The organism is Flavobacterium sp. (assembly GCF_052437795.1).
GTDB lineage: Bacteria > Bacteroidota > Bacteroidia > Flavobacteriales > Flavobacteriaceae > Flavobacterium.
Map to the genome: position 1 here is coordinate 114,871 of NZ_JBQVPA010000005.1, position 57,671 is coordinate 172,541.

Annotated in this window: 43 protein-coding genes (2 of these 43 only partly in view); 25 read left to right on the forward strand and 18 right to left on the reverse strand. The window is 46.3% G+C overall.

The window, feature by feature from the left end; genetic code table 11:
• The 4 genes from rocD to ACT6R0_RS15995 form a co-directional block, all read right to left on the reverse strand.
• On the reverse strand, nucleotides 1-651 hold the 5' portion of the coding sequence (gene rocD / locus ACT6R0_RS15980) for an ornithine--oxo-acid transaminase (RefSeq protein ID WP_444654674.1). It extends 594 nt beyond the left edge of the window; the window shows 651 of its 1,245 coding nt (coding positions 1-651); the start codon lies at nucleotides 649-651; the stop codon falls past the left edge of the window.
• A gap of 135 nt (nucleotides 652-786) precedes the next feature.
• A complete protein-coding gene (locus ACT6R0_RS15985; protein ID WP_444654675.1) occupies nucleotides 787-1,761 on the reverse strand; it encodes a helix-turn-helix transcriptional regulator in 975 nt (324 codons plus the stop codon).
• A gap of 155 nt (nucleotides 1,762-1,916) precedes the next feature.
• Nucleotides 1,917-2,333, reverse strand: a complete 417-nt coding sequence (locus ACT6R0_RS15990) for an OsmC family peroxiredoxin (protein WP_444654676.1) — start codon at nucleotides 2,331-2,333, stop codon at nucleotides 1,917-1,919.
• Between the two features lie 88 nt (nucleotides 2,334-2,421).
• Nucleotides 2,422-2,976 (reverse strand): DUF1697 domain-containing protein, encoded by a 555-nt coding sequence (locus tag ACT6R0_RS15995; RefSeq protein ID WP_444654677.1) that lies wholly within the window; start codon nucleotides 2,974-2,976, stop codon nucleotides 2,422-2,424.
• 64 nt (nucleotides 2,977-3,040) lie between these two features.
• On the opposite strand from ACT6R0_RS15995, the gene rlmD reads away from it, so the two are divergent.
• The 3 genes from rlmD to ACT6R0_RS16010 are packed head-to-tail and all read left to right on the forward strand — an operon-like array spanning nucleotide 3,041 to nucleotide 5,731.
• Nucleotides 3,041-4,456, forward strand: a complete 1,416-nt coding sequence (rlmD, locus tag ACT6R0_RS16000) for a 23S rRNA (uracil(1939)-C(5))-methyltransferase RlmD (RefSeq protein ID WP_444654679.1) — start codon at nucleotides 3,041-3,043, stop codon at nucleotides 4,454-4,456.
• A gap of 20 nt (nucleotides 4,457-4,476) precedes the next feature.
• A complete protein-coding gene (locus tag ACT6R0_RS16005; RefSeq protein ID WP_444654680.1) occupies nucleotides 4,477-5,022 on the forward strand; it encodes a DUF6452 family protein in 546 nt (181 codons plus the stop codon).
• Nucleotides 4,994-5,731: a DUF6048 family protein gene (locus ACT6R0_RS16010; RefSeq protein ID WP_444654681.1), complete on the forward strand. Its 738-nt coding sequence runs from the start codon at nucleotides 4,994-4,996 to the stop codon at nucleotides 5,729-5,731. The genes ACT6R0_RS16005 and ACT6R0_RS16010 overlap by 29 nt, the downstream gene beginning before the upstream one ends.
• A 60-nt stretch (nucleotides 5,732-5,791) precedes the next feature.
• Here the strand turns inward: ACT6R0_RS16010 and ACT6R0_RS16015 are convergent, their stop codons facing one another.
• The 3 genes from ACT6R0_RS16015 to ACT6R0_RS16025 form a co-directional block, all read right to left on the reverse strand.
• Complete coding sequence (locus ACT6R0_RS16015) at nucleotides 5,792-6,436, reverse strand: putative polyvalent protein kinase domain-containing protein (RefSeq protein ID WP_444654682.1); 645 nt, start codon at nucleotides 6,434-6,436, stop codon at nucleotides 5,792-5,794.
• A 112-nt stretch (nucleotides 6,437-6,548) separates the two neighbouring features.
• The gene (locus ACT6R0_RS16020; RefSeq protein ID WP_444654683.1) at nucleotides 6,549-8,729 is read right to left on the reverse strand and encodes a DUF7619 domain-containing protein; all 2,181 of its coding nucleotides are present in this window, start codon (nucleotides 8,727-8,729) and stop codon (nucleotides 6,549-6,551) included.
• 144 nt (nucleotides 8,730-8,873) lie between these two features.
• Nucleotides 8,874-9,515, reverse strand: a complete 642-nt coding sequence (locus ACT6R0_RS16025) for a DUF4294 domain-containing protein (RefSeq protein ID WP_444654684.1) — start codon at nucleotides 9,513-9,515, stop codon at nucleotides 8,874-8,876.
• An 80-nt stretch (nucleotides 9,516-9,595) separates the two neighbouring features.
• On the opposite strand from ACT6R0_RS16025, the gene ACT6R0_RS16030 reads away from it, so the two are divergent.
• Nucleotides 9,596-10,684 (forward strand): M42 family metallopeptidase, encoded by a 1,089-nt coding sequence (locus ACT6R0_RS16030; protein ID WP_444654685.1) that lies wholly within the window; start codon nucleotides 9,596-9,598, stop codon nucleotides 10,682-10,684.
• A gap of 75 nt (nucleotides 10,685-10,759) precedes the next feature.
• Here ACT6R0_RS16030 and ACT6R0_RS16035 read toward each other — a convergent pair whose 3' ends face one another.
• The 6 genes from ACT6R0_RS16035 to ACT6R0_RS16060 form a co-directional block, all read right to left on the reverse strand.
• Nucleotides 10,760-11,143, reverse strand: coding sequence for an ankyrin repeat domain-containing protein (locus ACT6R0_RS16035; protein WP_444654687.1), 384 nt, complete (start codon nucleotides 11,141-11,143; stop codon nucleotides 10,760-10,762).
• 237 nt (nucleotides 11,144-11,380) lie between these two features.
• The gene (locus ACT6R0_RS16040; RefSeq protein WP_444654688.1) at nucleotides 11,381-12,334 is read right to left on the reverse strand and encodes a phosphoribosylaminoimidazolesuccinocarboxamide synthase; all 954 of its coding nucleotides are present in this window, start codon (nucleotides 12,332-12,334) and stop codon (nucleotides 11,381-11,383) included.
• A 51-nt stretch (nucleotides 12,335-12,385) separates the two neighbouring features.
• Nucleotides 12,386-12,811 (reverse strand): hypothetical protein, encoded by a 426-nt coding sequence (locus tag ACT6R0_RS16045; protein WP_444654689.1) that lies wholly within the window; start codon nucleotides 12,809-12,811, stop codon nucleotides 12,386-12,388.
• A gap of 64 nt (nucleotides 12,812-12,875) precedes the next feature.
• Complete coding sequence (locus tag ACT6R0_RS16050) at nucleotides 12,876-13,109, reverse strand: hypothetical protein (protein ID WP_444654690.1); 234 nt, start codon at nucleotides 13,107-13,109, stop codon at nucleotides 12,876-12,878.
• Between the two features lie 340 nt (nucleotides 13,110-13,449).
• Nucleotides 13,450-13,686: a hypothetical protein gene (locus ACT6R0_RS16055; RefSeq protein WP_444654691.1), complete on the reverse strand. Its 237-nt coding sequence runs from the start codon at nucleotides 13,684-13,686 to the stop codon at nucleotides 13,450-13,452.
• A 43-nt stretch (nucleotides 13,687-13,729) separates the two neighbouring features.
• The gene (locus ACT6R0_RS16060) at nucleotides 13,730-14,677 is read right to left on the reverse strand and encodes a PhoH family protein (RefSeq protein ID WP_444654692.1); all 948 of its coding nucleotides are present in this window, start codon (nucleotides 14,675-14,677) and stop codon (nucleotides 13,730-13,732) included.
• Between the two features lie 103 nt (nucleotides 14,678-14,780).
• On the opposite strand from ACT6R0_RS16060, the gene ACT6R0_RS16065 reads away from it, so the two are divergent.
• The 5 genes from ACT6R0_RS16065 (at nucleotide 14,781) to dnaN (ending at nucleotide 19,938) form a co-directional block, all read left to right on the forward strand.
• A complete protein-coding gene (locus tag ACT6R0_RS16065) occupies nucleotides 14,781-15,614 on the forward strand; it encodes an SAM hydrolase/SAM-dependent halogenase family protein (protein ID WP_444654693.1) in 834 nt (277 codons plus the stop codon).
• Between the two features lie 52 nt (nucleotides 15,615-15,666).
• Complete coding sequence (locus ACT6R0_RS16070) at nucleotides 15,667-15,963, forward strand: putative quinol monooxygenase (RefSeq protein WP_444654695.1); 297 nt, start codon at nucleotides 15,667-15,669, stop codon at nucleotides 15,961-15,963.
• 36 nt (nucleotides 15,964-15,999) lie between these two features.
• Complete coding sequence (gldF, locus tag ACT6R0_RS16075) at nucleotides 16,000-16,725, forward strand: gliding motility-associated ABC transporter permease subunit GldF (protein WP_444654696.1); 726 nt, start codon at nucleotides 16,000-16,002, stop codon at nucleotides 16,723-16,725.
• A complete protein-coding gene (gene gldG, locus ACT6R0_RS16080; RefSeq protein ID WP_444654697.1) occupies nucleotides 16,725-18,557 on the forward strand; it encodes a gliding motility-associated ABC transporter substrate-binding protein GldG in 1,833 nt (610 codons plus the stop codon). Before gldF ends, gldG begins: the two co-directional genes overlap by 1 nt.
• Before the next feature lie 262 nt (nucleotides 18,558-18,819).
• A complete protein-coding gene (gene dnaN, locus ACT6R0_RS16085) occupies nucleotides 18,820-19,938 on the forward strand; it encodes a DNA polymerase III subunit beta (RefSeq protein ID WP_444654699.1) in 1,119 nt (372 codons plus the stop codon).
• A gap of 276 nt (nucleotides 19,939-20,214) precedes the next feature.
• Here dnaN and ACT6R0_RS16090 read toward each other — a convergent pair whose 3' ends face one another.
• Nucleotides 20,215-21,063 (reverse strand): alpha/beta fold hydrolase, encoded by an 849-nt coding sequence (locus ACT6R0_RS16090; protein WP_444654701.1) that lies wholly within the window; start codon nucleotides 21,061-21,063, stop codon nucleotides 20,215-20,217.
• Nucleotides 21,064-21,192: 129 nt separating this feature from the next.
• Nucleotides 21,193-22,578 (reverse strand): tRNA uridine-5-carboxymethylaminomethyl(34) synthesis GTPase MnmE, encoded by a 1,386-nt coding sequence (mnmE, locus tag ACT6R0_RS16095; RefSeq protein WP_444654702.1) that lies wholly within the window; start codon nucleotides 22,576-22,578, stop codon nucleotides 21,193-21,195.
• Between the two features lie 180 nt (nucleotides 22,579-22,758).
• Between mnmE and ACT6R0_RS16100 the strand changes: the two genes are divergently transcribed.
• The 13 genes from ACT6R0_RS16100 (at nucleotide 22,759) to ACT6R0_RS16160 (ending at nucleotide 46,971) form a co-directional block, all read left to right on the forward strand.
• Nucleotides 22,759-23,595 carry a universal stress protein gene (locus ACT6R0_RS16100; RefSeq protein ID WP_444654703.1) on the forward strand — a complete coding sequence of 279 codons (837 nt, stop codon included), beginning with the start codon at nucleotides 22,759-22,761 and terminating at the stop codon, nucleotides 23,593-23,595.
• A 49-nt stretch (nucleotides 23,596-23,644) separates the two neighbouring features.
• Nucleotides 23,645-25,432, forward strand: a complete 1,788-nt coding sequence (locus tag ACT6R0_RS16105) for a MutS-related protein (RefSeq protein ID WP_444654704.1) — start codon at nucleotides 23,645-23,647, stop codon at nucleotides 25,430-25,432.
• Nucleotides 25,433-25,531: 99 nt separating this feature from the next.
• Entirely contained in the window at nucleotides 25,532-26,119 is a 588-nt protein-coding gene (locus ACT6R0_RS16110) for a TetR/AcrR family transcriptional regulator (RefSeq protein WP_444654705.1), read from the forward strand.
• A 171-nt stretch (nucleotides 26,120-26,290) separates the two neighbouring features.
• Entirely contained in the window at nucleotides 26,291-27,430 is a 1,140-nt protein-coding gene (locus ACT6R0_RS16115; protein ID WP_444654706.1) for an efflux RND transporter periplasmic adaptor subunit, read from the forward strand.
• A 31-nt stretch (nucleotides 27,431-27,461) separates the two neighbouring features.
• On the forward strand, nucleotides 27,462-30,647 hold the full coding sequence (locus ACT6R0_RS16120) for an efflux RND transporter permease subunit (RefSeq protein ID WP_444654707.1): 3,186 nt from the start codon (nucleotides 27,462-27,464) through the stop codon (nucleotides 30,645-30,647).
• 4 nt (nucleotides 30,648-30,651) lie between these two features.
• On the forward strand, nucleotides 30,652-32,052 hold the full coding sequence (locus ACT6R0_RS16125) for an efflux transporter outer membrane subunit (protein ID WP_444654708.1): 1,401 nt from the start codon (nucleotides 30,652-30,654) through the stop codon (nucleotides 32,050-32,052).
• Nucleotides 32,053-32,316: 264 nt separating this feature from the next.
• The gene (locus tag ACT6R0_RS16130; protein ID WP_444654709.1) at nucleotides 32,317-36,453 is read left to right on the forward strand and encodes a hybrid sensor histidine kinase/response regulator transcription factor; all 4,137 of its coding nucleotides are present in this window, start codon (nucleotides 32,317-32,319) and stop codon (nucleotides 36,451-36,453) included.
• A 188-nt stretch (nucleotides 36,454-36,641) separates the two neighbouring features.
• Nucleotides 36,642-39,710 (forward strand): SusC/RagA family TonB-linked outer membrane protein, encoded by a 3,069-nt coding sequence (locus ACT6R0_RS16135; RefSeq protein WP_444654710.1) that lies wholly within the window; start codon nucleotides 36,642-36,644, stop codon nucleotides 39,708-39,710.
• Nucleotides 39,711-39,720: 10 nt separating this feature from the next.
• Entirely contained in the window at nucleotides 39,721-41,196 is a 1,476-nt protein-coding gene (locus tag ACT6R0_RS16140) for a RagB/SusD family nutrient uptake outer membrane protein (RefSeq protein ID WP_444654711.1), read from the forward strand.
• Between the two features lie 83 nt (nucleotides 41,197-41,279).
• Complete coding sequence (locus ACT6R0_RS16145; RefSeq protein WP_444654712.1) at nucleotides 41,280-42,338, forward strand: glycoside hydrolase family 130 protein; 1,059 nt, start codon at nucleotides 41,280-41,282, stop codon at nucleotides 42,336-42,338.
• The gene (locus ACT6R0_RS16150; RefSeq protein ID WP_444654714.1) at nucleotides 42,338-43,630 is read left to right on the forward strand and encodes an MFS transporter; all 1,293 of its coding nucleotides are present in this window, start codon (nucleotides 42,338-42,340) and stop codon (nucleotides 43,628-43,630) included. Before ACT6R0_RS16145 ends, ACT6R0_RS16150 begins: the two co-directional genes overlap by 1 nt.
• A gap of 18 nt (nucleotides 43,631-43,648) precedes the next feature.
• Nucleotides 43,649-45,358, forward strand: a complete 1,710-nt coding sequence (locus ACT6R0_RS16155) for a hypothetical protein (protein ID WP_444654715.1) — start codon at nucleotides 43,649-43,651, stop codon at nucleotides 45,356-45,358.
• Nucleotides 45,358-46,971 carry an alpha-glucosidase gene (locus ACT6R0_RS16160; protein ID WP_444654716.1) on the forward strand — a complete coding sequence of 538 codons (1,614 nt, stop codon included), beginning with the start codon at nucleotides 45,358-45,360 and terminating at the stop codon, nucleotides 46,969-46,971. The genes ACT6R0_RS16155 and ACT6R0_RS16160 overlap by 1 nt, the downstream gene beginning before the upstream one ends.
• Here the strand turns inward: ACT6R0_RS16160 and nhaA are convergent.
• From nhaA to ACT6R0_RS16175, 3 genes are all read right to left on the reverse strand, one after another.
• A complete protein-coding gene (gene nhaA / locus ACT6R0_RS16165; protein ID WP_444654717.1) occupies nucleotides 46,968-48,143 on the reverse strand; it encodes a Na+/H+ antiporter NhaA in 1,176 nt (391 codons plus the stop codon). The two genes, ACT6R0_RS16160 and nhaA, sit on opposite strands and share 4 nt — an antisense overlap.
• Before the next feature lie 85 nt (nucleotides 48,144-48,228).
• A complete protein-coding gene (locus tag ACT6R0_RS16170; RefSeq protein ID WP_444654718.1) occupies nucleotides 48,229-52,767 on the reverse strand; it encodes a TonB-dependent receptor plug domain-containing protein in 4,539 nt (1,512 codons plus the stop codon).
• 10 nt (nucleotides 52,768-52,777) lie between these two features.
• Complete coding sequence (locus ACT6R0_RS16175; protein WP_444654719.1) at nucleotides 52,778-55,540, reverse strand: carboxypeptidase-like regulatory domain-containing protein; 2,763 nt, start codon at nucleotides 55,538-55,540, stop codon at nucleotides 52,778-52,780.
• Between the two features lie 290 nt (nucleotides 55,541-55,830).
• On the opposite strand from ACT6R0_RS16175, the gene ACT6R0_RS16180 reads away from it, so the two are divergent.
• From ACT6R0_RS16180 to ACT6R0_RS16190, 3 genes are all read left to right on the forward strand, one after another.
• Entirely contained in the window at nucleotides 55,831-56,205 is a 375-nt protein-coding gene (locus ACT6R0_RS16180; protein ID WP_444654720.1) for a YegP family protein, read from the forward strand.
• Nucleotides 56,206-56,257: 52 nt separating this feature from the next.
• The gene (locus ACT6R0_RS16185; RefSeq protein WP_444654721.1) at nucleotides 56,258-57,256 is read left to right on the forward strand and encodes a hypothetical protein; all 999 of its coding nucleotides are present in this window, start codon (nucleotides 56,258-56,260) and stop codon (nucleotides 57,254-57,256) included.
• Between the two features lie 75 nt (nucleotides 57,257-57,331).
• Nucleotides 57,332-57,671, forward strand: the 5' portion of a protein-coding gene (locus ACT6R0_RS16190) for an RNA 2'-phosphotransferase (RefSeq protein ID WP_444654880.1). Its footprint extends 200 nt past the window's final position; 340 of the gene's 540 nt are visible here — the first part of the coding sequence; the start codon lies at nucleotides 57,332-57,334; its stop codon lies beyond the right edge, outside the window.

Below are 57,671 nucleotides of genomic sequence, written 5' to 3' on the forward strand. Positions count from 1 at the left end.
GGCGAGGTAGCCTTCGGCCGGTACATATACACCTGCTTCACCCTGGATCGGCTCAACAAGGAAACCGGCTATGTTATTTTCAGTTTTGAGGACATTCTCCAGCGCGTCGATGTCATCGTAAGCTATCTTTATGAATCCGGCAGTATACGGGCCGAAGTTCTTACGGGCATTCTCATCATTAGAAAAAGAGATGATGGTGGTCGTCCTTCCGTGGAAGTTGTTCTCGCACACGATGATCTTTGCTTCATGCTCTGCGATGCCTTTGCGCTCATAGGCCCATTTACGGCACAGCTTAATCGCGGTTTCAACAGCTTCTGCACCGGTATTCATCGGCAGCACCTTATCGAACCCAAAATAATTGGTCACGAACTCTTCGTACCTGCCCAGTTGGTCGTTATAAAAAGCCCTTGAGGTAAGTGTAAGGGTTTGCGCCTGCTCCATCATGGCTCCAACTATCTTTGGGTGGCAGTGCCCCTGATTTACCGCAGAATAGGCCGAAAGGAAATCAAAATACCTTTTACCTTCCACATCCCATACATATACGCCTTCGCCCTTGCTTAATACCACAGGCAGCGGGTGATAGTTATGCGCACCGTGTTTTTCTTCGAGTTGGATGGCATCCGCCGAGGTTAATTTTTCTAAAACTGACATTGTAATTTAATTTGATCTTGATAATCAGCCATTCCTTCTTTCGGAGAGAAATCATCCGTATAGCGGTGCAAATTACTAAAAATAAAATTATTCGCCCCAAAATGTGGAAATTTGACAAGATCCAGATCACAAACCCTACAAGGATGGGATCGCATTTGGCAATGGGTGCCTTTGGATGATATTTTCCAACAGTTGTGCAATGGCATCTTTCAGCAATTGCGGCTCTACCACTTCGCATTTGTCGGCAAACATCAGGAACCACCTCGCCAGCCCTTCTTCCATCGACTGCGAGAGGAATGTCATTTCTATCTGTTCGCCATCGGCAATTTCCGAAACGAAACCGAAGTAATGCTTTTGCTCCTCCATGTATTTCGCAACTTCTCTGTGCACGCGTATCACGGCTTTTTGTACAGGGATCTTCGCCACAGCTTCTTTTTGCTGCTCGTAATATTCTTTTAACGATGTGCGTTCCTGCTGAGGTACATCGGTAATTTGGGCACTTATCATCCTGTCCGCGCGGAACTGTCTGTACGTTCCCCTCAGGTGGCACCAGGCAATGGTATACCAATTGTTATGCTCATGGAAAATACCAATGGGCTCAACCAGTCGTTCGCTGGTCTGCTCATTGCCAAAGGCGCGGTACACCAGCTTTACGGCTTTTTTGTCGGCAATGGCTCTCAGCAGCACATCCAATATGTTACCCGGCGGGAGGGTGTCGCTTTTGCGGTCGATCACAATGATGTTATCTTCCAGCGTCTCAACCATGTCCTTTTCGGTTCCCCGTAAAACGGCTTTTACCTTGAACATTGCCGAACCGAAATGCTCTGTTAAATTATTATCGGTAAATTTTGCCATGAGTTTTTCGGCAGTGAGGAATGCCATCGCTTCCTCCCTTGTAAACATTACCGGAGGCAGCCTGTAACCATCTACCAGCGAATAGCCTATCCCCGCTTCCCCATAAACAGGCACGCCCGCTTCCTCTATAGACCGGATGTCGCGGTATACCGTGCGCAGGCTGATGCCAAAGCGGTCGGCCAGGTCCTGTGCCTTAACTATCCTTTTGGACTGGAGCTGTATCAGAATGGCGGTAATGCGGTCGAAGCGGTTCATGAATGGGAATATTTCAATTCAAAGATAATTGAAAAGCAAACACGGATAGAGGCCATTTTTGGGTGGAGACCGACATCATGTAGATCTGTAAACGCGTTCCAAAAAAAAGCCCCGAAAAACGAGGCTTCTTAATAAATATGAAATCTAATTTTAACTTAACTCCGTACCAGTGTCGCGCTCGAAGTGATCGCGGTGTTTAGCAGCCTTGAGATGGGGCAGGTCTTTTCTGCCTTAGTTACAAGTTGCTGGAATTCGTCCGTCTCGATATCATCTATCCTTGCCACTACTGACAGGTGCGAACCTACAACGCTACCATCTTGGAAGTCGATATCGCACTTGGTCTCTATAGAAGCTACATTATATCCTGCCTCATTGATGTAAGCAGTAAGCTGCATAGTAAAGCACCCTGCGTGGGCGGCGGCTATTAATTCTTCCGGATTGGTGCCGTTTCCTTGTTCAAAACGGGTTTTAAAAGAATATTGTGTGTTGCTTAATACGTTGCTTTGGGTAGAGATCTTGCCCTCACCTTCTTTGAGGGACCCTGCCCAAACAGCGGTTGCATTTCTTTTCATGTTTGATCTTTTGTTGTTGCATAAAGTTAATCAATTGAAAATGAATACTGAAATAAAGAATTGATTTTAACACAAAATTAAAATATCATTAGGATCCACTCATCATTTCTAATAATTTCAATGTCGTGTTCCAGTTGCGGGTAGTAGCTTTCAGCTTCAGTTTGCTCTCGATCAGATTATTGGAAAGCTTTGAATCGGCCGCTCCCATCGCAAGTTTGAAATATAATATATCCTCATGGAGTGCGATCTCATCCTCTCCTATCGGTGCCTGATTCAGTTTTTCCATAACCTCATCGGATGGCTTTTCGCTAAGGAAGGTCACGTATATTTTCTTGGTCCCGGCTTCTTCGGGTGTTTTGCCTTCAACGTAGGGATTATTTTCAACGGCTTTTTCAAGATGCTTTTTGTCAATGACAAATACGGTAACGTCAAAGCCGTACTTATCGTCAATTAGCTTTTCGATAGCTTTGGCAAGCTTATCTTTTGACTTTTCGTTACTTGAAAAAACAACATTTCCGCTTTGGATATACGTTTTTACGTTGGCATAACCAGCAGACCCCATCAGGTTGCGGAGGTCTTCCATTTTTATTATCTTTTTCCCGCTGACGTTGATGCCCCGGAACAGGGCGAGGTAGGTTGTCATATATTTAGATTAAGTCTATAAGCAAATTTATCCAATTTTATAATAATAACATTATTTTTGCCGCATGGGAAAAAGGAAAAATACCGACAAGATAGTATTTGATAATGTAGAAGTGCTGGATGCCGGCGCAAAAGGCGTATCGGTAGCCAAAGCGCCCGACGGCAAGGTGATATTCATACCAAATGTAGTGCCGGGCGATGTTGTAGACGTGCAAACCTTCAAGAAGCGTAAAGCCTATTATGAAGGCAAGGCCATACATTTCCACGAATATTCTGCCGACAGGGTAATACCGCCGTGCCAGCATTTTGGCGCTTGTGGTGGCTGCAAGTGGCAGAACATGAACTATGATAAACAGCTTTTTTATAAAAACCGTGAGGTGTACAACCACCTGAAACGCATCGGTAAAGTAGAATTGCCGGAATTCGAGCCTATCAAAGGCAGCGAGAAGCAGTTCTTTTACCGTAATAAAATGGAGTTCTCCTTCTCCAATGCCCGCTGGGTAACCGAGGAGGAAGCCCGCAGCGGCGAGGAGATCGACAACCGCAACGCCCTTGGTTTCCACATCCCGCGCATGTGGGACAAGATCCTCGACATTACCATGTGCCACCTGCAGGAAGATCCGAGCAATGCCATTCGCAATGCCGTGAGGGATTTTGCCAATCAGCACGGACTGGAGTTCTTCAATCCACGCGAACATTCGGGATTGCTGCGTACACTGATGCTGCGCACGGCCTCAACAGGCGAGATCATGGTGCTCATCCAGTTCTTCGACGATAATAAGGAGCAGCGCGAAATGCTTTTGGATTTCCTTGGCGAGAGCTTCCCGAGCATCACCTCATTGCAATATGTAGTGAACCAAAAAGCCAACGACACCATTTACGATCAGGATGTCGTGTTGTACAAAGGACGCGACTACATACTGGAATCGATGGAAGGATTGAGCTTTAGCATCAATGCGAAGTCATTCTACCAAACGAATTCGGACCAGGCATATGAGCTGTACAGCATTACCCGTGACTTTGCAGGGCTTACCGGCAATGAGCTTGTATATGACCTGTATACAGGCACCGGGACCATTGCGCAGTTCGTATCCCGCAAAGCGAAAAAGGTAATTGGCGTAGAAGCCGTTCCCGAAGCGATCGAAGATGCCAAAGAGAACGCGAGGCGCAATAATATAGACAATTGCGAGTTTTTTGTTGGGGACATGAAAGTGGTGTTCAACGAAACATTTATTGCCACACATGGAAGACCGGATGTAATTATTACAGATCCCCCGCGCGACGGCATGCATAAGGATGTTATCGACCAGATATTGAAAATAGCGCCTCAAAAAGTTGTTTACGTGAGTTGCAACTCGGCTACACAGGCGCGTGACCTTGCCCTGATGGACGAGGTATATAAAGTAACCCGCGTGCGACCTGTAGATATGTTCCCGCAAACGCACCATGTGGAAAATGTTGTACTTTTGGAAAAAAGATAAAAATTAAAGGCATTGCCTCTATGAAAAGATTAATTGGATCTGTTGCCGTTTTAATGGTACTCACCTACATTTCGCTCAGCTGTGAAAAGGATGATATTTGTCCTGAAGGGACGCCGACCACACCGGGCATCATCGTAGAATTTTACAATAAGGACAACCCGGAAGAAGCTGTAAACCTTATCAACCTGAAATACTACGCTGTTGGAGAAACCGACACCCTGCCTGACGTAGAGGATGATGTTACCACAACTGTCAACAAGATCGAACTGCCGCTGCGCACCAATGCTACCACGACCAAGTGGGGACTAATGTACACGCGCCGGCTATCCAACGGTACGTTCACGCCTTATAATACTGACTTTATAGAATTCAACTACACCACGCTCGAAACCTATGTATCCCGCGCCTGCGGCTACAAGACCACATTCGAACTTGATCCGGACGATCCGCAAGGATCTAATCCTGAACTATCAGATAATGCCGATGGCTTTTGGATAGACCGCTTTGAAGTAATGACCACTAACATAGAAAACGAAAATGAAGCACATATCAAGATCTATCTGTAGCTTATTGTTGTTAGGGTCGCTTTCGCTTGCCGCACAGGAAAAGACCATTGCCACCGCCCAAGATACCGTTGCCCCCCCCGTAAGGTCAGACCGCTACGGATTGCGCGTTGGCGTAGACCTGCACCGCCTTTCAAGATCGTTTTACGACGATGGCTTCAGGGGCATTGAGGTCGTGGGCGACTACAGGCTTACTAAAAAATGGTATGCCGCCGCAGAACTTGGCAATGTAGACTATACTGTTGATGAACCGCAACTGAACTTCACCACAAAGGGCAATTACATTAAGCTGGGCTTTGACTACAATACCTATGAGAACTGGCTGGACATGGAGAATATGCTTTATGTGGGGCTGCGCTATGGTTTCACCACCTTTAGCCAAAACCTCAACTCTTACAAGATATATGATAGTTCAGGCTACTTTGACGAAGTAACGGCTTATCCTGATAAAGAGTACAGCGGCCTTACCGCGCAGTGGATCGAGGTAGTTGCCGGGCTTAAGGCCGAGGTTTTTGATAATATATTCGTGGGGTTCTCGTTCAGGCTGAACAACCTTATCTCCGACAAAAAACCTGAGGGCTTTGACAATCTTTATCTGCCCGGTTTCAACCGCACCTATGACGGTAAATTTGGCGTAGGTTTTAACTATACGGTTTCCTATTTCATCCCGCTTTATAAAAAGCAGGCGGCTGTAAAAAAAGCCGAAAAGTAGTTTTTGTTAAAAGCTCAGGGCAGAGATAAATAATGATCAAATAAAACACTATTAATTCGATTACATAGCGTCCTGCCAAAAATTGTCTGTTAGATAAAAGACCGTATCTATAAAATATAGCACACTATTTTGGGTTAGTACATTTTCATCATGGAGGTCTTCCAAAATTATACCAACGTCCCTATTGATATAGTCATTATTCCTATTATTCTCAAAACCGTTGGCTGCCATGAAAGCTTTTACAGATGCCAGATCAGTATCTTCCGTACTTGATACGAATGCTTGCTGAACGACCGCATAAATTGTATGGTCATGTTTTGTGAACCCTAATAATTCGTATGCCGTATCAGAAAAGAAATAATTGTGTAGTGTAAGATTATAGAGATAGTCTTTCCATGAGCTATAGTAGATGGCGTCATTAAGTTTCAGGACATGTTCTGAACCATTCAGATAAACTTTTTGCTCTGCACCTTCACTTACATATTGTGAAAGATCAACTGTGTCGATCCATAGATCATTAAGGGATAAATATTCACTCAGTCTCTGCTCTTCCTGTTCTTTGAAGTGCTTCGGGTCTTCAATCGCTCTGCCTGGCTTCTCGCCATTGCTAAGGTAACCGGCAATTGCCTGGATAACTGTTCCAAACCTAACTTCGCACGCTCCTGAAATGATATTGTGTAGTTCATTTTTAAGTTGATTAACCATTTACAAATATATAACTTTTAAGTTGATAGCCATAATGGCTAAAATCTACATTTTATAACAAAAAATGCCGCAGATTATCAAACTGCGGCATTTTCATTTCAACTATAATTTTCTAATTCACAACAAGCTTTTGAGTGGACATTTTGCCGTCGGCATTTACCGTTACGAAGTAGACACCGCTGTTCAACATTGATATGTCGATGTCCGACTGTGTGCCTGTAAATGTGCTTTGCCCTACCGTTTTGCCCAATACATCGATGATCCTAACAGACGCGTTGTTGGCTTCGGCGGTCATTTGCAGGGTTATTTTAGACGATGCAGGGTTAGGGTACATTACAAAGCCTTTTGTAGAAAGATCATTTACTCCTGCCGGTGGCACTATGGTAGTTGTAATGGTATTGGTGATTATCGGTGCATTGAAGTCAAAATAAATACTTGCCTGCCCTGACATCGAATCGCCTACTTCAACCGTAGTTTTCGGTTTGATCCTGTATATTACAAATCCGTGGCTTTCCTGTTCGTTCACCTGTTCGCCCGGAAGCTGGATATCATCAAAATTGAATGTTACATTATTCCCGCTGCGGTTGGCCTGGAACTCATGGCTGGCAGATATCGGCATGAAAGTCTCCCAGTCGAGGTTGTTGTCAAGCGTTGTAAGGACGTTGATGAATTGCGCGTTCGCGTTCCCTGTATTCTGGAAGCGGATAATATAGTGCAGGTAACCGTCGGCCTGTGCCTCGGTAATTTCCGCGCCCTCACGCACGTTGATGTCGTTAGGGTCAAATGAATTTACAGAAACCTGATCAAACACATAAGTATTGTTGTACATGTAATTATCGGTTCCTGCGTTAAGGCTTATGTTAGATGTGAACGTGATCACATCACCAAGATCAACTATGCCAGGCTGTGCTACAAGGAACTCAAGGTAAACCACCTGGTACCCATAAGGCTGCAAATTAGTATAGCTTGCAGTTAGTGTATTACCGCTTTGGCTCATTGCCGGCCATGACTGTGTAAAGTCTAGCTGTGTATCATTAAACTCAAGCGTAATAGTACCGTTCGCAGTAGTATTACCAAAGTTATTGATCACCAAGGCATAAGTTGCCGGGAAGCCCGGCTGGGCAGCGCTTGTAGGGTAAAGATAAACCGCAACATCGTTAACCGGCGGCGGCGGGGTGAGGCAAAAGTTGATATCTTCAAGGTTTACATCAGCTATTGTAAGCACGTGGTTAGATGGCGTTGCTGTAACATTGGCCGGATAGTAGGTATTCACAAATACACTCACAGCGCCTGTAGGAACATTCTGAAAAATGTAATCACCATCGGCATCAGTATACGTATAGTTGGAATAGTTGCCGGAAGTGTAATATACCAATATGCCTGCAGAGCCAGGGTCGTTTTCGGTACAGCCATTGTTGTCTGCATCATAGGCTACATGGCCGGATACACTAATGCCTGAACATTCGTTCACTATCAGCTGCACTTGCAGTATCCAGGTGCAGGTAGCAGTTTCTACCCTTATGTAAACCGATTGCTGGCCAAGAACGCTTGTATAGTTGTTGATATCGTATATTTGGTTTTCTGTAGCATTGGCCTCTGCATCTGCCATATTCGTATATATAGCCATGTTCATAGTATCAGGGAACATTTGATAGGCCTCGCCCATTGATGGCTCGAGCTCGAAAGTTGCTACACCATTAATGGCACACTCCATCAGCGGCTCCATAAGCATTATATTAGAGCTGTTTACAGTAACCATGAACATGCTTTGGCTACTGCATCCTTCATCAGCGGCGTAAATGTAGATGATCTGGGATGTTGTTACTACAGTTCCCGCCGGCAAGATGGTACCTGTACCACCAGGGCCTGTGAAATAATTACCTACCGCCAGCGCCGGAAGCGTATAGGCTGTACAAGTCATAACATCATTTACAGGCTGCAGGATCGGACCTCCCCACATACCTATAACAAAACTGGTAGTATCAAATTCACCCGTGGCATTATTGGATACCCTTATGTACAATGCCTGTTCAATATTGCCTGTAGTGATCATGAAGGCAGTAGGGTTTGCTATGGCATTCATGTTGTTCTCAGCATCCTGCCATGTAAGATGGTAGGTCACGCTGTAATTGGCAGGCGACTGGTTACCCAGCGTAATTGGGGTTTGTACGGTAAGGTCAAAAACCTCGCTGTTACACTGATTGATATCCTGGACCGGGTACGCTTCAGCCTGGGCAAAGCCCTGAAAGCAGAACATTATCAGCAAGCTTAAAAAGAGTAGTTTCTTTTTCATGTTCGGTAGATTTATTTGTTATGTCATTGAAACAGTACAGATGTTAAATTCCCTACCACAAATTCCCTAATTCTCATAAAAAAGAATTCTGGTTTACCATATTTAAATAAAAAAGCCTGAAAAATTCAGGCTTTACACGTTAGGCTACTTATTTCTTTCCCGCCAGTTCTCGGTAATGGCATCATAATCGATCTTAAATGCGGGTTCCTGCTTTACCAGGCGCTTTTCGTCAAATGCCTTTATGAGATACCCCTCAATGGCATAATCCTCGGTTACATTAGCCGGATTATACCTTTCTTTCAGGTTGATATCGAATAGTTTTGCCATGCGGTTGGCCCAAAACGCCTTCCACCCGCTCTTCTGCTCTTTTATCAGGTCGAAAGTAGTATGACCTGTTTGCCTGTAGATCAGCTTTACAAGTATTTGTCCCTCTTTACGGGTAAGCTTTTTCAACTGACCCTCGAACTCATTCTCAAGGTATTTCTCTACGATCTTGGAATATTTCTTTTTTTCACGGTCGGTTTTTAGCTTGTCCATATTGTTGGCAAGCATCGTTAGCTTTTCGGCAGCCAGCTTGGCATACGGGTACACCTTGAGCACCCTGCGCCTTAGGAGTAGCAGTTGTTTCTTTTCATCGGTGCTCATTTTGCTTCCGCCAATAACAAGCTCTTCAAGCTCTGTATTGAAGGCTATCGAGTCGATCTCAATGCTATCAGTCTCCTTTATCTGAGCATTCGCCCCAAGGCTTATTAATAACAGGAATATTAAAAATATCCTCACTTTCATTGTTACGAAATTTATCCCAAAATTATGCATATTTATATAACTCTGTAATGTAATTTATATTTTAGCCAAAAATTAAATTCATGTCAGCAAAATCTGTACTTACTGATGCCTCCATGGCGTTCCTGGAGCAATACCTTAACAACCCCTCGCCTACCGGATATGAGGCCGGAGGGCAAAAAATATGGATGGACTACCTCAGGCCGTATGTCGATACTTTCATTACCGATACTTACGGCACTGCTGTAGGTATCATTAACCCCGATGCACCTTACAAAGTGGTCATCGAGGGCCACAGCGACGAGATCTCGTGGTATGTGAATTACATTACCGATAACGGCCTCATTTATGTTATCCGCAACGGCGGGTCTGATCACATGATCGCTCCATCCAAGCGTGTCAATATCCATACCAAAAATGGAATAGTGAAAGGCGTTTTCGGCTGGCCTGCCATACACACCCGTAACCGCGGCAAAGAAGAGCCTGCCAAGATCGAGACCATTTTCATAGATTGTGGCTGCTCTACCAAAGAAGAAGTCGAAAAACTCGGCATACATGTAGGATGTGTCATTACCTATCCCGACGACTTTATGGTGCTGAACGAAAATAAATTCGTGTGCCGTGCGATCGATAACCGCATTGGCGGCTTCATGATCGCCGAAGTGGCACGCCTGCTTCATGAGAACAAAAAGGAACTGCCGTTCGGTCTCTACATAACCAATTCCGTGCAGGAAGAGGTGGGACTTCGCGGTGCCGAGATGATCACCAAGACTATCAGGCCCAACGTTGCCATTGTTACCGACGTGTGCCACGACAGCACCACGCCTATGATAGACAAGCGCATTGAAGGCGAGACCCAGATAGGCAAAGGACCGGTGATCACTTATGCCCCTGCCGTGCAGAACAACCTTCGTGAACTTATCATCGATACCGCCAATAAAAATGAAATACCCTTCCAAAGGCTGGCTTCGTCCCGTGTTACCGGCACCGATACCGATGCTTTTGCCTACAGCAATGGCGGCGTGGCTTCGGCGCTTATTTCACTGCCATTGCGTTACATGCACACCACTGTTGAGATGGTTCAGCGTGAAGATGTTGAGAACGTGATAAAGCTTATTTACGAAACCCTGATGAACATGGAAAGCGATGCTTCTTTCTCGTATTTTAAATAATTTCGGGTACGTTTAATAAAATAAAAAAAGCATCTGCCTCGGCGGATGCTTTTTCATTTAAGGCGAAGGGTCAGGTTAAGCGTTCTTAGCAGCTTTAAGGATCTCAACAGCTTCTTTAGCATTTGAAAGCTCAGCATACTTTTGTGCGGTAAAGCCTTTTTCGTCCTTAACCTTCACATCGGCACCTTTTTCAAGCAGCAGCTTAATGATCTCTGTGTTGTTGTAACGGGCAGCGATCATAAGTGGTGTCATACCATTCGATTTCTCGTGGATCGACGCACCATATTCAAGAAATTTCTTAACAGCCTCAACATCTCCTTTAGAGATAGCGATCCCAAGAGGGGTTGTTGATCTGAAAGTCCAAACAGTTTCAGTTGAAGCAGTTTCAACAGTTGAAGCCATTGTTACATTACTGAATGCTACAAGAGCCAGTCCAAGATAAATGATCGTTTTTTTCATGATGATTAAATTTAATTGATGATTGTTATTTTTATTTTTTGATTTAAGTTTTATCGGATGATTAGCCCGCCCCGGATGATTAGCCCGTTTGAAATAATAGACGCTTGCAATGAGGTAAACGTTACTGTAAATTTTCCACTTTAACATTTAATTAACAGATTTTTCTTGTTATGCGCGCCTAATAAAACAAGAAAACCACCTGCGTTAACAAGTGATTTAAAAGAAATAATCTTGTAATTATTTTTTCATGTATTCCTCAACATTTTTTTGGATCCTGTCATGGATCTTATCGATGTCAGCCTTTGCAAACTTCTCGCCAATGATATTCTCATATAGTTCTATGTATCTTTCCGATACGCTTTCTATATAATCTTCGGTCATTTCAGGAGTTTTTTGGCCCTCTTTGCCCTGGAATCCGTTAGTAATGAGCCACTGCCTTACGAACTCCTTAGAGAGCTGCTTTTGCTCCTCCCCTTTATTTTGGCGCTCACCATAGCCATCGGTATAAAAATAGCGTGATGAATCGGGCGTGTGTATCTCGTCGATAAGTACGATCTTGCCCTCCTTCGTTTTGCCGAACTCATACTTGGTATCTACCAGTATCAGCCCGCGCGACGCAGCGATCTCAGTACCTTTTTCAAAAAGGGCACGGGTATATTTTTCAAGTTGGGCGTAATCCTCTTCCGATACAATGCCTTTGGTGATAACCTCCTCGCGCGAAATGTCCGTATCATGCTCACCGCTGTCGGCTTTTGTCGTTGGGGTGATTATAGGAGCAGGGAACTTGTCATTCTCCTTCATTCCATCCGGCAGTTCAACACCGCATAATGCCCTCCGGCCTGCTTTGTACTCGCGGGCAGCATGTCCGGACAGGTAGCCGCGTATTACCATCTCCACCTTGAACGGCTCGCACAAATGGCCCACAGCAACGTTAGGATCGGGTGTGTCAATGAGCCAATTGGGCACAATGTCGTGAGTAAGGCGCATAAATTTGGTCGCGATCTGGTTAAGTATCTGCCCCTTGTACGGGATCCCCTTCGGCAGCACCACATCAAAGGCCGAAAGCCTGTCGGTGGCTACCATTACGAGCAGCTCATCATTGATGTTGTACACATCGCGTACTTTGCCGCGATACACGGACTTTTGCCCCGGGAAATTGAAATCGGTGGTTGTTATGGTCTTTTGTGCCATGTATGGTTGTTGTTGTTTTGTAGTTGAGGTGCAAAAATAAGAAAGTTATTATCAGCTCACCTGTTTATCTCTTAATTTATATCGAATTGTAAAAACAGTATTTACTATAAAGGTTACTATTACTCCCGATGCGGTCAAAAAAGTGAACGTGCTTTCAAAATTTATATGTTCAATCGTCCAGATCACAGGGAGCATTAATAAAAGGCACAGACCTACAATAGAAACTATCCGGTTAAGATGCATCCTTAATATCCATAAAATAACATATCCTAACACGAATATTATGATCGAAAATACTGCCGCTACAGTTGCCATATCACTAAACTCATATCCCCATCCGATAGTTTTATTAATTCCATAAGTTCCGATAAAACCACTGCCTGTTAAAAATAGAAAAGCAATTAGCAATACAGCAAAAGATGCAGCTAATGCGATCAGAGGTGATAGTAAGAGTGTTTTGGGTTTTCTAAAATCCATGGCTATAAAATCAAGCACCCGGTCATTCTGCCGGGTGCTATACTCATTTAATGATGTTTAAACACTATATGCACTTACGGAAATTCAGTATTGCCTTTACATAGTTATCATCGCCGTAGGTGATATTGATCAGACCGTCGGTGACTACACGCTCGCTTCCGCCGTTCATTATCACCCCCTCAAATGTAGCCTGTAAGCCATCACTATCATTTTTTGAAAAAGTAATAGACCAGGGCGCATCATCCGCCATAGACCATCCTTCGCTATAATAGGTATCTTCCACCACCAATGATGCCAATCTCAAATTATTATGGACTGCACCATCACGGTAATACCTCAGCACAAAGTGTTCCCTATGCTCCGGCGAATTGGCCACAAGGTCGCCCCTTGTATAAAGCGAAAGTGCGGCGGTACCGTTAATCAGTTATTGTATGGAAGTTTTTAAACTCATAATTCACCCCATCAATTTTCATTGTGGCATGACTGCTTCCTTTTTTAAAGCCATCGTCGCCAGAACAGCCCGATAGGGCAAGTAGAAGAGAGGACAGAATAAGAATAGATTTACTCATACCCTTGTATTAAACACGTGACAGGTTGGAAAAACCTGTCACGTGTAGTTTTCTAAACAGTTTTTTAATCTATTTCTTTTTATCGTTTTCTCTCTTTGCCTTAAAATAATTTTTTGATCTCACCTTTAGACCGTCTGAATTATTGATGTCAGCATGAAAATTTTTTATCGACTTAATAAACTCTTCAATATAGCTTGAATCGTAGATACCTTCCTTTTTTAAGTTTTCCAAACTTTTTATAACGCTTTTACAATCGCTGTCAATTGCTCTTATTTCTGTTTCGATTTGTGCTTCACTCTTTGCCATAATATTTTATTCTATGTTAAATGGTTAAAATTCTGCCATCATCTTAATCATGGTTCTCAATGCTCTTATATGCATCGATAATTTTCTTCACAAGGCGGTGGCGCACAATGTCCTTATCATCAAGGTAAATGATGCCCACGCCCTCCACATCCTTCAATATCAGTATCGCTTCCTTAAGACCGGAAATGGTACGGCGCGGAAGATCCACCTGCCCGGGGTCGCCCGTGATCATGAACTTGGCGTTCTTGCCCATACGCGTCAGGAACATTTTCATTTGCGAATGCGTTGTGTTCTGCGCCTCATCGAGTATAACAAAGGCGTTGTCCAGCGTACGCCCCCTCATGAAGGCCAGCGGCGCGATCTGGATGATGCCTTTCAGCAAATAGTCTTCCAGCGTTTGTGGCGGTAGCATATCGCGAAGCGCATCATACAATGGCTGCATGTATGGGTCCAGCTTTTCCTTCATGTCGCCGGGAAGGAAGCCCAGGTTCTCCCCTGCCTCTACTGCGGGGCGCGTAAGAATGATGCGTTTTACCTGTTTCTCTTTCAATGCTTTAACAGCTAATGCTACACCTGTATACGTTTTACCCGTGCCGGCAGGACCAATGGCGAACACCATGTCGTTCTTTGCCATATAGTCCACAAGCTTTTGCTGGTTGGGCGTCATGGCTTTTATCAGCTTGCCGCCCAGGCCGTGCACCAGTATCTTGTCGCTCGGGTCCATCTGCTCCACACGGGAGTCGCTCTGGATCACGCGCTCTATCACGTTGTCGTCAATGGTGTTGTATCGTGTAAAGTGGAGCATCAGCCTCTTGAAACGGGTCTCGAACTCGTCGAGCATTTCCTTTTCGCCAAAAACCTTCAGTGTGGTGTCGCGTGCCACGATCTTCAGCTTGGGATAGTATTTTCTTATGGTTTCAAGATGGGAGTCCTGTGCGCCCCAAAAATCTTTCGGGGCTATGTCGTGCAGTTCAATTATTCTTTCGTTCAAAAGCAGTTGTTTTTAGTTAGAAAAATAAGCCATATAATTAGTAGCTTTGCATTCAAATTTAGTGATTTTAAGCACGACTTTATTTAAAGTTTTAAACAATTTTATGTCAATAATTACCCTGACCACCGACTTTGGCCTGAAGGACCATTTTGTAGGCGCGCTGAAAGGAAAGATCCTTTCGGAGTACAGGGAGGCGGCCATTGTTGACATTTCGCACCACGTAGACCTATTCAACGTATCAGAGGCCAGTTATATAGTTGGCGCGGCATACAGCAGCTTTCCGCAGGGAACGGTACATCTGGTGGGTGTTGATTGTGAACTCACGACCGAGTGCCGCCACATCGCCATGCTATGGAACGGCCACTACTTCATTTGCGCTGATAACGGCATCCTGAGCATGCTCACGCAAAAAATAGTCCCTGAAAAAATTGTTGAGATCAACATCCATGACCGCCTGCCTGAGGGCGCGACCGAAATGGACGTTTTCGTGACCGTGGCCTGCCATCTCGCTAAGGGCGGCCTGCTGAATGTGATCGGGCGTGAAATAAAGGAAATAAAGGAAATGCACGATATACAGGTAAGCGTCGCGGCCGATGGCAGATCGATAAAAGGCAACGTGGTCTACATTGACCATTTTGGCAACTGCGTGACGAACATCTCCAAAAAGCTGGTTAAGGAAGTAGCCAAAGGAAGGGATTTTGACATTGCCTTCAGTACAAAAAATATTAAGTCGTTTAAAAAAGGCTATTCTGACTTTACAGTTAACGACCGATTTTCATTAAAAGATTATGAGGGCGAAAAGCTGGCCATATTCAATGAGGCAGGCTTTCTGGAAATCGCCATATACCGCAGCAACCCGCTGACCGTGGGCACAGCAAAGACACTGCTGGGGCTCAAGTTCAGGGATGTGGTGAATGTGGTCTTTAGGGCCCCCTAACCCCAAAAGGGGGAATTAGCCCGGGTATTAAAATATAAAAACAAAAAACAGTATGTTTGTACGCATTGTAAAGATGGGCTTCCGGGAAGATAAGATCGAGGCCTTTCTTGAAAATTTTGAACAGGTTAAGCAGGATATACGAAATTTCCCCGGCAACCGTTTCTTAGAACTGTACAGGGACAAAAATGACCCTTCGGTATTTTTTACCTACAGCTACTGGGAAAATGAAGCCGACCTGGAAACGTACCGAAAGTCGGACCTGTTTTGCGAAACATGGGCTATTACCAAGCCGATGTTCCGCCATAAGGCTGAGGCATGGAGCGTGGATAAACTGGTTTCGCTGCCTTAACTTTGAACTTTAAATGTTTAAACTTTAAACTGATCAATGAAAGCATTATTATTACGTGAGATCAAATCCTTTTTCGGTTCGCCGATAGGGTATCTTGTGATCGCTATCTTCCTCCTGCTCAACGGGCTGTTCCTTTGGGTATTCGAGGGTGATCTCAATATACTGAACAGCGGCTTTGCCGATATGGCGCCATTTTTCACGCTGGCACCATGGATACTCATTTTCCTTATACCCGCCGTGACCATGCGCAGTTTTTCCGACGAGAAAAAGCAGGGCACGATAGAATTGTTGTTCACCAAGCCGCTTACGGTGTGGGAGATCGTTAGCGGCAAATTTTTCGGCGCACTGGCATTGATCGTAATGGCCATAGTCCCTACGATCATTTATGTTTTTGTGCTGTCAACCTACGGTAATCCACAAGGCAATATTGACATGGGCAGTACGATCGGATCCTACTTCGGACTGCTGTTCCTTATTGCAGGATACACATCTATAGGCATCTTTACCTCTACGTTTTCAGACAACCAGATCGTATCGTTCATCGTTTCAGTATTCCTGTGTTTCTTCATTTACTTCGGGTTCGAAGGCATTGCGGGATTTGCGGGCGGCTTCAGCAGCTTCATCGGCTGGCTGGGCATGGACTACCATTTCAAAAGTATGGGACGTGGGGTTCTGGACACGCGCGACATTTTATATTTCGTGAGTGTGACCTTACTGTTTTTGTCGCTTACTGTTTACAAACTTAAATCGATGAAAGGGTAATGGGAACAGTAACAAATTCACCGGAAACTACACCGAAAGACCCTAAGGGCATTAAAAACCTCAAAGGGCTTGCGATCACCATCATTGCTCTCATTGCAATGAACTTTGCAGGTAATTACTTCTTTAAACGCTTTGACCTTACGCACGACAAGCGATATACACTTTCAGATGCTTCACACAACATTATTGACGAGGCAGTTGAACCTGTATATGTAGAGGTTTTCCTTGCCGGGGATGTAACAGATAATTACAAAAGACTGCAGGATGAGACCCGCCAGATACTGGAGGAATTCAGGGCGTACAGCTCCAACATAAAATTCAGCTTCTTTAACCCTATCGATGAAAATGAAAGCGATGCCGCCAAGCGCGACCTGATATACAATATCTATGTCATGGACAACCCGCAGTTCGCCGCAAAAGAGAAGGAGATCAAGCAAAGCATTTCGCAAATAACCAATGTGGACGAAGCTGTGATGGAGGGTTTTGTACGAGCCAACATGCAGCCGGCAAGCGTATCGGTTATCGACAAGGGCAAGCAGTCCGAAACAGTAATATTCCCATGGGCTATCGTAACAAGCAACGGCAGGAGCGTGAAGATACCGCTATTGAAAAACCAGCGTGGGGCAACGGCACAGGAAAACATAGAGACTTCTGTACAAAATCTGGAGTATGCCTTTGCGGATGGCTTCAAAAAGGTGATAAAGGAAAAAGAGAAGAAGATCGTGGTGCTTCGTGGCAATGGCGAAATACAGGACAGGAACCTGAGCAGCTTTTTAAAGCAGCTGGGCAGTAGCTACATGATGGCACCGTTCACGCTGGATTCGGTTTCCAAAAACCCGCAGAACACGCTCAAATTATTAAAGGGGTACGACCTTGCCATTATCGCAAAGCCACATGAAAAATTTACAGAAGAAGAAAAACTGGTACTGGACCAGTACATCATAAATGGTGGCAAAACATTGTGGATGATCGATCCGGTAGAGGCCGAAATGGACAGCCTGAACACTACGGGCACAGCACCCGCACTGGCGCGCGACCTGAACCTGAATGACATGTTCTTTAAATACGGTTTCCGATTACCACCTGTATTGATAAAGGATGAGATGGCAACACCGATAAAATTAGCCACCGGCGATGAAGGCAGTGGCACGCAGTACAATCAGTACCTGTGGAAATTCGCGCCCTTTATTTATCCGGACTCTGTAAATACCAATCCCATCGTAAAGAACCTTGGCGGAATAAAGCTGGATTTTGCGGGAGGTATCGATACGCTTAAAAACGGAATAAAAAAGAATATCCTACTGGCATCTTCCCGCTATTCGACCACAGTGGGTACGCCAACACTGATAACGCTTGATGCGGTAAATGAGGAATTTGACCCTAAGCAATATCCTAAACCCGGCTTTATTCCGGTGGCGGTGCTTTTAGAAGGTAATTTCCGGTCGATGTATGAGAACCGGGTGCTTCCATTTGAAGACCCGTCGTATAAAGTTACCGGAAAGCCGGGCAAGATGATCGTGATCTCCGATGGCGACATTGCAAAGAACCAGTTTGACAGTAAGGGCAACCCATTGGAATTGGGCTTTGACAAATGGACCGGGGAGATGTACGACAACCGCGACTTCATGATGAACTGCGTGAATTACCTACTGGATGACACGGGACTTATCAACATACGCAGCAAGAGCGTGAGCCTGCCAATGCTGAACACACAGAAAGTACACGATGAATATGCTACCGCACAACTGATAACTGTTGGTATACCATTGGCATTGCTGTTGGTATTCGCGGTGCTGTTCACATGGCTGAGAAAAAGGAAATACGCTAAGTAAAAAATTTAACCACATAGGTACATAGCATTAAAAACGCAAGGATTAAATGTTATCTGATAAAGCCTCAATTATAGCCCACATTGCTGAAGCGACGCTTCAGTATGCTTAACTATCCGGAGCTTCATTAAGCTATAAAGCCTATGTCCCTATATAGTTAATTAAAATTTTTAGTGTTGATAAAAAATTTTCACTATTCCATTTGATTACGATATATTTGTGCGACGAATGCTTATCGGCACTTGTAAAAAACTAAACGAAACACATGAAATTTATAGTATCCAGCTCATATTTGCTAAAGCAGCTCCAGGTATTGGGCAGCGTTATCAACAGCAGCAACACCCTGCCTATCCTTGATAACTTCCTGTTTGAACTGAACGGTACCGAACTTAAGGTTTCGGCTTCCGACCTTGAGACGACCATGTCGGCCACGCTGGAGATCGATTCTGAAAGCAAAGGAAGCGTTGCCGTTCCCGCAAAACTGTTGCTGGAAACCCTTAAAACGTTCCCTGAGCAGCCGCTTACCTTTACTGTTGAAGATAATAACACTATCGAAATAAGCTCTAACTCGGGTAAATATGCTTTGGCGTATGCTTCAGGCGATGAGTTCCCTAAAGCCGTAACGCTTGAAGATCCGTCAGTAACGGTTGTACCTGCCGAAGTTTTGGCGACCGCTGTGAGCAAGACCATCTTCGCTGCGGGTAACGACGACCTTCGCCCGGTAATGTCTGGTGTGTTTTTCCAGTTCTCACCGCAGGGTCTTACATTCGTAGCTACCGACGCGCACAAGCTGGTTAAATATGCAAGGACTGATGTGACCGCCTCGCAGGTAGCTGATTTTATCATGCCAAAAAAGCCGCTTACCATCCTTAAAGGAATATTGGCTACATCTGATGCGGAAGTGAAAATTGAGTATAATGACTCAAATGCTACTTTCTCTTTTGACAATTACATACTTACCTGCCGCCTTATCGACGGGAAGTACCCTAACTATGAGGCTGTTATACCGAAAGAGAATCCTAACAAGCTATTGATCAGCAGGACTCAGTTCCAGAGCTCAGTGCGCCGTGTGGCTATATTCTCCAACAAGACCACGCACCAGATACGCCTGAAGATCGCCGGTACCGAGCTGAACATTTCTGCCGAGGATATCGACTACTCCAACAAGGCCGAGGAGCGTTTGACCTGCGATTACCAGGGTGACGACATGCAGATAGGCTTCAACTCAAGGTTCCTTACCGAGATGCTGACCAATCTGCAAAGCGACGAAATAATGCTGGAAATGTCGCTGCCGAACCGCGCCGGCATCCTTACCCCTGTTGACGGCCTCGACGAAGGCGAAACAGTGACGATGCTGGTAATGCCGGTCATGTTAAATAATTAAAGTTCCAAATAACAAATCTCAAACATTTGGAATTTGTTATTTATCATTTGGAATTTGAACTTGCTATTTGATCAACCCTTTATAAAGAAACCCGTAATGTTATGCATTACGGGTTTTGATCTTTAACAATACTTGCGATCCCCGCAAGATTTCAAAACCTTCAGGTATAATATCCACTATCCCCCAGCAGACTAACGAAGTTTCAAAACTTTAGAGGCCATAAAAAAACCGCAATTGCATAATGCAAATTGCGGTTCGCTCCCGATATAAAGTCATTTACGAGTTGACAAAATTGACAATATCCTCGTTAAACTTGTTCTTGTGGGTATAATAAAGACCGTGTGGGGCATCGTCATAAACAATGTATTGCGCATGCGGCACGATCTTAATGGTCTCCTCTGCAGAAACTGCGATCGGCACGGTCTCATCAGCTTTGCCGTGAAGCACCAATAGGGGAATCCGGATATTGCGCAAATCATCCCTAAAATCGGTAGTAGACCATGCCTGCATGGCCTTAATGGTTGAGTAACCCGATGCCTGCATTGCTAAGTTAGCATCGTGCTGCAATATCTCGTCACTTACGGGCTGGCTGAACACCCCTACGCCATAGAACATTTTGCCGAAAGAAGTCAGGAATTTAGCCCTGTCGTCCTCCAGTTGTTCCCTCATGCCATCAAATTGTTCCTGTGGCACGCCGCCCGGATTGTCGTCGGTCTTCAAAAGGAATGGTGTCACTGATGAAATGAGCGCCGCTTTGGTCACACGCCCATCATCATTGTAACGTGCAAGGTAGCGAGCTACTTCGCCACCTCCCATGGAAAATCCCACGAGGGTCACATCGGTAAGGTCAAGTTCCTGCAATAGCGTTTGCAGGTCCTGTGCAAAGGTATCATAGTCATAGCCATCCCACGGACGTGACGACAGGCCGAAACCACGGCGGTCGTAAGCAATGACACGTATGTTATTTTTAGGCAGCTCGTTAAGCTGGTACTCCCACATTTGGTAGTTGAGTGGCCATCCGTGTATAAGCACTACAGGCTTACCACGGCCTATGTCCTGATAAAAAATATTTACTTCTTCGGACACGCCTGAAAAGTTTACAGAATTGGTTGTAATAAAAGGCATATTAGGTTCATTTTAAATTTAAACCTAAATTACTAACTAACGAATAGCTCAAGTGCTTTATTAAGAAAGCATTGGCTGTTAATCAAAATACAATTCGGAATTGTTTTGGAGGGATCGCCTTGCAGTAAATTACTTTCCTATACAGAAATTCGCAAAAATATTCCCTAACAACTCATCATTAGTAACCTGGCCTGTTATCTCCCCAAAATAATACAGCGCCTGGCGGATGTCGATGGCCATCAGGTCGGCAGGCAGGCCCGAGCGAAGCCCCCATTGCACCTTTTGTATTTCTTCCAGAGCTTTTAGCAGGGAGTCATAATGGCGTGTATTGGTCACAATGGTTTCGTTATTGCGAAGCGCGCCGGTATTTACAAATGAGAGGAGTTTTTCCTTTAGTTCCTCAATACCTGTATTTTCTTTAGCTGAGATAAACATTAGTCCCGGAATTTCAGGTTCAATAGCATCGATCTGTTCCTGTGTGTACAGATCTTTTTTATTTGCTATTACAATGAGCGTTTTATGGGGATATTGGTTTTTTATCTTTTCGACTTCAACTTTCACGTCATCCATTCCCCCATTGGGGGTTAGAGGGCTTAAATAGATAACGACCTGCGCCTGCTCCATCTTCTCGAACGTCTTTTTGATGCCGATGCTCTCCACCACATCCTCCGTTTCGCGTATCCCCGCCGTATCTATGAACCTGAAGCCAATGCCGTTGATCACCAATTCGTCCTCGATCGTGTCGCGGGTGGTACCTGCAATGTCGCTCACTATAGCGCGTTCCTCGTTCAACAGGGCATTCAGCAGCGTACTTTTGCCTACGTTCGGCTCACCCACAATGGCAACGGGGATACCATTCTTAATTACATTCCCCACCGCGAACGAATCGATCAGCCTTTTCAGCACAAACTCAATTCGGTTCAGCAGTTCATGGAATTGCGTACGGTCTGCGAACTCTACATCCTCTTCCGAGAAGTCTAGTTCCAGTTCTATCAGCGAGGCAAAATTGAGTAACTCCTCACGCAGGCGGGCGATCTCATTGCTAAAGCCACCGCGCATCTGCTGCATGGCGATCTGGTGCGAAGCTTCATTGTCTGATGCTACAAGATCGGCTACAGCTTCGGCCTGGCTCAGGTCCAGCTTGCCGTTCAGGAAGGCGCGCAGGGTAAATTCACCCGCACCGGCCATGCGGCATCCCTTCCGTAATAAAAGCTGTATGATCTGCTGCTGTATATAGACCGATCCGTGACAGGAGATCTCCACGGTGTTTTCACCGGTATAGGAGTTCGTACCTTTAAACAGGGATAACAGGACCTGATCGTATATTTTATCGCCGTCAATGATGTGGCCCAGGTGCAGCGTGTGCGTTTTTTGTTTGGTAATGTCTTTGCCCGAAACCGATGCGAACACTTTTGCAGCTATCGTTATGGCATCGCTGCCCGAAATACGTATCACGGCTATGGCACCCGCACCCGAGGGAGTTGCCAGCGCTACTATGGTATCCTGTGGGATCATTCTTTGTTGTTTTTGCAAAGATAGCCGATCCATCGCAGTTTCAGTGGCAGTTACAAAACCAGTTGCTACTAACAGTGCGATCGCGGCTGATGACTTAAAATCTTTGTTAAGACTAACCTAAAAGTAGGAAAACACCATCGATCTTTATATCTTTAGGCTAAATCTGAATCCTTATCAGCCATGAAACAGATACTCTTCCCCACCGATTTTTCCGAAGCTGCCAATACTGCCTTCATTTATGCACTGCGGTTCGCCGATTCCTTCAATGCCCAGTTGGTGATACTCCATGTATACGACCTGCCTATTGTAGAAACCCCATCAATGCCCGAAACGACTGCGGAGATCTTTGACATTGTCGAAATGAACCAGTTCGAGAGCTTCAGGGACGAACTGCCAAAACTGCACAGTATCGCCGAAAGCCGGAACCTTGGCCACGTACAGATGCGGAATATACTTTTGTATGGTGACCTGGTTTATAACATCAACAAGGTTTGCTCCGAAGAGGAGATCGACATGGTGGTGATGGGGACCAAAGGCGCGAGTGGATTAAAGGAAACATTCATTGGGTCAGTAACGGCATCGGTCATTGCGAATGTAAAAGTACCGGTATTGGGAATTCCTGTCGAGGCAGAATACCATCCTATTAAGAGTATCGCATTCACGACCCAATATAAGGATAAGGATAACGACTCACTAAAACGCGCTCTGGACATCGCAGATAAATTTGGCGCGCGCGTGCAATGCATTTACATTAAAAATCCTGACGACCCGTCTGACCTCGAAGAAAAGATCAACGAATGGAAAGCATACTACCGCGGGCGTAACATCGATTTCTTCAACATTGCAGGCGACCACATTGAGCAGACACTTCTCGACTTTATAGAAAACCAGCACGTTGATCTATTGGTCATGCGTACCCACAAGCGGGGGTTCTTTGAAGGCCTGTTCCATCGCAGCCTTACCAAAAAAATGGCCTACCACAGCAAAGTACCGCTGCTGGTATACCACGAAGATTAATGATTGTCCCGATAAACATCGGGATCTTTTATGCGTATATTCGCCCTCCATGGAAAACCTTTCATTTTATAAAGAGCGTGAAGCAGCGTTTACAACAGAACTGGCTGCACTAACCCGTCGTTACAATGCTATAAGCATTGCCCGATTTGCCGTTGCCATTATTTTCATAGCATTGGCCTACTGCTGTTTCCGGACAGATGAAATAACGAACCTGATGGTTGGGATGGCTGCGTGCTCCATCATATTTTTTATACTGATGCATTATCATGGCAAAGTGGTTCAGGCAAAAAAACGCGCGGGTACCATTTTGGACATAAATACTGATGAAATACGCTTTTTGACAGTGCGCTATTTGCCATTTAACGATGGTTCACAGTTTTGCGATACATCGCACCCGTATACACACGATCTTGACATTTTTGGACAAAGATCGCTTTTCCACAACCTCAACCGGACGGCATCTTTTAAGGGTGAAGGCAAGCTGGCCGGATTCCTTGCCAAAACCGCGGCGCCAAATGAGATACTGCTTCGCCAGGAAGCGGTATGGGAACTGGGTACGATGCCGGGGCTTCGACAGGAGCTCATGGCCATAGGTAAAATGAACAAGGACAGCGAGGCTGCGTACGACCGGCTCATTAATTGGTCCGAAAGGCAGGGTGTAAAGTTTACGATCGCCGAAAGGATGATCGCGACCGCTTTGCCGGTATTGCTAACATTGTCGCTTATTGCACGCCTTGTTACCGGAAACGGCATTTATACCGATATCGCAGGGTATATTTTCGGGGCCAACCTGGTCTTCCTCCTCAGCTTTTTAAAGCCCATTAAGAGTGAAACTGCCGAGACTTCCGAAATTCACACTATTACCAAAGGTTACGGACAGTCGATAAAGGAACTGGAAAACGCAATATTCACATCGGCCAAACTTAAAGCCCTCCAGGAAGTACTGATGGGTAACCAGTACAAAGCCAGTACCGCTTTTACAAAACTGGCCGTGCTCTTCGCAAGGCTGGACAGCATTTATAATGGCTTTGGGGCAATAGTGTTCAACGGGCTATTCCTGTTCCACTTCCACGTGCTCTATGCGCTCATGGAATGGAAAAAACGCAATGCTCAAGACATAGTACAATGGCTCGATGCCGTAGCAGAATTTGAAGCTCTTTCAAGCCTGGCAAATTTCTCTTATAATAACCCGGGTTATTTTTTCCCTGAACTTAATGAGGAGCGTTCCGTAAAGTTTACCGGCCTTGCGCACCCTCTCATAAAAGAAGAAGGCCGCGTAAGCAATGATGTAGACCTGACACAAAGCTTCATGATACTTACAGGGTCTAACATGTCAGGCAAGAGCACCTTCCTGCGTAGCCTGGGCATCAACATGGTGCTGGCAGGTGCAGGTGCACCCGTGTGTGCTGCTGCTGCCAGCGTACACCCAATGCAGGTATTGGTATCCATGCGGTTGTCAGATTCTTTGTCGGATAGTGAATCTTACTTTTTCGCCGAAGTTAAACGACTGCGGTTCATAATGGATAAACTCGAAGCCGGGCCGGGATTCGTGCTGCTGGACGAGATATTGCGCGGCACCAATTCTGAGGACAAGCGAACCGGAAGCATTAAGGTCATAGAAAAAATGGTAGCGCTCAATGCTGTGGGCGCGATCGCTACGCATGATATTGAAGTGTGCAATATAGTAGACCTTTACCCCGGAAAGCTTTCCAACCATTGCTTCGAATCCCAGATCGTCGACAATGAACTGTTTTTTGACTACCGCCTTCGAGAAGGGATATGCCGTAATAAGAGCGCAACGTTCCTCATGGAAAAAATGGGAGTTATAACACCCTAAAGACCAACCCGGAAAAAAACTTCAAAAAAATTTGCATGGTAAAATTTAATTGCCGTAAATTTGCCTAACGGTGTTAAGTGATTTAAACACTTACAGATCATGGGAAGTAAAGAGCGCATTATACGTCAGAAAGAGCAAACCCGTGCCAATATCCTGAAAGCTGCAAGGCAGATCGTAAAACAGGAAGGATGGCAGGGGCTCAGCATGCGTAAAATTGCCGATAAGATAGAATATACCGCCCCGATAATATATGAATACTTTTCCAGCAAGGAAGCCATATTACAGGAACTTACCTGTAAAGGATTCCAACTGTTGTCTAAAGACCTTGATGAGGCGAAGAAAAAATATGATGATCCGGTAGAACAACTGGAGTGTATGTGGATGGCCTACTGGGATTTTGCCCATACCAATAAAGAAATGTACCAGCTGATGTATGGCGTGCAAATGACCTGCTGCACTCAGTCAACACCCGAAAGCGACCACCCTTATGACCTGATCACCGAAGTGATAGGCAAAATTATGAAGAGTGAGGATGAGGATGTGATCATGCAAAAATACTTTACGTTCTTCTCCGTGATACACGGGCTGATCTCGATCAACATGTTAAGCCAGGGGCTGGGCGATGACATGAACAAACAAATACTTAAGGATGCAATAACCGGCATTACACGTACCCTGGACCCATAGCTTTTTTTTGACCTTTTACTTAACACTGTTAAACCATTTAAATCCATTATATGAATGCCGCACAAGGCATATTTTTTAAACCATTCACTTAACACCGTTAAATACTTTTATCACGTTTATTTAAATTTTTTTGAACATTAAGTTAACACCATTAAATAATTTAAGATCATTATGAAACCAGTTAATCAGATTTTGTCGCTTGCAGTGATCGCGTTGCTTTTCGCGTGCTCAGGCAAGCAGGAACAGCCCGCCCAAACAGCACAGGCCACACCTGTACCCGTATATAGCATAACGCAGCACGATGCCTTTACCTGGCAGGAATATCCTGTAATGCTGGAAGGGCGCACAGATGTAGAGATCAGGCCGCAGGTAGACGGCTACCTTCAAAGCGTGTTGGTGGACGAAGGCGCTTATGTAAAGGCAGGACAAGCTATTTTTAAAATACAGGACCACCGTTACCGCGAGGCGTATAATAATGCCTCAGGTAGCCTGAATGCCGCCGAGGCCGCGCTCATTAACGCGAAGCTGGAAGTTGAAAAACTTACTCCATTGGTTGAAGGCAAAGTGATCTCTGAATACCAGCTGAGATCAGCCAAGGCAGCGCTGAAGATTGCAGAGGGCAACAAAAAACAGGCAGAGGCCGCCGTGGCTTCGGCACGCATCAATCTTGAGTTTACAACAGTTAAGGCTCCGGTGAGCGGCTACATTACACGCCTTCCGAAAAAACAGGGAAGCCTTGTTTCGGCAGCAGATCCGCTACCCCTGACTACTTTGTCTGACAATGCCGAAATGCATGCCTACTTCTCGGTAAGCGAGGCCGACTTCATTGCTTTCCGCGATAAAAATGAGGGTGCTACGCTGAATGACAAGCTGGCCCACCTCCCGGCCCTGTCGCTAATGCTTCCCGACGATACCGAGTATGCACAAAAAGGAAAGATCGACATGATAGACGGGCAATTCAACAAAACTACAGGTTCTATTACCTTAAGGGCAAGTTTCCCTAACGTGCAGGGACTGCTCCGTGCGGGCAACACAGGTAAGGTGAAGCTTGGCCTCCCCCACGCCGATGCGATCTTGGTACCCCAGGCCGCCACGGTAGAGCTGCAGGACAAAATATATGTATACACCGTTGACGCTTCCAATAAAGTAACTAAGACACCTATAGTCATATTAGGCAGATCAGGCAACGACTACATCATAAAGGAGGGTGTGAAAGCCGGCGACCGCATTGTATACAAAGGCTTCGAAGGGCTGCAGGATGGCGTGACCATCGCCCCGGAGAAGGTCAAGTCCGAAATTGCCGCTAAATAATTACAGTACAAAAACTTAACACTTAACAAACATGCTTAAGAAATTTATAGACCGGCCGGTCCTGGCTACGGTCATATCCCTTATTTTGGCTATTTTAGGGACAATAGGGCTCGCCTCGCTGCCTCTAAGGCAGTTCCCTGACATCGCCCCGCCGGCCGTCCAGGTAACGGCGCTCTACCCCGGAGCCAATGCCGAGACCGTACTTCGCTCGGTAGCACCATCGCTGGAAGAATCCATCAACGGTGTCGAGAACATGAGCTACATGACCTCTACCGCCAGTAACGACGGATCGCTTGTGATCTCGGTATTCTTTAAACTGGGCACCGACCCCGACCAGGCAGCCGTAAACGTGCAGAACCGTGTAGCACAGGCTACCAGCCAGCTTCCGGCCGAAGTGATACAGGCGGGCATTACCACGGCCAAGCAGCAGAACAGCCTTATCATGGTGGTTGATATGTTCAGCGAGAACGAATCGAAATACGACCAGACGTTCCTTGCCAACTATGCCCAGATAAATATCATCCCCGAGATCAAGAGGATCCCCGGCGTGGGTCAGTCGATTATCTTCGGTGGAAATAAAGACTACTCGATGCGTGTGTGGCTCAACCCATCGCAAATGGCATCGTACACCATTACGCCACGCGAAGTGATGGCAGCCATTCAGGACAAGAACCTCGAGGCCGCCCCGGGTAAGTTCGGGGAGAACAGTACGCAGTCATTTGAATATGTGATCAAGTACAAAGGCAAGCTCAACAAGCCCGGCGATTATGAGAACATTATTGTGCGCACTAATCCGGACGGTACTATGCTGCGCCTTAAAGATGTAGCGAAGATCGAGTTCGGTGCCTATTCCTATGGTAACTTTACCCGAGTGAATGGCAAGCCGGGGATCAACATTGCCGTGATGCAGCTGCCCGGTTCTAATGCCAACGAGATACAGATCGCCATTGACGAGCTGATGGAAAAGGCTTCGCAAAAATTCCCGAAGGATGTAAAGCACCTGATACTTTATAACACCAAAACGATGCTCGATGCCTCAATAGCGCAGGTACGTTCTACACTTATTGAAGCCTTTATACTTGTATTCATCGTGGTATACCTATTCCTTCAGGATCTCCGGTCAACGCTTATCCCGGCCATTGCGGTGCCGGTGGCATTACTGGGTACGTTCTTCTTCATGTCGATATTCGGGTTCTCTATCAACCTGCTTACACTATTTGCATTAGTACTGGCTATTGGTATCGTAGTGGATGATGCCATAGTCGTCGTCGAGGCCGTCCATGCCAAAATGGAGCACAAGCACCTTTCGCCCAAAGCGGCTACCACATCGGCCATGAGCGAAATAACAGGAGCGATCATTTCGATCACGTTGGTAATGTCAGCCGTATTCCTTCCGGTAGGTTTCATGGAAGGATCTACAGGGGTGTTCTACAGGCAGTTCGCCTTTACTCTGGCCATAGCCATCATCATATCGGCAGTAAATGCGCTTACACTCAGCCCTGCCCTTGCTGCCCTGTTCCTGAAACAGCATAACCCGCATCCGGCGAATAACAGTGAAGGGCAACCTTATAAAGCTCCTACTTTTAAACAGCGTTTCTTTGCCGGCTTCAATGCTAATTTCGACAAGCTGACCAACCGTTATGTGGGAAGCCTGCGTTTTTTAGTACGTTACCGCTGGGCAACACTGGCCAGCCTTACAGGATTGATCGTACTTACCGTATGGATGGTACGCCGTACCCCATCAGGATTTATACCAAGTGAGGACCAGGGCTTCATTGCTATATCACTGTCAATGCCTGCGGGCAGCTCGCTCGACCGTACCACTGCCGCCATGCAGGAAGCCGAAAAGGCATTGGAACCAATGGCCGCCAAGCGTACGCTGATGGGATTGTCAGGATTTAACATACTTACGCAATCGTCCAGCCCTTCATTCGGTGTAGCATTTATATTGTTGAAAGAATCGAAGGAACGTGGCGAAATAAAAGACATTAACGCCATTATGAATGATGCGAGGCAGCGGCTTTCGGCAGTAAAGGGAGCTAACTTCTTTGTGTTCACCTTCCCTACCGTGCCGGGATTCAGTAATGTAGATGGCCTTGACTTTGTGTTGCAGGACCGTACCGGCGGGTCATTGGGCAAATTCAGTGAAGTCGGCAACAAGTTCATTGGCGACCTTATGAAGCGCCCTGAGATAGCAGTAGCCTTTACATCTTTCCGTGCCGACTACCCGCAGTTCGAAATGGAAGTGGACGATGTTAAGGCAGAACAGCTTGGCGTAAGCGTAAAAGACCTCATGCAGACAGTACAGGCGTATTACGGCAGCGCGCAGGTGAGCGACTTTAACCGCTTCGGTAAATACTACCGGGTAATGGTGCAGGCCGATAAAGGCACCCGTGCTACACCGGAATCGTTGGACGCCGTATTCGTGAAGAATAAAAATGGGGAGATGGTGCCGATAAACACGCTGGTAAAACTGGCAAGGGTATACGGACCCGAGAATGCCTCGCGCTACAACCTATTCAACTCGATGGGGATAAATGCCATACAAAAGCCGGGCTACAGCTCGGGCGACGCGATACGGGCCGTTGAGGAAGTTGCCGCACAGTCACTGCCGGAGGGATATTCGTACGAATTCTCCGGAATGACAAGGGAAGAAATATCTTCTGGCGGACAGTCAGCAGTCATCTTCGGGTTGAGCCTCATCTTTGTGTACTTCCTGCTGGCTGCACAATATGAAAGCTACATCCTGCCTATGGCCGTGATCCTTTCGATACCTACGGGCATTTTCGGGGTGTTCGCCGCTATTGGCATGACAGGCATTTCGAACAACATTTACGTACAGGTAGCACTGGTAATGCTTATTGGCCTTTTGGCGAAAAATGCCATCCTTATCGTAGAGTTCGCCGTACAGCGAAGGCGGGCAGGCAAGTCACTGCTCTCTTCTGCCCTCGAGGCTGCCAAATTAAGGCTAAGGCCGATCATCATGACATCGCTTGCCTTTATCGTAGGGCTTATCCCGATGATGGGCGCGACGGGGCCGTCTGCTCAGGGTAACCACTCCATTAGTATTGGTGCCGCGGGAGGTATGATATCGGGCGTAGTCCTTGGCCTTTTCGTTATTCCGGTATTATTCATCGTATTCCAGTACCTTCAGGAAAAGGTTTCACGAAAAGTAGAAGAACCCCAGCCTGCCCTTGAAACTGAACTTATAAAATAAAACAATGAGAACATTTAGTTATATATTCCTTCTGCTAATCCTTATAGGCTGTAAAGTCTCGAAAGACACACCTTTACCGCAGCAGGAACTTCCGGAAGCATACCGCAATGCGTTCGCAACTGATACTACAACTATTGCCGACCTGAAATGGGATGCCTTTTTTACCGACCCGCAACTGCAGGAACTGATAGGAAAAACCATCAAAGGCAACCTTGACCTGCAGATAGCCGTGAAGAGCATTGAGGCATCGCGGCAAATGCTGCGCCAAAGCAGATGGGGACAGGTGCCACAGCTTAATGCGTATGTATCGGCCAGCAGCAATATACCCAGCGAGAACAGCCTGAACGGATTGAGCCTCAACAACTTTTTAAAAACCAGCCATATCGAGGACTATAATGCCGGGCTGTCACTTTCCTGGGAAGCCGACATTTGGGGGAAGATCAGCAGCCGCAAAAAAGAAGCGCTTGCCAACTATCTTAAAACCGAAGAAGCGAAAAAACTGGTGCAGGCCAACCTTGTAGCCAGTGCCGCGCAGGGCTATTACAACCTGCTGATGCTGGATGCCCAACTGGAAGTTGCACTGAAAAACCGGGCCCTGGGCGAGAATACCGTGAACATGGTCACCCGCCAGTTCGATGCCGGGCAGGTGACCCACCTGGCGGTAGAGCAGGCTGAAGCGCAAAGGCTGCGTGCCGCCCAGATCGTTCCGCAGCTGGAGAAGGAAATATTGCTTCAGGAAAATGCGCTGAGCTTGCTCACCGGCACTGTACCGGGAGCGATAGAAAGGTCGGGGACTCTTGCCAATACCGATCTGCACAGCGACCTGCCAACGGGAGTACCTGCCTCTATACTGAGCCGCAGGCCCGATGTAAAGGCACAGGAGCATGAACTGGCCGCTGCCAATGCCCGTGTGGGTATAGCCAAAGCGTTTATGTACCCGGCACTGAACATTACGGCCAACGGAGGACTGAACTCCTTTAGATCAGACAACTGGTTCAACATGCCGTCGTCGCTGTTCGGTTTGGTAACAGGGAGCATTGCACAGCCACTACTGCAGGGGAGAAAGTTGAAAACCCAGTATGAGATCGCCAAAACCGAACGTGAAAAGTCCGTGATCGGCTTCCGCCAACAGGTGCTGATAGCAGTGGGTGAAGTATCGGATGCATTGGCTGAAATAGAAAAATTGAAGGAAGAAGTGGATCTTGCCGGACAAAGGGTAGCCAACCTGCAAAAAGCCGTGAGCAATGCCGATAAGCTGTTTGCCAGCGGACTTGCCACCTACCTTGAAGTAATAACCTCACAAAGCAACGTATTACAAAGCGAGCTGGACCTTGCTGCTGTAAAACGAAACCAGCTGGCCGCCGAAGTAAAGCTCTACAGGGCACTTGGCGGCGGCTGGAAATAAAGATAGATCGTTTGTTTCTGTTAACTGGGGAGGCTGTCACGGAGAGATCTGTGGCAGCTTTTCGCTTTTATGTGGAGTGTTGATCATTTGAGTGTATACGGGAAATATAACTTTTTACCATAATAATTAATATATACATAAATATTACCTATTTTTAAATTCGTAAGGCCCATCCACTATATGTATCATATCATTTATAAAACAACTTCATGCCACGGCAGGTATCATCTTACGCTGTTACGTTTGATGTGTACTCTGCTTTTTATGATCGCCGTTATTTCCTGTACGGATAAAGCCGCGCCCGAAGCTAAAACACTAACAGCGCAAAACACTGCAGCCTTTCGGTCTGAAGCCACCGGACAGAAATATACACTGGATGAGCTTGATAACTCAGCGGGTTTGTCTAACAGTTCGGTAAACTGTATTTTTCAGGACTCGCAAAACCTTATATGGATCGGTACCTGGGACGGCCTGAACCGTTATGACGGCAGCAGTTTTAAGATCTTCAGGCCGGAACCGAGCAATGAAAATTCGCTTAGCAACCAGGTTGTCCTGAAAGTACTGGAAGATAAAGAAGGGTATATTTGGGTACTTACCATGCACGGTATAAACCGGTATGATAAGGCAACGGATAAATTCCAGCACTACTTCTTCTCATCCGATACCACTTCACCATTGTCGGAATCTCAATTTAACCTTGCCATCAACAGCGACAAGCAGGTTTTTTGCGCGGTCAAGGGCTGGGGTATTGGCTATTTTGACGGAAAAGGATTCCAGCTTCTTAAAACACCTGTACCTGACAATGATAGCATCCGCCGATTCGGTTTCAGCGGCAGCAAAATGCTCGCCCTTACCGAAGGCAGCAGGCTTTATATTTTTGATGCGTTAATTTCTGACGGAAAGCCCTTCACGGCGACAGTAACCAAAACTTATGACGATGTAAGGACATTTGATGTAATGCCAAATGAAAGCATTGTTACTGTTGGGTCGAATGGCGAGGCGATCGTAACATCGGCAGACCTGAAAAAAGATATGCCAATTGCCGGCCATGTAGAGAACATTACGGCCATAACGCAAAATGACCTGATCTTTTTTAGCAAGGATGGCTATTGGGCAGTTGATCATTCGGGACAAATGACAGAAAAGCCATGGCTGAAATTCCTGTCGAAATATAAAGTGACCTCCATCATTAAAGGTAGCGAGAACACTGTTTGGATAGGCACAGACGGCGATGGCATACTAAAGGCGTCACCCCAGGAAAGGCTGTTTAAGACCGTTTCTAAAACTCAGGTCCCAGAAATGGATGGCGCTATAGTACGCTCGTTCCTTAAAGACGATGACAATTCGCTTTGGATAGGCACCAAAGGCAAAGGCCTGTTCCATATAACTTCCGGACTTTATGGCGACTCCCCAGCCCCATTGCAGTATAAAAATTTCAACGAGGCCAACAGCCCGCTGGACAACGCCGTGTATGCCCTGTGCAAAGGCCACGATAACCTGATCTTTATTGGTAGCGATGATGCCGGGATAGGCGTGTATGACGGCAACACGTCCCGCCCCGTATCGTGGAAAGAGATAGAGGGAAGCGGCAAGTGCGATAATTTCAAGTCGGTATATGCCATTTACCAGGATGGGAAAAATAACATCTGGCTCGGCACCAATGGCTACGGTATGATCAGGCTGAATATCGTAAGAAATGGAAGAGGGCTTAAAATTACAGGATTTAAAATATTTACCGCCAAAAGCGACAGCCGGAATGCCCTGAACAGCAATATCATATTTTCGATCGTTCCGAAAAGCGATAGCGAATTATGGATAGGCACGCGGCTTGGCGGGCTGAGCCTTTTTGATACCCGAACCGAAAAGTTCCTGACTTTTAAGAACAAGCCCGGTGACGGCACAAGCCTTTCCAACAATGACATATTGTGCCTTGGCCTTGACGGCAAAGGAAAATTATGGATAGGTACAAGCTATGGCCTTAATACGCTGCAAAGCCTTGGGATCGATGGCCAGGCATCATTTAAACACTATACTGTTAATGACGGCTTGCCAAATAATACCATTCACGGCATTGTGCCTTACAATGGCTCCGGGCTGTGGGTGAGCACCAACTTTGGCCTCTCTGACTTTAATACCAAACAGGATAAGTTTACCAATTATATTAAAAGCGACGGGCTGCAAAACAACGAGTTCGCCGATGGAGCCTTTTATCGCGATCCGCAAACAGGGCATGTATACATGGGAGGTATTAAGGGGTTCAACTACTTTTTGCCGCAGAGCATTAAGGAATCGGCCGTTCTGCCTGACCTATTCATCGACAGGGTAAGCGGACACAACCAGACTGTTCCGTTCTTCCAGGGGTTGCTGGTATCGCCGGACTCTGATAATGCCCCGGCCATAACCCTTAAGCACAACCAGAACTTTTTTGACATTTACCTTACCGCACTCACCTTCACCAATAACGAAAAATGCCGCTATGCCTACCAGCTAAAAGGCTTTGATAAAAGCTGGAATACTATAGACAACCGTAAGATCATTTCGTTCACCAATGTGCCGCCCGGCAATTATTCGCTGTACATGAAGTGGAGCAACAGCGATGGCGTGTGGACAGATCCTGTTCATACCGCCGACATTAAGATAAAGCCGGTTTGGTGGCAGTCGAACCTGGCGCTGGTACTATATACGGTATTGGGCATTGGGTTCGTACTATTTGTACGGAGCTATTATTTAAAGAGGCAGTCGCTTACCCAGAATATCCTTTTCAGGCAAAGGGAAGAAGAGTTGCACGAGAACAGGCTGACGTTCTTTACCAATATTGCCCACGAGTTCCTTACGCCGCTAACACTAATTGCCGGGCCGGTGCAAAAGCTTAACGAGGCCGGCAACCTGGACGACCGCAGCCGCAAGTTCATAAAAATGATACAGCGCAATGCCTCACGGCTGTCGTTCCTTACGCAACAGCTATTGGAGTTCCGAAAGGCAGAGCATGACCATTTAGAAGTTCGCGTAAGGCATTTTGACATGGTAAGCATACTGGAGCAGATAGCCGAACTGTTTGACGACTGGGCCATTGACAAGAGCATCCATTACCAATTGCAGATACCTAACTCACTGGAGGGCTGGTTCGATAAGGAAAAGATAGAGAAGATACTCTTTAACCTCCTTTCGAATGCTTTTAAATATACTCCTGATGACGGAAAAATAAGCTTTGCCTGCGAGATCGACCATGGCAAGGGCGAAGCGCTAAAAATAACCGTTACCAATACCGGCAAAGGCATACCGAAAGAAAAGCTGGAATCGCTATTCGACCGTTTCTTTTTATCAGATCCCAACCAGGTTTCGGATACCGAGATGTTCCGAACAGGCATTGGGCTTGCATATGTAAAAAGGCTGGTAACGGTATTGCGGGGCGAAATACTTGTATCGAGCGTGCCCGATGAGGCAACCATCTTTACCATAATGATACCATGTAGCAAAACAGCCTTTACAGAAAAGGAAATTGACAACAGCGGTACATCAGGCCTTATCTCGAGGCACCTGAAGGACATTTTGGAAGAACCCGCCCAGACACAGGAAACGGTACATGAAAAGCTTTCGTTTATCGATAAAGCAGAGGATAGCCGAAAGAAACTGCTCATTGTAGAGGATGAAAAGGAAATACATACCTACCTGAAGGATCTGCTGGGAGAAAAATACAGTTTAATCTTTGCACTGAATGGCATTGAGGCATTGGCGTTAATAGAAAAAGACCTCCCCGACCTGATCATCAGCGATGTGATGATGCCGGGAATGGACGGTGTGGAGCTGTGCCGCACCATTAAGACCGATGTGCGCACCTGCCATATACCATTTATAATGCTTACCGCAAAAAGCTCGGTAGAGCACAGGATCGAGGGACTGGAAAGCGGCGCCAACTCCTACATACCGAAACCGTTTTACCCCGACCACCTGATGGTACGGGTGCAAAAGCTGCTGGAGGAAAAGGAACTTATCCTGAAACATTTTGCACAGGATACACTTGTAGAAAGCCTGAGCGAAATGCCTCTGGACAATGAAGAGAAGGTTTTTATTAAATTGGCCATAGACATCATCCGCAAAAACATCGACAGCGAAAGCCTGGACAGTGCTTTCATAGAAAAAGCGATGGGCATTAGCAACTCCCAGCTGTACAGGAAAACGAAGGAGTTTTTCAACCTCTCACCAGGTGACCTGATCCGTACCATCAGGTTAAAACATGCCGCCGAACTGTTGCGTAAAAATGTGCTCACGGTATCGGAAGTATGCTACAGATCGGGTTTTAACAACCGTTCCTACTTCTACAGGGAGTTCAAAAAGCTATATGGCACCACACCAAAGAACTACCAACTGCAATTCAGCGTCAAAAAAGCGACGTTAAAATAATTTTGAAAATCAGGTATTTACATACAGTGTACACTTTTGAAGAAATAGTGTACACTGTTTTTTTATGCGCTAATTAAATTTACAACGTTTTCGTAACCCAAATTTTTAAACCTATCCAAATTAAAACCATCAACGATCAACAACATGAAAAAAAATTATCCAAACCTTAACAAAACAACATTAAGAATATGAGCAGGAAAATTATTTACCAGTTGCTCCTTGTGTGGGCAATGTTATCGGGCGGGACATTGTTCGCCCAGACCGTTTCGGGTACCGTAACCGATGTTAACGGCCCGCTGCCATCGGTGAGTGTTATCATCAAAGGCACGACCACAGGTACGACCACCGATTTTGACGGAAACTATACCATTAATGCAGGCCCTAATGATGTACTTGTTTTTAGCTTTATAGGCTATTCGACACAGGAAATACCTAACAACGGCTCGGGAACTATCAATGTTATTTTAGCAGAAGACACCCAGCAGCTTGATGAAATAGTAGTAACAGGCTATACCGGCCAAAGAAAAAGCTCAATTTCGGGCGCTGTGGCGCAAGTGAACGTACAGCAAATGGAACGCACCAGGATACCTGATGTGGCCCAGGCCCTGCAAGGACAGGTTGCCGGTGTATTCGTGGCGGCTAATACCGGTGCTCCCGGCGACGGCATTAAATTACGCATTCGCGGTGAAGGGACTCTGGGCAATAACGATGTGCTCTATGTTGTAGACGGTGTACCTACACGTGATATATCGTTCTTAAACATGAACGATGTAAAGAATTTGACCGTTTTGAAAGATGCTGCGTCGGGTGCGATCTATGGGTCGCGTGCTGCCGGTGGCGTTGTGCTTATCACTACAAAGCAAGGTGTTGAAGGTAAGTCGACCCTGGATGTGGATATCTTTACAGGTATGCACTATGCTACCAACATGCCCGATATGCTTAATGCCGACCAGTACCTTACCGTAAAAGACAGGCAATGGCACGGTACAGCCGGTAATGCTGCAGATGCAGAGAGCCCTTATGCCCGCGACAGGAGGCTAAGGACAGACCTTGCCGATACTAACTGGCTCGACGAGTTATTTACTACCGGAATATCAAACAATGTGCAATTATCGCTTAGCGGCGCTACAGATAAAGTGCAGTACCTTATATCTGGAGGGTATTACGGAATTGACGGTATTATAACCGAAAGTAATGACAGTTACAAACGCGTGAATTTCAGGACCAATGTGAATGCACAGCTTACCGACCGCTTTACCGCCGGTGCAAATGTGCAAAACAGTTATTGGTCGCAGGACAAGCTGTCATCCAGCGGCGATGCACCGGGGGTTATCAGGCATGCCCTTATTCGTCCATCGGTACTTGGAGTTTACAAAGACCACAATGACCCAACGTGGTCTGCAAGGGACCCTTATACCGACCTTCCGTTCTACACAGGCCCTAATACAGGATGGAGCCAGGACTATGAATATAGCTCCAACCCATTGGCAATTGTACATTTTACCGACGACAAGAGAAACATGTACCAGACTTTTGGAAATGTGTTTGCAGAATATGCTTTTTTGGGTGACAAATCGTTAAAGCTAAGAAGTAATCTTGGTGCGGACATAAGATTTTCCCACAATAAAATATTTGCAGAGAATTATGGTGACCCGAACATTAGTAATCCTGACGATATGTACTATGGACTGGGAAGGAACAACAGGCCTAATGGACTTAATGAAGACAGAGGGCAAGACATTACTTTTACATGGTCTAACACGCTTAACTATGTAAAAACATTTAATAACACTCACAATATTAACCTTTTGGTTGGTTCGGAATTTATAAAGAACAACCAGGCTGGAATAGGCGGAAGCCGTCAGAACTATGATATTTACAGCGATCCTTACAGGTACCTTGATTATGGAAGTACAACAAACCCCTACCCTCACAATTCAGGCTCTGCTACAAGTTGGTCATTAATGTCCTATTTTGCCTCGGCCACTTACGGTTATAAAGATAGATACAATGTTACAGGAACGGTTAGGGCAGACGGGTCTTCGCGATTTGGTCCTAATAATAAATGGGGATACTTCCCATCTGTAGGCGCTAACTGGGTTGTTACTAACGAAGATTTCATGAAAGATTCGTCATGGCTTTCCTATATGAAGGTCAGGGCAAGCTGGGGTAAGGCTGGTAATCAGGAAATACCAAACAATGCTTATCAGACATTTGTAGGGATGAATGAAAATGGTGTTACCATTAACCGTTTTGGAAATGATGATATCAAATGGGAATCAACTACACAAACAAATTTTGGTATTGACCTATCCTTCCTAAATGATAAACTTTCATTCTCTGCAGACTACTTCCACAAGCAGACCGATGACATCCTGCTTTCTTTTGATCTTCCGGCTCTTGCAGTTGGACAAATTGACAGGACGTATATAAATGCGGGATCGGTAGTCAACAAAGGGTTAGAATTCGCACTTAGCTATAGGAACAACGATAATGAGTTCAAATATGGTATAAGCGCTAACATGGCTACCCTGGATAATGAAGTTACAAAGCTTTACGAAAGGGTTCCTACTATTGATGATGGCTACTCGCACACACGGACATCCGTAGGTCAAGCTATTAGCTCCTACTATGGATATGAATTTGTCGGTATTTACCAAAATCAGGCTGAAGTTGATTCGTACTTGTATGCTGATGCGAACGGCGCGCAGCCGGGCGATATGAAGTTTAGGGACACGAACGGCGACGGGCAGATCAATGCTGATGACAGGAAATTTATAGGCAACCCGATCCCGAAAGTAACCTATGGTATAAACTTCAATGCTTCATACAGGAATTTTGACATTTCATTCCTGTTTCAGGGAGTAAATGATGTGGACCGCTACAATGACCTTAAAAAGATACTCGACTTTGACAGCCGTCCGTTCAACTCAACCACCGCTGTACTGAATAGTTGGACGGGTGAGGGCACAAGCAATTCGATGCCTCGCCTTACCCGTAATCCTAACGGAAGTGAAAGGGTCTCAAGCAGGTTTGTTGAAGATGCATCGTACCTGAGACTTAAAAACATTGAGATCGGCTATACCTTCAACAATTCGCTGCCGGGTATAAACAGCCTGAGGATCTATGCTTCGGGACAAAATCTGCTTACGTTCACAAAGTATGATGGCCTTGATCCCGAATCGACCTCGCTCATAGACATGGGAACCTACCCGCAAACATCTGCAATTATTTTCGGAGCGAAAATTAAACTTTAAAAAATTGAGTATGAAAAATTATATAAAAATTGGATTGCTTATAGGTGCTATAAGTATTGCAGGCTGTGAGGATGAACTTGACCAGACACCCGTAGGCGTTATGCCTATCGACCAAGCCGATACTACTCCGACACTGACAGGTATAGAGAATACAGTGCGCTCATCATACGACCTACTGTCCAATAGGCTAAATATACTTGGTAACTGGGACTGGACCAATGGATTAGTATTTCAAAATGATTATGTGTTACAGGACATTGCATCTGATGACATGGAAAAGAAATGGAGTCCTGATGGCGACCAGCCATGGATGGATGACATTAATAATTTTACATTCACTTCAGAAAACGGTGGGCCAAACGGATTATGGAAATATAACTATGAGGCCATAAAGAGGCTGAACATAGCCATTGAACACCTCGTAAAGCCGGATATTGAGGCAATAACCGGAATAACTACAGAAAGGAAAAACCAGTTATTAGGCGAAGCCTATTTTTTAAGGTCCTACTATTACTTTTCACTGGTAACTAATTTTGGAGATGTGGCCCTGATACTATCTCCGGTTAAAACTTTTGAGGAGGCGTTTGAGGTTGCTGTGCGGGTACCGAAAGAACAGGTATGGGAACAGATAAAAGCTGACCTTGTACTTTCGGCTGGGTTGCTTCCTAACAGCAAATATTCTTCTGAAACCGAAAAATGGCGTGTACCAAAAGGAGCTGCCATCGCGTTGCTGGCAAAATCAGAGCTGTATACCGAAAACTGGTCGGCTGTACCGGGATTGGTAGATCAGCTACCGGGTCTTGGTTATGCCTTGAACGACAATTATTTCCAAAACTTTACTGCCGAATATAATGATTCTGAAGTTATATTCTCGTATGACCATCAGACGAATGCTACTCCAAGGCGTGGTAATGGTATTTGTGCGCCCCTGGGCTGGGGCTTTTTTGCACCAAGTACCGACTTCCTGAACACTTTTGAAGAAAATGACCCAAGGTTGCTGTTAACCGTGAATGTGAGCGCCCAAAATGTAAACAAAATGCTTGGAAGCCTTAATGGTGCTAACAAAGGCAACGACGACGCTCCAAACAATAAAGTATACATACGCTATGCCGACGCATTGCTTTGGAAAGCCGAAGCACTGCTTAACAATAATGACCTTACCGGTGCAATTGCGATCATCAACCAGGTAAGGGAACGAGCAAGGACTACTGTAACTGCTGCCGGGGATTTTGCACCTGCGGGTACACTGCCGGACAGACCTGCATCCGGAGATGCCGCGACCATAAAAAATTGGCTTATCCACGAAAGAAGGGTGGAACTGGGCTTTGAGAACCAAAGGATGCTTGATCTGAAGCGTTGGGGCATTGCAAAACAAGTACTTATAGCACACGGAAAAAACTTTCAGGATAAGCATTACCTCTATCCTATACCACAAAAAGAGCGAGATGCTTCGGCGGGTACGCTTACACAAAATCCGGGATACTAAAACTTATTAAAATACGTGTTTGGGTTAGTGCCCGGGACTGTTCGTAATCAGACCGGGCTAACCTGATCACATTACCAATGCAAATGAAAGATCTGGCAAAACGCTTTCCACAAAACCCATTACTATCTCCGGCCGACCTTGCCCCAAGCAGGGACGGGCTCGAAATTACCTGCCTGCTTAACCCCGGCGTATTTACCTTTGAAGGAAAAACATGGCTTATAGTGCGCGTGGCAGAAAGGCCCAAACAGGCCGATAACGTGATCTCCTTCCCTATTCTGACCGATAACGGGAGCATAGAGATCAAGGAGATAAATACCAATGATCCCGACCTCATTGCTGATGACGCGAGGGTTATTAACTACAAAGGCGAGGATTACCTTACCACCCTGTCGCACCTGCGCCTGATGTGCAGTGATGACGGTATTAATTTTTATGAACCGGATGGCTACCCCGCGCTTGTAGGGGAAGGCATCATGGAGACATTTGGCATTGAGGATTGCCGCGTTGCCGAAATTGACGGCACATATTACCTCACATTTACTTCTGTTTCGCCAAATGGCGTAGGCGTTGGCCTGCGCACTACCAAAGACTGGAAGAACTTTGAGAAACACGGGCTTATATTCCCGGCGCACAATAAGGATTGCGCCATTTTTGAAGAGAAGATAAACGGCCTTTACTATGCCATACACCGCCCAAGCAGTGTTGACATAGGCGGCAACTATATATGGATCGCCTCATCGCCGGACGGCATTCACTGGGGCGGCCACAAATGTATTGTGAAAACCCGCAAAGGCCATTGGGACAGCAAGCGGGTAGGCGGTGGCGCTGCCCCGATAAGAACCGATAAAGGCTGGCTGGAAATATACCACGGCGCCAACGAGGCGCACCAGTATTGCCTGGGGGCGGTACTTTTGGACCTTAACGACCCTTCCGAAGTGCTGGCCCGTACCGAAGAGCCTATTATGAGGCCGCTGGAGGACTATGAGTTGAAAGGCTTTTTCGGGCATGTAGTGTTTACCAACGGGCACATCGTGGGACCGGACGGTAATACGGTGACGGTTTATTACGGCGCGGCAGACGAGTTTGTTTGCGCGGCGGAATTTTCTATTCAGGACATACTTTCACTTTTAAAATACGACTGATGCTGAAAAAACTAATTACAGAGGTCGACCATTTTAAAAGCCAGTCGCATAACTTTAAGATACTGGTCCTTACCAATTTGGTTTACGCATTGGTACAACCGGTGATCGACATATTCGTGGCGGCCTATATCATGCGGAACTCCGATGATACATCCATGGTGGTCACTTACCAGTTGGCTATTTATACGGGTATCCCTCTTACGTTCCTTATCAATGGATTTCTTTTAAGGTACGTGAGCATCAGGTTGCTGTACTCCATCGGCATGATGATGAGCGGTGTTTCGATGATCATTATGATGTCACTTACCACACTAACTATTGAAGGTATAGGAGTTGCCGGTATTACCATGGGGCTGTCCTTCGGACTCTACTGGGCCAACCGCGACTACTTGGCCATATATACCACCAATGACGACAACCGTAATTATTACTACGGCCTTGAGACGTTTTTTTATACCCTTATCGCCATCATTATCCCCGTAGCTATCGGTTGGTTTATCCAGTCGAAAAGCGGCGCGGAGGGCAAGCACGATGCTTATGTGATAATTACCTGCATTGTGTTCGTGATAACCATCTGTGCTTCGGCGGTATGCTTCAGGGGCAGGTTTGAGAATCCTGTACAAAAAAAATATATCTTCTTCAAATTCCACCCACTGTGGTACAAATTGCTTTCGCTTGCTTCCTTCAAAGGATTGGCACAGGGCTTTTTAGTAACTGCTCCCGCCATGCTCATCTTTAAGATACTGGGCGAGGAAGGAGCATTGGGCAACGCTCAATCTATCGGGGCGGTATTGGCGGCGATCATCATTTATTTTGTAGGGCGTTTCTCGAAACCATCCGACAGGATAAAGACCTTTACGGTGGGACTGGTGCTTTTTGCGATAGGCGCCTGCGCCAATGGGATCCTGTTCAATGAAACGGGTGTTATCGTGTTCCTGCTATTATTACTTATGGCAAAGCCACTCATGGACCTTGCCTACTATCCTATACAATTGCGCGTTATCGACATTGTATCGAAGATCGAAAGGCGCGGTGAGTTTGCGTATATACTTAACCACGAAGCCGGGTTGTATCTTGGCAGGCTATTGGGTGCGGGAACGTTCCTTATGCTGTTTTACTTTGTATCCGAAGACTTTGCGCTCCAGTATGCGGTGGCCATCATTGCCATACTGCAATTATGCTCTATATTCATCAGCAAGAATATCATTGCCCACGGCAACAGGATCGCGACCGAACCTGATACTGTGGAGCCTGAAAAGGTAATGGAGGAAGCAGCATCTAATTTAGTATAAAATATCATCTATCAAAAAATGAACAGTTTATTAAAAGCCTCTTTATTATTCGTATGTGCCTACAGCCTGCAGGCGCAGGTTAAACAAACTTCTATTCCCCGCGTTGACCAAATGCCGGACATGCCATCGCATTTTGAGATCATCGACTATAACAAGCTGTCTCACGACTTTAATACCGTTGTTTTCGACTTTAATGCCAAAGGAAAGCACTGGCCTATCGTATGGATGGACAAGTCGCAAAAGAATTTCCCACAGGATGTTGTGGGCATGTATACTGCCATGGGCGATGTAAGGCAGGGTCCTAACAATAACAAAGGCATGTTCCATGAAGCGCTGGCGAGCATGGGCGCAACTTACGGCGCTACGCTGGTGGGCATTGACAAGACAAAAGACCGTGGCCACAACTATGTTGCCATGCTGAAAAACTACTTTAACAGCGAGACCGGCTGGGACATCATGATGAACAACACCTGCCCCGAAGTGGCGCTGCTTGGCGGTGGCTATGGCCGCGACTGGTGGTATGATGTGTACCCCAACGTAATGTTCTTTGCCATTTATGAAAAATATCCCAATGAGCCGGGGCTTGAGCAGATGGCACGCAAGATTGCCGATAAATTTTATGAAGCGGACAAGATACTGAACGGCAATTACGACTATTCGTTCTTTGACTACGGCAAGATGCAGCCGATGAAGAACAATATTTGCGCACAGCCCGATGCGGCGGCAGGGCACGCATGGGTGTTGTATTCAGCCTATAAGAAATTCGGTGACAAGAAATACCTTGACGGGGCAATATCGGCGCTGAATGCGTTGCAGGCGCAGCCTGTAAACCCAACGTACGAATTGCTGATGCCTTTTGGAGCCTACCTTGCCGCAAGGATAAATGCTGAGCAAGGCAAAACCTACGACATTGACAAAATGCTTGCCTGGAGCTTTGACGGCACCGCGATTTGCCGTGAAGGCTGGGGTGTGCTGGTGGGCAACTGGAACGGCTATGACATATCGGGCACCGTGGGCAGCACGGTAGACCGCGGTGGCTACGGCTTCCTGATGAATACCTACGACATGGCATGGCCCATTGTACCTATGGCGCGTTACGACCAAAGATATGCCAACGCCATAGGCAAATGGATGCTGAACGCAGCCAATGCGTCAAAATTCTTTTATCCGCAATACATGCCGGATGAGCACGAAACCATACCGGAACTGGCCGATGCCGGCAAGAATGTAATTGCCTACGAAGGCATCATCAAACGCTCGAACATGGACCAGTACCAGCACGTTAAAGCCCCTGTTGCACAAGGCGATGGACCACTTTGGGTGCCGGGTCAAAATCCGCCGGAATCACAACTGAGCGTTTATGGCAGCGGGCACGTAGGGATATTTGGCAGCATTATAAAAAAAACAGATGTTGAAGGGATACTGCAGCTTGACCTGTTGGCGACCGACTCGTTCCATGACAAAGCGTATCCTTCCTATTTGTACTACAACCCGCACGGGGATACAAAAACCATTACTATAAAAACCAGAAAGGGCAAAAAGGTTGACCTGTATGATACCGTTTCGGGCAAATTCATTGCAAAGAACGTGAGATCATCAGCAAAAGTGTCCATCCCTGCAAAAGGGTCGGCTGTTATTGTAATGGTCCCCACTAAAGGCAAAGTGACCCACTCGGGTTCGAAAATGCTGGTGAACAATGTAGTGGTTGACTATAATGCACAAAAATAATGCGGTGCCCTTTCACCAATATAGTGATCCTGTTCATGGCATTTTGGGTTAATATTGCAAGTGCACAGGAAAAGAGTTGGTGGAAGGAAAGCGTATTTTATCAGATATACATGCCCAGTTACGCCGACAGCGGTGGGGACGGCTACGGCGACTTTAAGGGGATCACACAAAAGCTGGATCATCTTAAAGGACTGGGCATTTCTTGTATCTGGCTTACCCCTTTCCTTAAATCGCCCAAGGTAGATAACGGCTATGATGTAGCCGATTACTATGCCGTTGACCCTACTTACGGTACGCTGAACGATTTTAAAAACTTTTTAAAGGAAGCACATAACCGGGACATCAAAGTGATAATGGACATGGTGGTGAACCATACCTCAACCGAATGTGAATGGTTTAAGGAAGCACAAAGATCAAAGGACAACCCCTACCGTGATTACTACATTTGGAAAGACCAACCAAACAACTGGGGATCGTTCTTTGGCGGTACAGCCTGGCAGCTGGACAAAACCACCAACCAATATTACTACCATAAGTTTGATGTAACAATGGCCGACCTCAACTGGTCGAACCCAAAAGTTGTCGATGAAATTGAGAACGTACTGAAATTTTGGCTGGAGCTGGGTGTGGACGGATTTAGGTTTGATGTCATCAATTTTCTTACTACTGATGGGATTACGCAGAATAATCCAATGAAGGATGGTAATCAGGAGCATCGTTATGATATAGACCAGCCAGGCATAAAAAATGCGCTCAAGAAACTAAAAGCAGTTGTAAACAGCTATCCCGGACGCTTTACTGTGGGGGAAATAGGCAGTGATAAAATAGATGTGCTGAAGCAGTACCAGTCGCCCGAAATGATGGATGTGGTATTCAACTTTAACTTTGGGAGCATCCCGGAATTTTCGGCCCAAAAAATATTCAACGAGCTGCAAGCCATGGAGAAAGAAATGGCGGGCTATCCTACCCTTTTCTTTGGCAGCCATGACATGCCGCGGATGATAGACCGCCTGGCAGGAGGCGACAAGGATAGGGCTTTGGCTTTGGCCGCACTTATGCTTACAGCCAAAGGCGTTCCGTTCATTTACTATGGCGAAGAAATTGGCATGAAAAATATCGTTGCCAGATCGTATGATGATATTGTAGACATACAGGGCAAAACCCATTACAGGCTGGCAAAAGATAATGGTAAGACCGATGCCGAAGCCCTTAACATGGCCAATAACCACAACCGTGACAAGTCGCGAAGCCCGATGCAGTGGGACGCTTCCGCGAATGCGGGATTTACAACCGGCAAACCGTGGATTAGAGTACACTCTGACTACAAATCCATCAATGTAGCGGAACGATCTGCGGATAAAGCCTCGATCCTTAATGAATACAAAAAACTGATCGCACTGCGAAATAGTGAGCCTGTATTGCAGTACGGCAAATACACCCAATTGGAATTTGCCAATGACAGGATCACTTTTACCCGCAGCTATCAGGGCAGCAATATAACTGTCATTATCAATTTTGGAAAGATCCATGTCCCGGTCCTTCCGCCAAAAGCCATAATTTTAGCAGGAAATAAAAAAATGACCGCTAACAGTTACCTTGTTTACAAGCTTTAATCGCTTTTCCTCAACCTGCTTAACAGCAAATAGCCCGCAGCTCCAGCCAAAATCGAGGCTACGAGTATGGCAAACTTAGCTTCATCCTGGTGGGCAGCATTGTCCTCAAACGAGAGCAGTGCAATGAATATCGACATGGTAAACCCTATCCCGCCCAACAAGCCCAGCCCGAGTATATGCATCCAGTTGGTATTTTCCGGAAGCTCGCAAATTTTCGTTTTTACTGATAGATACGACATCAGGAAAATGCCAACAGGCTTACCTAAAAATAAGCCCAGCACTATCCCTAAGCCAAGGCTGCCTGTCAGCCCCTCTACCATGCCGCTTTCGAAAGTGATGTTGGTGTTGGCCAATGCGAATATCGGCATGATGATAAAGTTGACGGGGCGGGTAAGGAAATGTTCCAGCTTTTCCAGTGGCGACTCTTCATCAGTTTCATTGGTGGGCAGGGTTATGGCCGTAAGCACACCGGCAATGGTGGCGTGTATGCCCGAATGGTGAATGAAATACCACATTACGGCGCCGGGGAGCAAGTAGGCAAGTATGTTTTTCACCCCCGATCTGTTGAGGATGATCTGGAAAATGAATATTCCCGCGGCATAGCCAAGGTAGTCAAAGTGCATTTCTGACGAATAGAATATCGCGATGACCAGGATCGCCATAAGGTCGTCTGCAATGGCCAGCGCGGCAAGGAATATTTTTAAACCCGAAGGAACCCTGTTCCCCAATAGCGATAATATCCCCAAAGCAAAAGCAATATCGGTAGCCATGGGTATGCCCCAGCCTTTGGCATATACGGGACTGCTGCCGTTAAACAGGGTATAAATTACCGCCGGCACTGCCACCCCGCCAATAGCTGCCAGGACGGGCAGCGCGGCCTTTCGGGCAGATGAAAGTTCGCCCTCCACTATCTCCCTTTTTATCTCGAGGCCAACAAGGAGGAAGAAAACCGCCATGAACCCGTCGTTTATCCATAACAGGACAGGATAACGCAGGTGGATGTCTCCGGTTTCAAAACCTATTGTTGTATTGAGCAGGGAAGAGAACCATCCTGCCGCACCGGAATTGGCAATGATGAGCGATAGCGCCACGCAAAGCAGCAGCAGGATACCGCCCGCCGAACTTGATCTGAAAAAATGGGAGAATACTTTTAAATTGATGCCTTTTGCCATATTTACAAAGTTAAGGCTCCGAAACCTTTGAAACAAGAAAAATCGGGCGGCCCAATGCTAAGCCGCCCGAAAACCCACCCTTAAATTATTCTGTTACTTCTACAGCAAGGCCGCTGTTCCAGTTCTTGTGCTCATTGTTGTAATACAGGTAGGCCGATGAGGCAATACCCAGATACTGCCCCGGCACCTGCGCCTTCAGGTCAATATTTATCTTCCGCGTTTCCTTAGGCCCCATCTGCCTGAAGTACAGTACCAGTTCGCTGCCAAATATCTCATAGTAGTCCACCACCTCTTTTTCCACCAGTTCCTTCAGCTGCCATGGTTCGGGCGACATCCCTCCCGGTATCCCGATGCGTACCAGCGGATTGTTCACCACATTTCTTGAAGCATTGGTCACCTCAGCATGCATCCTGGCGGTTTCGCTTATTTTAACTTTTGCGGTACTCAGCGATGTTTTCAGCTCAAGCAGGCATTCGGGTGAATTATTAGGCACATAACTCATGTGATCCACATAAAACAGGAACGGTACCATCCTGCCCTCCTCTATGATTACGCTAAAGCTGTTCTTTCCTGTGGCAATATTCTCTGTGGTATTTACCGCGATGTTACCCGAGGCATCAAACCCGGTATTGAGAGTTGTGCCGTTCACTACAGCTTTCACTTCGGGCTGCGATGGCGTATGCTGTGCGATCTTGGCGAATGAAGTAACCGCCTTCAGTGCCAGTGCTGTGGCCTGCGTAGAGCCGAAGCCTCCCCTGTTCTTGCACGACTGGATGTGATCGAGCGCGGCGAGCAGCTGCTGTGTGACCTTGCCTTCCTTCATGATGGCCAGGGCATAGAGCGACAGCCATTCTACCGTTTGCGATGTACCGTAGCTATGTACTACCGTTTGCTCTACTTTTATTTTGTTGTAGTCTTTACCGTCTGTATCCTGCCTGATAATGCCCATCAGTTTTTTATACATTGGGATATCACCAAGGTTATAAGCTGATAATGCCATGAGCGACATCCGGTACACATCGCGGCTGTCCTGTGCTTCGGCAAGCGCGGCCTGGTATTCTTTTTCAAAACCCTTTTCACCAGTTTCCGAAAGTACATATACAATGTAGGCATTGTTCACTACATCTTTTATCGACGAAAATCCATACTTGCCCTGGTGTTGCTTAAAGCCGCCTTTGCCATCCTTACGGGAGTTGAGCCATTTTACAGAGCGCTTTACAAGATCTGTATCAATATCAATAAAACCCTTCATTTCATGGAACTGCAGGAGCCCGTAAGCCGTGAGCGCCTCATGCCCAGGATCGCCGCCATACCATTCAAAGCCTCCGCCTTTTGACTCATAATCCTTCAGCTTTTTGTAGCCGTTCTCCAGATAGCCCATTGCCCTTTTACGGAAATCCGCATCCATGCCCCCTTTCGCATCAAGCAGCTGCAAAGCCATGATGTTGGGATAATTGGACGATGACACCTGTTCAAAGCATCCTGACGGTTCCCGAAGCATCGATTCCAATCCGTTGGAAAGTTCGTTGTACGGGTTCACTATAAACTTCAGGCCCGACTTCAGGCTGTTTTCCAAAGGCTTTGCTATGGTAAAACTACCCGAAGTACTTTTGGTGCCTGAAAATGCAACGCTCACAGGGAAGCCCTTGCCATATACATCAACAGGCTTTTCAATGGTGGAAGTATGGCTGCCCGACGTTATTTTTACTTTTACGGTCAAGGCATTACCGGTTTTTATCACGGTTACAGGAAAATATACGGTGCGTGCCTCATGAACATCGAGGGTAATGCTTTGCCTTTCGGCGGAAGCGCTAAAGTGTGGATCGCTTTCCAAAACAGCTTCGATCGTGATCGCTTTTTCCGAATTGTTCTTAAGCCACAGCGGTATCTTTATAATATCTTCTACAGTGGCATACAGTGGCAGCTTAAGGTCCGACTGCAGGGCTTCCATCACGGTATACGATCGCTTAGCCTGCCCAAGATCGCCTTTACCCGAAGTGCCCTCAGCAACTATGGTAAAAGTGGTCGTATCGTCTGAATTATAGTAATCAAACTTGGCCCTGCCTTCAGCATTGGTCTGCACCGTAGCATTCCAGTAAAGGCAGTTCCTGAAGTCGGTTTTCTCATCTGTCTCCGTAGTTTTGTATACGGGCACATAGAAAGTTGCGGGCACCGAGAGTTTTTTGGAATTATTCCTTGCAATGTTACGATAGCTGTAACGGTTGGTCTTACTGAGCATTATGCCATTGCCACCGTTATAGCGGCTGGTCCTGACTATAATAACGCCATTTGCCCCGCGATTGCCATATATGGCTGTTGCCCCCGCGTCTTTAAGTATTGATATCGATTCGATGCTTTGTGGCGACAGGCTCCTGAAATTATCAGCGCTCAGGGGTACACCGTCTATGACGAACAGGGGTTCAACAGCACCGTTAAGAGAACCATAGCCCCGTAATATAACCGTGCTGTTGGCTCCAGGCTGCCCCGAACCTGTAGAGATCGTAAGGCCTGCTACCTGTCCCTGAAGGGTTTGCATGAAGGAAGCATTGGGCCTGCCTTCGATAGTTTTTGAGGTAACTGTAGTAACAGCTACATTAGAAAGGGCGCGTGATGTTGACCTGTACCCAACGACAACTACCTCATTAAGTTCGTTACTATCCGATTCCAGGCTTAGCGCCGCTACCTGCTGCTGCACTTCGGGCGGTACGTTCTTTGGCCTTTCCAGTGGCGCAATTTCCCTGCTTTCGGCAGCAGCCAGCTTTAAAGAGCCCTTGCGCCCTGCCACTTCCTTAAGGTCGGTAACCGAGTTTTTTATAGTATACTCCCTATTTTTCCTGCCCTCGGCTACCAGCCACGCATCCCTTTCAAAATGGGTGCGGGTAAACTTGAAATAACCCTCCTTGTTGCTATAGGTCTCATATACTTTGCCCGTATCGGCGAACAGGTATACTTTCAATGCGGCGGGCCTGCCTTTATTGTCCAGCACAAATCCCTCCACATCCGAACTTTTCTCGGGTATGGCCGCGGCCTGCTTTCCGTTAAACACATTTACCTCATCTTGCGCGTAGCGCCTCCAGCCGTGGGTATTAATGAGCAGGTCGAGCGCGGCCAGCCTTTTCTCCAACGATTCTTTTTCATCAAAATAAAATCGTGGCTCGTGGATGCTGCCTTTCAGTTCATGGCCAAAAAACATCCAGGTAAGGAGGTTATACTGCTTATCATCAATGTAGCTCAAGATCTTTTCATCCGCCACCGAAACGGAAAGGCTCGACGCTATGGGCTTGCCATCCTTATCTTTGGTCATTACCGATACGTTGACTTTTTCCCTTGGCAGGTATTGTTCCTTATCGGTTTTAAGCTCGATCTTCAGTCCGTCTTTATAATTGATGAACACGAGCCTTTCAGCGACTATCTTATCATTTACAATTAACGATACCGCATACATTCCCGTAGGCAGGCCTCTACTATTAACTTTCAGCTCGTTGTACCCTTCGGATGCTTTTATGGTTAAAGATCCATGTTTATTATCGCCATTACGCAGCACTATCTCACATTTTTCCGTTGTGGGCGAGTATATTCCTATTTGCAATTCATCTGCATTTTGCTTAACTGTAAAACTATAGCCCGCAGTAAGCGCAGCAGGTAATACATATTTATTTTTCGCTTCGAAAGGCGAGGTAATTACGGCTGAGTACAGTTTGCCTGTCCCCGGCGTAAAGGCAACCTTCCCCATCCCATCATAAAAGCTGGCAAAGTCGGCTACCCTGTTGCCATACTGGTCAACTATATAACCTGCCACATCCAATGGCTTTCCAAACTCATTCTTAGCAATAAAAAAGATGTTTGATGGCTGCCCCGCGATGTAGTTGCCACTTTCGGGCAAAAACTGCAGGTCGGCAAAGTTGAGGCTTATGGGGATGGCCCGTGTAACCGATTCGCTTATACCATCATACTGTACCCGCAAGTTAACAATGCCGTCGTTGGACTGTAACGCTTCGGGCAGCCTGAACTTAATTACGGCTTTGCCATTGGCATCGGTAGTCCCGGATAGTTTACTAATATTTTTTCCCTCCACAAAAACATCATACTCAAACTTATGATTTGCTAGTGGCTTGTTATCGTTACTTTTCAGCGAAAGATCTGCTTCGCAGGTTTCGCCCGGCCCGTAGCCTTTTTTACGGAGATCGAGCGTCATCAGCAGGCGGTTCGCGGATACTTTCTGTACAAAAAAACTCTTTTCAAAAGCCGGTTCACCCAGCTGCTCCTGCAATTTGGTATAGGCTTTAAGGCGGTACATTCCCCCGGGATGGTTGGCCGTTAGCGTAAATGAACCTGATCCCCCACCCTGAGCCACGATGTAGCATTGGGTGTCGAGTTTTTTGCCCGCGCTGTCATAAATTTCAACATATACGTAGTCGCTTTGCTGTGTGGGACTGTTGTCGGCACTGGTAACATACAGCTTGTAAAAAACGGTCTCCTCCGGCAGGTACAGCACATTGTTGAGGTGGGCATATACTTTTTCCGACTGCTGCTGTTTGTAAAAAGCTTTTAAATATGAATGATCAGCCTGCGCCGAAGCACAATTGGCTATTAAAAAAAATATGATGGTTGCTAAAGTTCTCATGCTTGAAATTTTAAAATTTTACTGCTACCGAAAGCCCGTACATCCGTTGCAGGGGCGCGTTGAAATAATCCAGCCCGGAAGTATCGGCCGAATTGAACAGCGTATTGTTGGCGAAGGCCGTATCACTTTTGGAAAGGATGAACACATTGTTGACAAATACCGAGACTACCAGTCCCAACGAACTTTTGCCATAAGGTATCCGCCCATTGTATCCAACCGAAATATTGTGCAGCCTGAAGAAGGTAGCATCTTCAATGGCATCCTCGGCTACGCCGCCCACACCATAGCGCACCCAACGGTTTTGCTCCACGGGCAGCGAAGGGTCATAAAAGCTTACCGGTTGAGTGTTGGGCTGTCCGGTTTGCGTAACGCCATTAAACACATAGCCCGTAACATCGCGCTGCTGTGCAGTGCCCTGCGACACCCCGTAATGATCCAGCGTTTGCGAAGTGCCGTTCCACAGGTCACCGCCTTTGCTCCAGTCGAAACCCACCCTTACATAGAGATCCTTGTAATTGGCCTGGGTGCTAAGGCCCAGTACAAAATCGGGGTTGGGGTCGCCGATAACGGCAGGCGACCCGGCCACCAACGGAAAGCCATCAGTACCAATTACCTTATTACCATAAGCATCCCTTTCGTAAACACTCCCTACAATGGCACCGACCGGCTGTCCTTCGATATAGTTTTTATTGACATCGGCAAAGCCCGCAAAAGGAAGGCGATCCAGGTTGCGCGACAAGCCGGTAACTTTGTTCTCATATGCTGTGAAATGAAGGTCGTGCGAAAAACTGAAGCGTTCGCGGTCATTTCGGGGATGATCATACAATACCGAAAACTCCAATCCCTTTTGCTCATAGTTTACAGAAGGAAGCCATGAGAACGTACCTCCGGTATTTAGCGGGGCATACATGTCGGCCACTTTCTTTTGGTAGAGTTCCAGGTTCATGCGTAACGGCCAATTATCGTAGCTAATACCAGCAGTATATACTTTTTCACGGGTCGTTGTGGTAGCATTCGGTGCAAAGAGTTCCTGATGGTTGCGCATCAGTTTAAGATCTTCAAGTGAATATGCCAGGCTATTAAAGTAAAGGTTGTTGTTTTGAATGATGGGCTCATACTGGCGCGCTATTGCGCTTCCGTACAGGCTAAGCCGCCTGAAAAGAAGATCGTTCCACCTGAAATTACCCGATAAACCACCATAAACCATGCCTGTGTACGTAGAAGATGCAGCAAAATTCCCACCTACGGATACCTTCAGTTCATCGTCATACCCCACAATTTCACGGAGATTATGAGCTAAATTCAGGTTCAGCGCGGCCTCTGCCCTGTCCTGAGTTTTTGAAAGAGTATATTGATCATTGGCTGCTCCCGGATAGCTTTCGGGGCCATCGAAACCCAGGCCGTATTGCCTGCTGAGATCTCTTTGCTGGTATTTTAAATTCAGTCCTGCACCAAACTTGGTATGGTCCTGATCGTCATATTCAAAAGCATCCTCAATGGATAACAGCGAATATTTTTCTCTCCTGTCGGTATAGTCCGGCACTGCGACTTGCGCCGCGAGCGGAATGTTGCCCCCGGTAGTGCGCCTATCCGAATATTGCGACAGCAACCGAAGGTCATTGGTTAACCGGTCATTCACATACCAGTCTGATACTGAAAGCGACATTGCCGTATTTTCGCTGGCATCACGGTTATTTTGCAACAGGTAATACGGATTATTTTCCAGCCGGCTAAAGCTGCACGGCGTACCGTCCGGTAACACTATTCCTGCATTGTTGTCAAAATGCGGGGGGGTAACGGCATTGGCAAAAACGGCTTTATTATGTACAAAATTGGCATTGCTCAGCTTGTCTTCGAAGCGATTAAAATTGAAAGTGCCGTTAAAGCGGTGGTTGTTATGGTTCCTGCTGTAGGACAGTGTAGTTGCAAGGTCATTGTTCTTCACTTCCGGCAGGTTGCCTGTCGCGCTCCTGTAGGTTAAGTTCAGCTTCAGGTCGCCTTTTTGATGCATGTCCAGCCTGGCGGTAAAGGAGGTCTTGTTCTCTGTCGATGTACGGAAAAAACCGTTAGCCCCAAAAACAGGTATACGGCTGCCGATACCCGGTACAATGTCGCCGCCGGGATACCATGGCGTTGCGTTATCACTAATGTGCAACGTGCTTAGCTGCGGGCCCCAACTGAAAATTTCGTTGGTTTCCGGCCCGCGGTAAGCCAACTCCCCCCCAATGCTGCGGCCCTGAGCAAAACGGTTTTGGAAACTGCGCTCCCGCATGGGCACACCGGCAAGAAATTCGGTATACAGGTCTATGTAGAGCCTGGTCTTATCATGCCCGTTCACAAAGCTGTATACATTATTACCATCTTTCTTTATGTTGACAACGTCCTGAAGGTAATAAGTGTTATTTGAGTAGGATGCCGTGCCCGATGGTCCTGTGGCCTGTAGGGTATCATTTTCCTCTTTGATGCTGTGGGCAAAATCATTGCTCAATATGGGCTGCACTTCCTCATTGCCAAACGGACGTCCGCTGCCCTGCGTAATTTTTACATAACGCGTCTGCATGCCGATATAGCTAATCTCGAGTTCCTGGCCAACGCGTACCTTTATGTCATAATTACCATCGAAGTCACTTTGAACGCAGGTATTTGTTCCCCGAATGCAAATGTTCACGCCGGGTATTGGCATTCCCATGTCATCCGTCAAAACTCCCGAATAATTCACGATCTGGCTGTAACCTGAAAATGAAAAGAAAAATAAAAGTAAAAGATATCTCATGTGGCTGGCTTTACACATAAGGATAGCATTATCATGAAAAAGGTTGGAAATGGACGCGTAAATAAATTTTGAGTTTAATTATACCTCATCAATAACTCCACTAATACCCTAGCGAATTTAGACATGTACGGATCGGGCATTCCACCGAATGCAGGATCGAAGATGCAATGCTAAACCTAGCAGTCCCAACAAAAAGTTAATGTTAAAAACTAAAAACGTAAGCCCGGAATTGCTTTAGGGTTTTCTGTTATTTTGCATTTTTCAAAAAACTAGTAAAATCCAACAGTATTATGGGGATGTTCGTGATCAGCAAGCGCGATAATGGTGATTTTAAATTTACGTTCAACTCCCGCAGGGGTAAGACCATATTTACGGGAATGGCCTGTAAGGAAAAGGAATTCTGCCACCTGATGATCGCCGAGATACGCGAGAACATCGCTACCCTTGTACTTACAAAGAACAAGACCGCGGCGGGCAAATATTTTTTCAGGCTGTCGAAGGACGGGCTGGTGATCGCCACAAGCCGGAAATACGGATCGGAATACGCTTACGGCAAAGGCATCAGTGAGATAATGAAGTATGTGACGCACGCCGATACACTGGATTTTTCGGAGAACGAGTTTGTTTTCCCCGATGCTGAGGAGGTTTTTTCGGATGCGGAATAAGGGTTTGATGATTATGCTTTAATTATCTATTTTCGCATTTTATAACCAACCGATGAACAAACCTATACTTTTGCTTTTTGCACTTGTTGGCCTATTGTTTGCGGGCTGCTCCCCTGCCGCTTTAGCTGTTAATGATGATATCGACAAAGAACTACGTGCAACATTAAAGCCGCTTAACCGATCGCTCGTGGCCGCACTCTGGAAGAACACATCCCGTGGCTACAGGAGGCTGGGCACAGAACGATTTGGCAAAAAGGAGGACACAGCCCTGATGGAACTGGTGAGCGAAATTTATTTTAACCCACAGATGCCGCAAACTTTTGAAGTTGTGGATGAATTTTATTCGGAAGACGGCGGCTCCGGACCGGTAACCGTCACTTCGGGAAAGCATGGCTACTCTGTCAGTTTCCACAACAATACACCGGAATATTATGTGTCGGTCCTGCAGATCCAGCCAAATGAGCAACAGCATTACCTCGTAGCGGCAGTATATAACGTGGAAGACGATCAATGGCTGCTGGATAATGTATTCCCTGTGCGGTATGCCATGTTAGGCAAAACCGCTTCGGATATGTTTAAAATGGCTAAGAACTGGGAAAGCCGCGGCTTTATGATCGATGCCTATGTACATGCACACGGCGCACGCAACCTTGTGGAGCACAGCGGCGACCACATTATATATGAAGAGAAAAGCGAGATACTCAAATACCGCGACCAACTTGCAAAGAAGATCGAAGCGCAATATGGCAGGTACCCGATACGAATTGGCGCCATCAGCTCCAGTCCTCAGATATTTGACTTTGACATGGGTTTCCATGAAAAAGGGCTATATCCCTCTATACATTATATATCAAACGTACCCGGAAGCGACTATGAGGCGCAAGTTCGGGAAGCCAGAGACCTGAAGGAATATATGACGAAGCACATCCCCGACCTGGCCCAGAACCAGGGCTATGTATTTTACCGGCGCTTTACCCTGGACACCCGTGTGGATACCGAGCCCTATTTTTCAAATACTTTTATCGATCATAATAATAACTTCGGCAAATAACCGGCGGCTCCCTTCGGGGAGTTTTTTATTACCCTAAATTTCGCTATATTTACCTGTACCCATAAATATTATATGATCAGCGAAAAAGACACCAAACAGATAAGCAAGTTCCTGAGCTATGTCCTCAGACATGATCCCGGATCCCTTGGCATTTCCCTTGATGCGAACGGCTGGGCAAATGTGGCGCTCCTTATAGAGAAAATGAATGAGAACGGGAGAAAGATAGACCGCGAATTGCTGGACCTTGTAGTTGAGACCAACAGCAAAAAACGGTTTGCCTTTAATGATGCTAGAGACATGATACGCGCCAGCCAGGGTCATTCGGTGGAGATCGAACTGGGCTACGAGCCACTTTCCCCTCCGGAAATATTATATCACGGCACTGCCGCGCAAAATGTAGATGCTATACAAAAAG

Coding starts and splice junctions, on each gene's coding strand:
- ACT6R0_RS15985 (WP_444654675.1), bottom strand. CDS start 1,761: ATGAACCGCTTCGACCGCATTACCGCCATTCTGATACAGCTCCAGTCC.
- ACT6R0_RS15990 (WP_444654676.1), bottom strand. CDS start 2,333: ATGAAAAGAAATGCAACCGCTGTTTGGGCAGGGTCCCTCAAAGAAGGT.
- ACT6R0_RS15995 (WP_444654677.1), bottom strand. CDS start 2,976: ATGACAACCTACCTCGCCCTGTTCCGGGGCATCAACGTCAGCGGGAAA.
- rlmD (WP_444654679.1), top strand. CDS start 3,041: ATGGGAAAAAGGAAAAATACCGACAAGATAGTATTTGATAATGTAGAA.
- ACT6R0_RS16005 (WP_444654680.1), top strand. CDS start 4,477: ATGAAAAGATTAATTGGATCTGTTGCCGTTTTAATGGTACTCACCTAC.
- ACT6R0_RS16010 (WP_444654681.1), top strand. CDS start 4,994: ATGAAGCACATATCAAGATCTATCTGTAGCTTATTGTTGTTAGGGTCG.
- ACT6R0_RS16015 (WP_444654682.1), bottom strand. CDS start 6,436: ATGGTTAATCAACTTAAAAATGAACTACACAATATCATTTCAGGAGCG.
- ACT6R0_RS16020 (WP_444654683.1), bottom strand. CDS start 8,729: ATGAAAAAGAAACTACTCTTTTTAAGCTTGCTGATAATGTTCTGCTTT.
- ACT6R0_RS16025 (WP_444654684.1), bottom strand. CDS start 9,515: ATGAAAGTGAGGATATTTTTAATATTCCTGTTATTAATAAGCCTTGGG.
- ACT6R0_RS16030 (WP_444654685.1), top strand. CDS start 9,596: ATGTCAGCAAAATCTGTACTTACTGATGCCTCCATGGCGTTCCTGGAG.
- ACT6R0_RS16035 (WP_444654687.1), bottom strand. CDS start 11,143: ATGAAAAAAACGATCATTTATCTTGGACTGGCTCTTGTAGCATTCAGT.
- ACT6R0_RS16040 (WP_444654688.1), bottom strand. CDS start 12,334: ATGGCACAAAAGACCATAACAACCACCGATTTCAATTTCCCGGGGCAA.
- ACT6R0_RS16045 (WP_444654689.1), bottom strand. CDS start 12,811: ATGGATTTTAGAAAACCCAAAACACTCTTACTATCACCTCTGATCGCA.
- ACT6R0_RS16055 (WP_444654691.1), bottom strand. CDS start 13,686: ATGGCAAAGAGTGAAGCACAAATCGAAACAGAAATAAGAGCAATTGAC.
- ACT6R0_RS16065 (WP_444654693.1), top strand. CDS start 14,781: ATGTCAATAATTACCCTGACCACCGACTTTGGCCTGAAGGACCATTTT.
- ACT6R0_RS16070 (WP_444654695.1), top strand. CDS start 15,667: ATGTTTGTACGCATTGTAAAGATGGGCTTCCGGGAAGATAAGATCGAG.
- gldF (WP_444654696.1), top strand. CDS start 16,000: ATGAAAGCATTATTATTACGTGAGATCAAATCCTTTTTCGGTTCGCCG.
- gldG (WP_444654697.1), top strand. CDS start 16,725: ATGGGAACAGTAACAAATTCACCGGAAACTACACCGAAAGACCCTAAG.
- dnaN (WP_444654699.1), top strand. CDS start 18,820: ATGAAATTTATAGTATCCAGCTCATATTTGCTAAAGCAGCTCCAGGTA.
- ACT6R0_RS16090 (WP_444654701.1), bottom strand. CDS start 21,063: ATGCCTTTTATTACAACCAATTCTGTAAACTTTTCAGGCGTGTCCGAA.
- mnmE (WP_444654702.1), bottom strand. CDS start 22,578: ATGATCCCACAGGATACCATAGTAGCGCTGGCAACTCCCTCGGGTGCG.
- ACT6R0_RS16100 (WP_444654703.1), top strand. CDS start 22,759: ATGAAACAGATACTCTTCCCCACCGATTTTTCCGAAGCTGCCAATACT.
- ACT6R0_RS16105 (WP_444654704.1), top strand. CDS start 23,645: ATGGAAAACCTTTCATTTTATAAAGAGCGTGAAGCAGCGTTTACAACA.
- ACT6R0_RS16110 (WP_444654705.1), top strand. CDS start 25,532: ATGGGAAGTAAAGAGCGCATTATACGTCAGAAAGAGCAAACCCGTGCC.
- ACT6R0_RS16115 (WP_444654706.1), top strand. CDS start 26,291: ATGAAACCAGTTAATCAGATTTTGTCGCTTGCAGTGATCGCGTTGCTT.
- ACT6R0_RS16120 (WP_444654707.1), top strand. CDS start 27,462: ATGCTTAAGAAATTTATAGACCGGCCGGTCCTGGCTACGGTCATATCC.
- ACT6R0_RS16125 (WP_444654708.1), top strand. CDS start 30,652: ATGAGAACATTTAGTTATATATTCCTTCTGCTAATCCTTATAGGCTGT.
- ACT6R0_RS16130 (WP_444654709.1), top strand. CDS start 32,317: ATGATCGCCGTTATTTCCTGTACGGATAAAGCCGCGCCCGAAGCTAAA.
- ACT6R0_RS16135 (WP_444654710.1), top strand. CDS start 36,642: ATGAGCAGGAAAATTATTTACCAGTTGCTCCTTGTGTGGGCAATGTTA.
- ACT6R0_RS16140 (WP_444654711.1), top strand. CDS start 39,721: ATGAAAAATTATATAAAAATTGGATTGCTTATAGGTGCTATAAGTATT.
- ACT6R0_RS16145 (WP_444654712.1), top strand. CDS start 41,280: ATGAAAGATCTGGCAAAACGCTTTCCACAAAACCCATTACTATCTCCG.
- ACT6R0_RS16150 (WP_444654714.1), top strand. CDS start 42,338: ATGCTGAAAAAACTAATTACAGAGGTCGACCATTTTAAAAGCCAGTCG.
- ACT6R0_RS16155 (WP_444654715.1), top strand. CDS start 43,649: ATGAACAGTTTATTAAAAGCCTCTTTATTATTCGTATGTGCCTACAGC.
- ACT6R0_RS16160 (WP_444654716.1), top strand. CDS start 45,358: ATGCGGTGCCCTTTCACCAATATAGTGATCCTGTTCATGGCATTTTGG.
- nhaA (WP_444654717.1), bottom strand. CDS start 48,143: ATGGCAAAAGGCATCAATTTAAAAGTATTCTCCCATTTTTTCAGATCA.
- ACT6R0_RS16170 (WP_444654718.1), bottom strand. CDS start 52,767: ATGAGAACTTTAGCAACCATCATATTTTTTTTAATAGCCAATTGTGCT.
- ACT6R0_RS16175 (WP_444654719.1), bottom strand. CDS start 55,540: ATGAGATATCTTTTACTTTTATTTTTCTTTTCATTTTCAGGTTACAGC.
- ACT6R0_RS16180 (WP_444654720.1), top strand. CDS start 55,831: ATGGGGATGTTCGTGATCAGCAAGCGCGATAATGGTGATTTTAAATTT.
- ACT6R0_RS16185 (WP_444654721.1), top strand. CDS start 56,258: ATGAACAAACCTATACTTTTGCTTTTTGCACTTGTTGGCCTATTGTTT.